58 protein-coding genes (2 of these 58 only partly in view) are annotated in these 55760 nt (G+C 61.3%); 39 read left to right on the top strand and 19 right to left on the bottom strand.

Annotated features, from left to right (window positions below; all coding sequences use genetic code 11):
• On the bottom strand, positions 1-593 hold the 5' portion of the coding sequence (locus Q1A85_RS15775) for a protein-disulfide reductase DsbD domain-containing protein (RefSeq protein ID WP_299691417.1). The gene continues 226 nt to the left of window position 1, outside the view; 593 of the gene's 819 nt are visible here — the first part of the coding sequence; it begins with the start codon at positions 591-593; the stop codon falls past the left edge of the window.
• Between the two features lie 152 nt (positions 594-745).
• Between Q1A85_RS15775 and Q1A85_RS15770 the strand changes: the two genes are divergently transcribed.
• Complete coding sequence (locus tag Q1A85_RS15770; protein WP_299691476.1) at positions 746-1300, top strand: YqgE/AlgH family protein; 555 nt, start codon at positions 746-748, stop codon at positions 1298-1300.
• Here Q1A85_RS15770 and Q1A85_RS15765 read toward each other — a convergent pair.
• Positions 1297-2223: an L-threonylcarbamoyladenylate synthase gene (locus Q1A85_RS15765; protein ID WP_299691415.1), complete on the bottom strand. Its 927-nt coding sequence runs from the start codon at positions 2221-2223 to the stop codon at positions 1297-1299. The genes Q1A85_RS15770 and Q1A85_RS15765 overlap by 4 nt on opposite strands.
• 136 nt (positions 2224-2359) lie before the next feature.
• Between Q1A85_RS15765 and Q1A85_RS15760 the strand changes: the two genes are divergently transcribed.
• The 5 genes from Q1A85_RS15760 to Q1A85_RS15740 are packed head-to-tail and all read left to right on the top strand — an operon-like array spanning position 2360 to position 6433.
• Positions 2360-4066, top strand: coding sequence for an acyl-CoA dehydrogenase (locus tag Q1A85_RS15760; protein WP_299691412.1), 1707 nt, complete (start codon positions 2360-2362; stop codon positions 4064-4066).
• Positions 4066-5112, top strand: a complete 1047-nt coding sequence (locus Q1A85_RS15755; RefSeq protein WP_299691410.1) for an MBL fold metallo-hydrolase — start codon at positions 4066-4068, stop codon at positions 5110-5112. The genes Q1A85_RS15760 and Q1A85_RS15755 overlap by 1 nt, the downstream gene beginning before the upstream one ends.
• A 3-nt stretch (positions 5113-5115) precedes the next feature.
• Positions 5116-5616: a DUF6173 family protein gene (locus Q1A85_RS15750; RefSeq protein WP_299691407.1), complete on the top strand. Its 501-nt coding sequence runs from the start codon at positions 5116-5118 to the stop codon at positions 5614-5616.
• A 40-nt stretch (positions 5617-5656) separates the two neighbouring features.
• On the top strand, positions 5657-5791 hold the full coding sequence (locus tag Q1A85_RS15745) for an aa3-type cytochrome c oxidase subunit IV (protein WP_299691404.1): 135 nt from the start codon (positions 5657-5659) through the stop codon (positions 5789-5791).
• A gap of 30 nt (positions 5792-5821) precedes the next feature.
• Positions 5822-6433 carry a hypothetical protein gene (locus Q1A85_RS15740; RefSeq protein WP_299691401.1) on the top strand — a complete coding sequence of 204 codons (612 nt, stop codon included), beginning with the start codon at positions 5822-5824 and terminating at the stop codon, positions 6431-6433.
• Positions 6434-6487: 54 nt separating this feature from the next.
• Here the strand turns inward: Q1A85_RS15740 and Q1A85_RS15735 are convergent, their stop codons facing one another.
• Positions 6488-6811 carry an AzlD domain-containing protein gene (locus Q1A85_RS15735; RefSeq protein WP_299691398.1) on the bottom strand — a complete coding sequence of 108 codons (324 nt, stop codon included), beginning with the start codon at positions 6809-6811 and terminating at the stop codon, positions 6488-6490.
• Positions 6808-7518 (bottom strand): AzlC family ABC transporter permease, encoded by a 711-nt coding sequence (locus Q1A85_RS15730; protein WP_299691395.1) that lies wholly within the window; start codon positions 7516-7518, stop codon positions 6808-6810. Before Q1A85_RS15730 ends, Q1A85_RS15735 begins: the two co-directional genes overlap by 4 nt.
• A 51-nt stretch (positions 7519-7569) precedes the next feature.
• Between Q1A85_RS15730 and Q1A85_RS15725 the strand changes: the two genes are divergently transcribed.
• From Q1A85_RS15725 to glp, 4 genes are read left to right on the top strand one after another with little or no spacing between them, the layout of a single operon-like run.
• The gene (locus Q1A85_RS15725; protein ID WP_299691392.1) at positions 7570-8421 is read left to right on the top strand and encodes a formate dehydrogenase accessory sulfurtransferase FdhD; all 852 of its coding nucleotides are present in this window, start codon (positions 7570-7572) and stop codon (positions 8419-8421) included.
• Positions 8418-9020, top strand: coding sequence for a molybdenum cofactor guanylyltransferase MobA (gene mobA, locus Q1A85_RS15720; protein WP_299691389.1), 603 nt, complete (start codon positions 8418-8420; stop codon positions 9018-9020). The genes Q1A85_RS15725 and mobA overlap by 4 nt, the downstream gene beginning before the upstream one ends.
• Positions 9017-9508: a molybdopterin-guanine dinucleotide biosynthesis protein B gene (mobB, locus tag Q1A85_RS15715; RefSeq protein WP_299691386.1), complete on the top strand. Its 492-nt coding sequence runs from the start codon at positions 9017-9019 to the stop codon at positions 9506-9508. The genes mobA and mobB overlap by 4 nt, the downstream gene beginning before the upstream one ends.
• A complete protein-coding gene (glp, locus tag Q1A85_RS15710; protein ID WP_299691383.1) occupies positions 9505-11613 on the top strand; it encodes a gephyrin-like molybdotransferase Glp in 2109 nt (702 codons plus the stop codon). The genes mobB and glp overlap by 4 nt, the downstream gene beginning before the upstream one ends.
• On the opposite strand, the gene Q1A85_RS15705 is transcribed toward glp, so the two are convergent.
• Positions 11610-12512 (bottom strand): lytic transglycosylase domain-containing protein, encoded by a 903-nt coding sequence (locus Q1A85_RS15705; protein WP_299691380.1) that lies wholly within the window; start codon positions 12510-12512, stop codon positions 11610-11612. The two genes, glp and Q1A85_RS15705, sit on opposite strands and share 4 nt — an antisense overlap.
• Positions 12513-12562: 50 nt before the next feature.
• Here Q1A85_RS15705 and ftsY point away from each other — a divergent pair, with 50 nt between their 5' ends.
• The 3 genes from ftsY (at position 12563) to Q1A85_RS15690 (ending at position 15618) form a co-directional block, all read left to right on the top strand.
• Positions 12563-13990: a signal recognition particle-docking protein FtsY gene (ftsY, locus tag Q1A85_RS15700; protein ID WP_299691377.1), complete on the top strand. Its 1428-nt coding sequence runs from the start codon at positions 12563-12565 to the stop codon at positions 13988-13990.
• 97 nt (positions 13991-14087) lie between these two features.
• Positions 14088-14990 (top strand): EamA family transporter, encoded by a 903-nt coding sequence (locus Q1A85_RS15695; protein WP_299691374.1) that lies wholly within the window; start codon positions 14088-14090, stop codon positions 14988-14990.
• Positions 14991-15003: 13 nt separating this feature from the next.
• Complete coding sequence (locus tag Q1A85_RS15690; RefSeq protein ID WP_299691371.1) at positions 15004-15618, top strand: inner membrane-spanning protein YciB; 615 nt, start codon at positions 15004-15006, stop codon at positions 15616-15618.
• A gap of 85 nt (positions 15619-15703) precedes the next feature.
• Here Q1A85_RS15690 and Q1A85_RS15685 read toward each other — a convergent pair whose 3' ends face one another.
• Both Q1A85_RS15685 and Q1A85_RS15680 read right to left on the bottom strand, forming a co-directional pair.
• Positions 15704-16390, bottom strand: coding sequence for a glutathione S-transferase N-terminal domain-containing protein (locus Q1A85_RS15685; protein WP_299691368.1), 687 nt, complete (start codon positions 16388-16390; stop codon positions 15704-15706).
• Positions 16391-16415: 25 nt separating this feature from the next.
• Positions 16416-17351, bottom strand: coding sequence for an alpha/beta hydrolase (locus tag Q1A85_RS15680; protein ID WP_299691365.1), 936 nt, complete (start codon positions 17349-17351; stop codon positions 16416-16418).
• A 293-nt stretch (positions 17352-17644) separates the two neighbouring features.
• On the opposite strand from Q1A85_RS15680, the gene metZ reads away from it, so the two are divergent.
• The 5 genes from metZ to Q1A85_RS15655 all read left to right on the top strand — a co-directional run bounded on the left by metZ (position 17645) and on the right by Q1A85_RS15655 (position 23614).
• Entirely contained in the window at positions 17645-18832 is a 1188-nt protein-coding gene (gene metZ, locus Q1A85_RS15675) for an O-succinylhomoserine sulfhydrylase (protein ID WP_299691362.1), read from the top strand.
• A 162-nt stretch (positions 18833-18994) separates the two neighbouring features.
• Positions 18995-20095: a GTP cyclohydrolase FolE2 gene (gene folE2, locus Q1A85_RS15670; protein WP_299691357.1), complete on the top strand. Its 1101-nt coding sequence runs from the start codon at positions 18995-18997 to the stop codon at positions 20093-20095.
• Positions 20096-20276: 181 nt separating this feature from the next.
• A complete protein-coding gene (locus tag Q1A85_RS15665) occupies positions 20277-20495 on the top strand; it encodes a hypothetical protein (RefSeq protein WP_299691354.1) in 219 nt (72 codons plus the stop codon).
• A gap of 74 nt (positions 20496-20569) precedes the next feature.
• A complete protein-coding gene (locus tag Q1A85_RS15660; protein ID WP_299691351.1) occupies positions 20570-22015 on the top strand; it encodes a TrkH family potassium uptake protein in 1446 nt (481 codons plus the stop codon).
• Positions 22016-23614, top strand: coding sequence for a thiamine pyrophosphate-binding protein (locus tag Q1A85_RS15655; RefSeq protein ID WP_299691348.1), 1599 nt, complete (start codon positions 22016-22018; stop codon positions 23612-23614).
• A gap of 46 nt (positions 23615-23660) precedes the next feature.
• Here the strand turns inward: Q1A85_RS15655 and Q1A85_RS15650 are convergent, their stop codons facing one another.
• Together Q1A85_RS15650 and Q1A85_RS15645 are read right to left on the bottom strand one after the other, a co-directional pair.
• On the bottom strand, positions 23661-23924 hold the full coding sequence (locus Q1A85_RS15650) for a hypothetical protein (protein WP_299691345.1): 264 nt from the start codon (positions 23922-23924) through the stop codon (positions 23661-23663).
• Positions 23925-24046: 122 nt separating this feature from the next.
• Positions 24047-25807, bottom strand: a complete 1761-nt coding sequence (locus Q1A85_RS15645; protein ID WP_299691474.1) for a serine protease — start codon at positions 25805-25807, stop codon at positions 24047-24049.
• A 180-nt stretch (positions 25808-25987) separates the two neighbouring features.
• Here Q1A85_RS15645 and Q1A85_RS15640 point away from each other — a divergent pair, with 180 nt between their 5' ends.
• The 9 genes from Q1A85_RS15640 (at position 25988) to glmM (ending at position 36922) form a co-directional block, all read left to right on the top strand.
• On the top strand, positions 25988-26929 hold the full coding sequence (locus Q1A85_RS15640; protein ID WP_299691342.1) for a glycine--tRNA ligase subunit alpha: 942 nt from the start codon (positions 25988-25990) through the stop codon (positions 26927-26929).
• Complete coding sequence (locus tag Q1A85_RS15635) at positions 26926-27285, top strand: glyoxalase superfamily protein (RefSeq protein ID WP_299691339.1); 360 nt, start codon at positions 26926-26928, stop codon at positions 27283-27285. The genes Q1A85_RS15640 and Q1A85_RS15635 overlap by 4 nt, the downstream gene beginning before the upstream one ends.
• Positions 27282-27806, top strand: a complete 525-nt coding sequence (locus Q1A85_RS15630; protein WP_299691336.1) for a DUF6446 family protein — start codon at positions 27282-27284, stop codon at positions 27804-27806. Before Q1A85_RS15635 ends, Q1A85_RS15630 begins: the two co-directional genes overlap by 4 nt.
• Positions 27806-30028, top strand: a complete 2223-nt coding sequence (gene glyS / locus Q1A85_RS15625) for a glycine--tRNA ligase subunit beta (RefSeq protein WP_299691333.1) — start codon at positions 27806-27808, stop codon at positions 30026-30028. The genes Q1A85_RS15630 and glyS overlap by 1 nt, the downstream gene beginning before the upstream one ends.
• A 197-nt stretch (positions 30029-30225) precedes the next feature.
• The gene (locus Q1A85_RS15620) at positions 30226-32763 is read left to right on the top strand and encodes a putative PEP-binding protein (protein ID WP_299691330.1); all 2538 of its coding nucleotides are present in this window, start codon (positions 30226-30228) and stop codon (positions 32761-32763) included.
• A 152-nt stretch (positions 32764-32915) separates the two neighbouring features.
• The gene (locus Q1A85_RS15615; protein WP_299691327.1) at positions 32916-33566 is read left to right on the top strand and encodes a cell wall hydrolase; all 651 of its coding nucleotides are present in this window, start codon (positions 32916-32918) and stop codon (positions 33564-33566) included.
• A gap of 100 nt (positions 33567-33666) precedes the next feature.
• Positions 33667-34596 (top strand): dihydroneopterin aldolase, encoded by a 930-nt coding sequence (locus tag Q1A85_RS15610; RefSeq protein ID WP_299691324.1) that lies wholly within the window; start codon positions 33667-33669, stop codon positions 34594-34596.
• Complete coding sequence (gene folP, locus Q1A85_RS15605; RefSeq protein WP_299691321.1) at positions 34596-35579, top strand: dihydropteroate synthase; 984 nt, start codon at positions 34596-34598, stop codon at positions 35577-35579. The genes Q1A85_RS15610 and folP overlap by 1 nt, the downstream gene beginning before the upstream one ends.
• The gene (glmM, locus tag Q1A85_RS15600) at positions 35576-36922 is read left to right on the top strand and encodes a phosphoglucosamine mutase (RefSeq protein WP_299691318.1); all 1347 of its coding nucleotides are present in this window, start codon (positions 35576-35578) and stop codon (positions 36920-36922) included. Before folP ends, glmM begins: the two co-directional genes overlap by 4 nt.
• Here glmM and Q1A85_RS15595 read toward each other — a convergent pair.
• The 3 genes from Q1A85_RS15595 to Q1A85_RS15585 all read right to left on the bottom strand — a co-directional run bounded on the left by Q1A85_RS15595 (position 36919) and on the right by Q1A85_RS15585 (position 38664).
• Positions 36919-37836 carry a DMT family transporter gene (locus tag Q1A85_RS15595; RefSeq protein ID WP_299691315.1) on the bottom strand — a complete coding sequence of 306 codons (918 nt, stop codon included), beginning with the start codon at positions 37834-37836 and terminating at the stop codon, positions 36919-36921. The two genes, glmM and Q1A85_RS15595, sit on opposite strands and share 4 nt — an antisense overlap.
• 166 nt (positions 37837-38002) lie before the next feature.
• Positions 38003-38350 (bottom strand): antibiotic biosynthesis monooxygenase, encoded by a 348-nt coding sequence (locus Q1A85_RS15590; RefSeq protein ID WP_299691312.1) that lies wholly within the window; start codon positions 38348-38350, stop codon positions 38003-38005.
• Positions 38347-38664 carry an NIPSNAP family protein gene (locus Q1A85_RS15585; RefSeq protein WP_299691309.1) on the bottom strand — a complete coding sequence of 106 codons (318 nt, stop codon included), beginning with the start codon at positions 38662-38664 and terminating at the stop codon, positions 38347-38349. The genes Q1A85_RS15590 and Q1A85_RS15585 overlap by 4 nt, the downstream gene beginning before the upstream one ends.
• Before the next feature lie 70 nt (positions 38665-38734).
• On the opposite strand from Q1A85_RS15585, the gene Q1A85_RS15580 reads away from it, so the two are divergent.
• From Q1A85_RS15580 to Q1A85_RS15540, 9 genes are all read left to right on the top strand, one after another.
• Positions 38735-39418, top strand: a complete 684-nt coding sequence (locus Q1A85_RS15580) for a winged helix-turn-helix domain-containing protein (RefSeq protein WP_299691306.1) — start codon at positions 38735-38737, stop codon at positions 39416-39418.
• Between the two features lie 279 nt (positions 39419-39697).
• Positions 39698-40684, top strand: coding sequence for a tripartite tricarboxylate transporter substrate-binding protein (locus Q1A85_RS15575; protein WP_299691303.1), 987 nt, complete (start codon positions 39698-39700; stop codon positions 40682-40684).
• A 72-nt stretch (positions 40685-40756) separates the two neighbouring features.
• Entirely contained in the window at positions 40757-41254 is a 498-nt protein-coding gene (locus Q1A85_RS15570) for a tripartite tricarboxylate transporter TctB family protein (RefSeq protein WP_299691300.1), read from the top strand.
• Positions 41255-41259: 5 nt separating this feature from the next.
• A complete protein-coding gene (locus Q1A85_RS15565; RefSeq protein ID WP_299691297.1) occupies positions 41260-41808 on the top strand; it encodes a hypothetical protein in 549 nt (182 codons plus the stop codon).
• Complete coding sequence (locus Q1A85_RS15560) at positions 41802-43322, top strand: tripartite tricarboxylate transporter permease (RefSeq protein WP_299691294.1); 1521 nt, start codon at positions 41802-41804, stop codon at positions 43320-43322. Before Q1A85_RS15565 ends, Q1A85_RS15560 begins: the two co-directional genes overlap by 7 nt.
• The gene (locus Q1A85_RS15555; protein WP_299691291.1) at positions 43312-44511 is read left to right on the top strand and encodes a CoA transferase; all 1200 of its coding nucleotides are present in this window, start codon (positions 43312-43314) and stop codon (positions 44509-44511) included. Before Q1A85_RS15560 ends, Q1A85_RS15555 begins: the two co-directional genes overlap by 11 nt.
• Positions 44508-45290: a citryl-CoA lyase gene (locus Q1A85_RS15550; RefSeq protein WP_299691288.1), complete on the top strand. Its 783-nt coding sequence runs from the start codon at positions 44508-44510 to the stop codon at positions 45288-45290. The genes Q1A85_RS15555 and Q1A85_RS15550 overlap by 4 nt, the downstream gene beginning before the upstream one ends.
• A gap of 280 nt (positions 45291-45570) precedes the next feature.
• Positions 45571-46362 (top strand): DUF3578 domain-containing protein, encoded by a 792-nt coding sequence (locus Q1A85_RS15545; RefSeq protein WP_299691285.1) that lies wholly within the window; start codon positions 45571-45573, stop codon positions 46360-46362.
• A gap of 451 nt (positions 46363-46813) precedes the next feature.
• Positions 46814-48031: a hypothetical protein gene (locus Q1A85_RS15540; protein WP_299691282.1), complete on the top strand. Its 1218-nt coding sequence runs from the start codon at positions 46814-46816 to the stop codon at positions 48029-48031.
• On the opposite strand, the gene Q1A85_RS15535 is transcribed toward Q1A85_RS15540, so the two are convergent.
• From Q1A85_RS15535 to Q1A85_RS15510, 6 genes are all read right to left on the bottom strand, one after another.
• Positions 48021-49094, bottom strand: a complete 1074-nt coding sequence (locus Q1A85_RS15535) for a hypothetical protein (protein WP_299691279.1) — start codon at positions 49092-49094, stop codon at positions 48021-48023. The genes Q1A85_RS15540 and Q1A85_RS15535 overlap by 11 nt on opposite strands.
• A gap of 263 nt (positions 49095-49357) precedes the next feature.
• A complete protein-coding gene (locus tag Q1A85_RS15530) occupies positions 49358-49687 on the bottom strand; it encodes a helix-turn-helix transcriptional regulator (protein WP_299691276.1) in 330 nt (109 codons plus the stop codon).
• A 1193-nt stretch (positions 49688-50880) separates the two neighbouring features.
• Positions 50881-51453, bottom strand: coding sequence for a site-specific integrase (locus tag Q1A85_RS15525; protein ID WP_299691272.1), 573 nt, complete (start codon positions 51451-51453; stop codon positions 50881-50883).
• Between the two features lie 135 nt (positions 51454-51588).
• Positions 51589-51930, bottom strand: coding sequence for a DUF6626 family protein (locus Q1A85_RS15520; protein WP_299691269.1), 342 nt, complete (start codon positions 51928-51930; stop codon positions 51589-51591).
• An 11-nt stretch (positions 51931-51941) separates the two neighbouring features.
• Entirely contained in the window at positions 51942-52208 is a 267-nt protein-coding gene (locus tag Q1A85_RS15515) for a hypothetical protein (RefSeq protein ID WP_299691266.1), read from the bottom strand.
• Between the two features lie 88 nt (positions 52209-52296).
• Complete coding sequence (locus Q1A85_RS15510; protein WP_299691262.1) at positions 52297-53136, bottom strand: hypothetical protein; 840 nt, start codon at positions 53134-53136, stop codon at positions 52297-52299.
• Positions 53137-53275: 139 nt separating this feature from the next.
• Between Q1A85_RS15510 and Q1A85_RS15505 the strand changes: the two genes are divergently transcribed.
• The 3 genes from Q1A85_RS15505 to Q1A85_RS15495 all read left to right on the top strand — a co-directional run bounded on the left by Q1A85_RS15505 (position 53276) and on the right by Q1A85_RS15495 (position 55309).
• Positions 53276-54040, top strand: coding sequence for a hypothetical protein (locus tag Q1A85_RS15505; protein WP_299691259.1), 765 nt, complete (start codon positions 53276-53278; stop codon positions 54038-54040).
• Positions 53985-54749, top strand: a complete 765-nt coding sequence (locus Q1A85_RS15500) for an AAA family ATPase (RefSeq protein WP_299691256.1) — start codon at positions 53985-53987, stop codon at positions 54747-54749. The genes Q1A85_RS15505 and Q1A85_RS15500 overlap by 56 nt, the downstream gene beginning before the upstream one ends.
• Before the next feature lie 137 nt (positions 54750-54886).
• Positions 54887-55309 (top strand): hypothetical protein, encoded by a 423-nt coding sequence (locus Q1A85_RS15495; protein ID WP_257892776.1) that lies wholly within the window; start codon positions 54887-54889, stop codon positions 55307-55309.
• Positions 55310-55343: 34 nt separating this feature from the next.
• Here the strand turns inward: Q1A85_RS15495 and Q1A85_RS15490 are convergent, their stop codons facing one another.
• A protein-coding gene (locus Q1A85_RS15490) for a tyrosine-type recombinase/integrase (protein ID WP_299691249.1) crosses the window boundary here: on the bottom strand, positions 55344-55760 show its end. Its footprint extends 999 nt past the window's final position; the window shows 417 of its 1416 coding nt (coding positions 1000-1416); its start codon lies off the right edge, out of view; it ends in the stop codon at positions 55344-55346.

Genomic DNA, 55760 nt, shown 5'->3' with positions numbered 1-55760 from the left:
GTCACATGTGCCTCTATCGACATGCCGTGTTCGGTGGGTGCCATGCGGCAGGCCGCGCTGACTACGCCGGCCTCATCGGCGGCGTAGGGCATATCGGACAGGGCCGCCACGATGGCCGGTGTCGGGCTCAGGTCCGCGCTGTCCAGCATCGCGTCGATATGCAGGGTGTGGGGCACACAGACCTCGGCACAGACGCCGATGGACATCTTGGTGCGCAGGCGCACCGGCGCGCCACTGCGTTTCGGGGTGATGTGCATGGGCAGGACCACCTGCCCTGTATAGCCAAGCGACCGCATCCCGTTCTGGTGATAGACCGACGGCGTGGGCCATGACACATCAACATCTGCAATATTGCGCGCGCGGCTCCAGTCAAAATGCGGCGGGATGCCCGCGTCGCCGGGGGCGCGCCAATAGGTCTTCCATCCCGGTTCGAGCGTAAGCCGCACCGCAGCCACACGCCGCCCGTCCGGCAGGGTCCAGCCCTGCAACACCTCTGCGGTCACGGGATCGAAATCCCCGGCAGAAGCGGGCATCGGCAGGGCTGTCAGCGCGGCTAGCGCGGCACCGGACAAAAGACGGTTCAATCGGGTCATGGGCGATAGATGACCTGTCCGGTGATGAAATCCAACTCACGATTCAGTGGGCCGCCTGCCGCCTGCCCGGACCAAGAGGGTTGCCGCCCCGGCGACGGCACTGCATCCTGACGACAAGGACCAAGAGGCAGCACATGGCGGACCCGGAAAAAATGAACCTGACCGGCACATTGCTCGTAGCGATGCCGGCGATGGGCGACCCGCGCTTTGACCGGTCGGTTATCTTGCTGTGCGCCCATTCGGGCGATGGCGCGATGGGGCTGATCGTGAACAAGCCCGCGCCGCAAATGGTTTTGGGCGACCTTCTGGACCAGCTGGACATCAGCTGCGCCACCAAGCTGCGGCAAAAAAAGGTGCATTTCGGTGGTCCGGTGGAGGTGCAGCGCGGCTTTGTCCTGCACGGGGCTGATTATCGGTCGCGCCTGCAATCTCTGGACGTAACGGACGCATTTGCGATGACCGCGACGCTGGATGTTCTTGAGGATATGGCCATCGGGCAGGGGCCGGAACCTGCGCTGGCGATGTTGGGATATGCGGGTTGGGGGCCGGGTCAGCTTGAGGCGGAGATTGCGCGCAATGACTGGTTGACCGCAGAAAGCGACCCGGCGCTGGTGTTTGATACTGACGATGACGAGAAATGGCTGGCCGCTGTGCGCAGCGTCGGGATTGACCCGCTGGGTCTGTCGGGTGAAGCAGGCCGGGCCTAACGCGGTGCTGCCGCGCGCCGCAGACGGTCGTTGATGGCCTGACCCAGACCGTGCTCCGGGATGGGGGCCACGGCAATGTCGCGCCCGGTGGCATCCAGAACGTGCAACGCATCAAACAGCCGTGCGGCGGCCTGCGCCAGATCAGCCGTTTCTGACAGGTTTACGTCACATTCCATCAGACCAAAGCCCAGCATCACCTCACCCTCCCGAGCCTGTGTGGCGTTCAGCCGGACGTGTCCCTGTGGCGCGTAATGCGAGGCAAGCTGCCCCGGTGCGGTGATCTGCGCATCTGGCGGCGCCAGTGGCCCGGTGATCGCCTCAATCCCGGCCACGGGCACACCGCCGGGCCGCAACAGCGCCAGAGGCGCTCCGCCGACAATGGTCGATTCCAGACCCACGGCGCAGGCACCGCCATCGACGATTGCAGCGATGCGGCCACCAAGGCCCGACAGCACATGGGCGGCGGTGGTGGGGCTAATCTGCCCGGACGGATTTGCGGAGGGGGCGGCCAGCGGTCCGCCAAATGCGGCCAGCAGTGCCTGTGCCACCGGGTGGGCGGGCACGCGGACGGCCACCGTGTCCAACTCTGCCGTGACCAGCGATGCGATGCCGTGATCCGGGGCCAGCGGCAACACCATGGTGAAAGGCCCGGGCCAAAAGGCGTCCGCCAGCGCGCGGGCCGTGTCGTCAAACACCGCAATACGTTCGGCGGCGGCCATATTCGGCACGTGTACGATCAACGGGTTAAAGCTGGGCCGGCCCTTGGCCTCAAAAATCCGGGCCACGGCCTGTGGATTGCGGGCATCGCCGCCAAGGCCGTAGACCGTCTCGGTTGGGAAGGCGACCAGCGCGCCGTCCGCCAACAGGTCTGCGGCTGTTTCAAGGCCGGTCGCGGATGTGTCCAGCAGCTGCGTCTTTTTCATGCGCCACGCGTCTTCCGTCAGGTTGTGACGCCGCGTTTGAGTTGCGGCGACCGGTGCGCCCCCGCATCTTGGCATCAAAGACGCCCCTTTACGCGCGTCGCACACGCTTGCCAAGACTGTCCCGGAGACCGCCGCCATGACCTACCGCGCCCCTGTAGACGATTATCGTTTTCTGTTCGATCACGTGGTGGACCTCGCGCAGGTCACCGCGACTGACCGCTTTGCCGAAGCGACGGACGACCTGACCAGCGCGATCCTGACCGAAGCGGGCAAGATGTGCGAAGAGATCATGGCCCCACTGCAACGCCCCGGCGATCTGCATCCCGCGCGGTTGGAAAACGGTGTGGTGCGCACCTCGCCCGGCTATGCCGAGGGCTACCGGGCCATTGCGGAAGGCGGCTGGGTCGGGATGGCGGCAGACCCTGAATACGGCGGCATGGGCCTGCCTATGTCCGTGACCACGGCGGTGAACGAGATGATGAGCGCGGCCTGCCTGTCGCTGCAACTGTCGCCCCTGATGACGCAGGGCCAGATCGAGGCGCTGGAGCATCACGCCTCCGATGAGATCAAGGCGCTGTACCTGCCCAAGCTGATTTCCGGCGAATGGACCGGTACGATGAACCTGACCGAGCCGCAGGCCGGATCCGACGTGGGCGCGCTGTCGTCCAAGGCCGAGGACAATGGCGACGGGACTTACGCCATCACGGGGCAGAAGATTTACATCTCGTGGGGCGACAACGACTTTACCGACAATGTCTGCCATCTGGTGCTGGCGCGCCTGCCGGGCGCACCTGCGGGGACCAAGGGGATTTCCCTGTTCCTTGTGCCGCGCAACATTCCGGATGAAAACGGCAATGCCGGTGTGGCGAACAGTCTGAAAGTGGTCAGCCTAGAGCACAAGATGGGCCTGCACGGCTCGCCCACTTGCGTGATGCAATATGACGGCGCCAAGGGCTGGCTGATCGGGCCCGAAGGCGGCGGCATGGCGGCCATGTTCACAATGATGAACAACGCCCGCCTCGGTGTGGGCGGGCAGGGCGTGGGCGCGGCCGAAGGGGCCTATCAGCACGCGCTGGCCTATGCGCTCGACCGCAAACAGGGCCGCACCGAGGGCGAGACGGGGGCGATCATCGACCACGCGGATGTGCGCCGGATGCTGATGACCATGCGCGCCGACACTTACGCGGCGCGTGGCATCGCGCTCATGTGCGCTGTGGCGATCGACATGACCACGGCGACAGGTGACGAAAAGTGGAAATCCCGCGCCGCGCTGCTGACCCCTATTGCCAAGGCTTTCGGCACGGATATCGGCAACGAAGTGGCGGGCATGGGCATTCAGGTCCACGGCGGCATGGGCTTTGTCGAGGAAACAGGGGCCGCGCAATATGCGCGTGACGTGCGTGTGACCACGATCTACGAAGGCACGAACGGCATTCAGGCCATGGACCTTGTGGCGCGCAAGATGATGGACGGCGGCGAGACGGCGTCGCGCATCTTTGACGAGATCGAAACGGCTGCGGAAGCGGCGCGCAGCACGTTCCCCAAAATGGCAGAAGCCGTTTGGCAGGCGAGCGAAAGCCTGCGTGAAACCACGGAGTGGTTGATTGCGAACAACCACCGCGTCCGGTTTGCCGGGGCGGTGCCCTATCTGCGAGCCTTTGCCCGTGTACTGGGCGGCCATATCCACCTGATGTCTGCGCTGAACGATCAGGGCGGCGTGCATGAAAAGGTGGCGCGCTTTTACATCCAGCGGCTATTGCCAGAACATGACAGCCTGCTTGCGCAGGCGCAGGCGGGCGATTACGACGTCTATGCACTGACACCGGAAGAGTTCGCCGCCTGATGAAAGACACCCCGCCCACCGGCCTCAGATACCCGTGGGCGGAACCACCCGAAAACGGCACCGCGATCGAGGTGGCGCCGGGCGTGCTGTGGTGTCGTCTGCCGCTGCCGATGAAGCTGGACCACGTAAATGTCTACGCGCTGGATGACGGCGACGGCTGGACAGTGATCGACACCGGCTTTGCCTCGGGCAAGACCCGCAAAATGTGGGAGGGGCTGATGGCAGGCCCAATGGGTGGCAAGCCCGTGCGCCGCGTTGTGGTGACCCATCACCACCCGGACCATGTGGGGCTTGCGGGGTGGTTTCAGACCGAACAGGGCGCTGAGTTGCTGATGACGCGCACGGCGTGGCTCATGGCGCGGATGCTGACGCTGGATGTGCAGGATACACCGGTGGAAGAGACGTTGGCGTTCTGGCGCAGCGCGGGCATGGACCAAGCGATGTTGGACCAAAGGGCCAAAGAGCGGCCGTTCAACTTTGGGGATATCGTGGCGCCGATGCCGCTGGGGTATACGCGGCTGCAACAGGGCGGCACGATCAGCATGGGCGGGCGGACATGGGACATCCATATCGGCAATGGTCACGCCCCCGAACACGCCACGTTCTGGAGCCGGGATGACGAATTGGTGCTGGCCGGGGATCAGATCCTGCCCTCCATCAGCCCGAATATCGGGGTCTACGCGACCGAGCCGATGGCCGACCCCATCGGGGACTGGCTGGAGGCGTGCGAACGCTTGCAGGGGCTGGCGCGCGCAGATCATCTGGTGCTGGGCGGGCACAAGCTGCCCTTTACCGGGCTGCCCACGCGGATGCGGCAGTTGATCGACAATCATCACGGGGCATTGGACCGGCTGCTGAAATTCCTCGACACGCCCAAGGCGGCGGGCGACTGCTTTGCCCCGCTGTTCAAGCGGACCATCGGGCTCGGCGAATATGGGCTCGCGCTGGTTGAAGCCATCGCCCATCTGTCCCACCTTTATCAGGAGGGGCGCGCCATTCGGACGCGCCGCGACGACGGGGCGTGGGTGTATCAGCGGGCGGAGTGAGCGATGAGCGACGAGATCAGCACGACAGCCGAAGTGGCGGAGCGGCACGCGATTCCCCGCCAGCACGAGGTGCATTCCGACCCGTCAGCGCGCAACGCGGCGGACCAGCCCCTGCCTGCCGGTGTCAAGAAAACGCCAACCGAAAAGAAAAGCCCGGCACAGTGGGCTTACGAAAGAATGATCCTTTATATCAAGAACTTCGAAGAGAGCCTTGATAACGAACATGAGGTCGCGATGGGGTTCACCGGTGGGGATGCCGGTATCCTGCGGATCGAGGGTATGGGGTATTTCGATCCTGATATCATCACATTTTATGGTTCTGATCCAACGGGTTCCAAGACGCAGTTGGTGCAGCATGTCAGCCAGTTGAGCGTGATGCTGCGCGCCTTGCCCAAGTCGGTGGAAAAGGCGGAACCAACGCGCATCGGGTTCCGGCTGGTGCAGGACCTCGAATCATCTTCGGACCCGCGCGACAAAGACGCAGTGACAGCGCCGCGCGGATAGGCTAATCGGCGGCCAAGCCAATACGGAAAGGGAACATGACATGGCAGAGCACAAACATGGCGACATGGACGTCAAGGAACATGAAAAGATGTTCGACGGTTTCGTGTCTTTCACAACCTGGTCAGTGGTTGCGATTCTGGTTGTCCTGATCGGCATGGCGGTGTTCATCTCCTGATCAAAAGGGAAAGGTCGGGGGACTGGTGTGATGGTGGTACGTGCGTTTGGCGCGCTTGGCGTGTGTGTGATGCTTGCGGCATGTGCAGAGGCGCCGGACATTCCCTATGCCTCTGACGACCGGATCAAGCGGTCAGCCTATCGCGCGCCGGGGCCTGCAACGCTGACGCTGTTTACGATGGTCAGCAACCGGTCGGGGCGGGGCGCGCATTCCGCATTGATGATCAACGGCAGTCAGCGGGTGATCTTTGACCCAGCGGGATCGTTCACCAACGAACGTGTGCCCGAACAGCAAGACGTTTTGTACGGTGTCAGCCCTGCGGTTCTGGCAGGCTACAAAAGCGCGCACGCGCGGCTGACCTTTCACGTGGTGACGCAAACCATCGAAGTCACACCGGAGCAGGCAGAGATTGCCCTGCGGCTGGCCGAGCAGAACGGCGCTGTTGCCGGTGCGTTTTGTACCAATGCGACCACCGGTCTGCTGCGTCAGGTTCCGGGGTTTGGCGACATCAAGCAGACATTCTTTCCGACCAACCTGATGGAACAGATGTCAGGTCGCCCCGGTGTCATCGAAGAGCGGTATTACGAAGATGACGATGGCACCATCATCGACGGTGTCGAGGGAATTGTGATTCCCGACTGACGCTGGCCGGACGCTCTTTGCGCCGTGCGCAAAGACGCCCCGCCCACCGTCCCGTCAGCCCAGCAGATAGACCGCTGCAAAGAGTGTCGCCGCTCCGCATCCGATCGCGACAAACACATTCCGGCTGAGCGCGCCTGCGACCAGCGTCACCACTGCCGCGGCCAGTCGCGAGGGTTCCGTCGCCTCGTCCTGGCCGGAATAGACGACCAGCGGCGCGCACAGCGCGGGCAGGATCGACACCGCCGTGTAACGCAGGTGGCGCAGCATCCAGTCGGGCAGTGGTCTGTCCCCGACAAAGCCCAGAAACGCAAAGCGCAGCAGAAAACTGCCCACGCCAAGGCCGATGATCACCGTCCAAAGTGTGCCTTGGTCGATCATGCGTGCCTGCCTTTCAGCCACAGTTCGGTCTGTGCGCCCACGATCATGCCGCCGATCCCGCCGATCAGCAGGCCAAGCGAATGCGGCACCTCCACCGCCAGCAGGCTCAGAATGATCGCCGTGAGTGCGGCCGCCAGATGCGGCAGGGTGCGCAGCATCGGTGCAACCATCGACAAAAACGCAATCGGCAGCGCGAAATCCAGAGGCAACTCGGCGGGCAGTGCCGTCCCCAGCGCTGCCCCGGCAAAGCTGCATCCGAACCAGAAGATCATCACCAGCGTGCAGCTTCCAAAGTAATATGCCACCCGCTGCGGCACCGACATCTGCGGCACCGCCTCGAACCGGGCATGGCTGAGCGCATAGCTTTGGTCGACCAGCAGGTAGGCCACGAACACCCGTTGCCACAGGGGCGCTGCGCCCAGATAGGGCGTCAGCGCCGCAGAATACATCGCCACCCGCAGGTTCACCGCCAGCGCCGAAATCAGCACGATCACGGTGGGTGCGTTGTCTTGCATCAGTTGCAGTGCGGTAAACTGCGCCGCCCCTGCAATCACAACCAGCGAAAAGGTCATGACCTCGAACAGGTTCAACCCCGCTTCGGTCGCGAGCACACCAAAGAGCACCGCAAAGGGTCCCGCAACGAAGACGAAAGGCGCGCCGTCGCGCAGACCCGCCAGGTAGGCGGATTTGGTGGTGGTCGTTGTCATGGACGGGCTCTATTGTCGGTCTTCGAATGACTTAGCTGTGCGACGAGGGGGATGCAATTGGCTCAGGCTGGCAAAACGGATGGCTACATTATCGCGCCCGACCCGTCCGCGGCGCGGCTGACGCGCGCGGTGCAGGGACATGACGCCAGCGGCGTGGCTGTGACCACGCAAGTGGTCGAAGAGCGGCCTTTGACCATTTTCCTCAACGGGCAGGAAATCGTGACCGCCATGACCATCGGGGACTATCCCGATTATCTGGCCTTGGGGTTCCTGCGCAATCAGAGGATGCTGGCCTCGGACGAGCGGGTCAAGGGCATCGACTATGACGAAGAGCTTGAGACCGTGGTGGTGCGCACCGACCGCCCCACGAACCACGAAGAAAAGCTAAAGAAAAAGACGCGGACCAGCGGCTGTGCCGTGGGCACCGTCTTTGGCGACATGATGGAGGGGTTGGAGGGTGTGCACCTGCCGCAGGTGCCGGTGCATGTCTCGTGGCTTTATACACTGGCGCATGTGATCAACCGAACGCCGTCGCTGTACCTTGAGGCGGGGGCGATCCACGGCACTGTGCTATGCCACCGCGACCGCCCGCTGGTCTACATGGAGGATGTGGGCCGCCACAACGCGGTGGACAAAGTGGCGGGCTGGATGGCGGCCACGGACACCGGGGCGGAGGACAAGATCCTGTACACAACCGGTCGGCTGACCTCGGAAATGGTGATCAAAACGGCGTTGATGGGCATTCCTGTGCTGGTCTCGCGTTCGGGCTTTACCGCGTGGGGTGTGGAGATTGCGCAAGCCGTGGGGCTGACCCTGATCGGGCGGATGCGCGGTGAACGCTTTGTGTGTCTGAGCGGGGACGGCAACCTTGTGCGCGATGCGCAGGCCGGGGCCGCCGAATGAGCGCGCCGCTGGGGGTGATCCTTGCGGGTGGGCAGGCCACCCGGATGGGCGGCGGCGACAAGGGGCGGTTGATGCTGGGCGGGCGCAGTCTGCTGGACCATGTGATTGCCCGGTTCGATCCGCAGGTGTTGGGGCTGGCGCTCAATGCCAATGGGGATGCGGCGCGCTTTGCCGATCTCGGTGTGCCGGTGATTGCCGATTCCATTGATGGGTTTGCAGGCCCTCTGGCAGGGGTGCTGGCCGGTTTGGATTGGGCGGCGACACGTGGCGCCGATACCATCGTGACCGCCGCCGCAGACACGCCGTTTTTCCCCTGTGACCTCGTGCCCCGGCTGCGCATGGCAGCCGAAGGCATGGCGCACCCGCTGGCGCTGGCCGCCACGCCCGACCCCAAGCGGGGCATGGCGCGCCACCCGACATTTGGCCTCTGGCCTGTGGCGCTGCGCGATGATCTGCGCGCGGCCCTGACGGGCGGCGTGCGCAAGGTGGTTCAATGGACCGACCAACACAATGGGCAGGTGGCCGAATTCCCGGACGAGGCTGCGTTTTTCAACGTGAATACGCCGGACGATCTGATTCGGGCCGAGGCGATGCTATGAGAGTGTTTGGAGTTGTGGGCTGGAAAAACGCAGGCAAAACCGGCCTGATGGAGCGGCTGGTGTCCGACATCACGGCTCGCGGCTTTTCGGTGTCGACGGTCAAGCACGCGCATCACAGCTTTGACGTGGATCATCCGGGCAAAGACAGCCACCGGCACCGTGTGGCGGGCGCAAACGAAGTCCTGTTGGCCTCGCGCCAGCGCGTGGCGCTGATGCAAGAGCTGCGCGGCGCGGACGAGCCCAGCCTTGATGATCTGTTGGCCCGGTTGTCGCCGGTCGATCTGGTGCTGGTCGAGGGGTACAAGCGCGACGCGCATCCCAAAGTCGAGGCGCACCGGGCCGAGACGGGCAATCCGTTGATCGCGCCCGAAGACGCGACCGTGCGGGCGGTGGCCAGCGACGTGCCGCTGACCCTTGATCGCCGCGTATTCGATTTGAACGACACCCGCGCGATCGCCGATTTCATTTTGGCCGAGGTTGGGCTGTGACCGGATTTGACACCGTTTTGGTCGCGGATTGGTCGGCGGGCAAGCGCAGCCCGGAACGCCCCTCAAAGGATGCGATTTGGGTCTGTATCGCCCGCGACGGCGTGGCCGAAGACCCGGTGTACCACCGCAACCGCATCGCAGCAGAAGCGTGGATCGCCGATCTGATCCGGGATGAACAGGCTGCGGGGCGCAGGCTGTTGGCGACTTTCGATTTTCCCTTTGGCTATCCGCGCGGTGTGGCGCGGGTTGTGACCGGTCAGGACGATCCCTTTGCCCTGTGGGACTGGTTGGCGGCGCGGATCACCGACGACCCGGCTGGTGCAAACAACCGCTTCGAAGTGGCTGAGGCGCTCAATGCGCTTTTTGACGGGCCCGGCCCTTTCTGGGGCAAGACCCACCGCGACCGCTGGCCCGGCGTGCCCTACCGCAAAGCGGACATCCGCTTTGACCAAGTGGCGGAGCGGCGGCGCTGCGATCACGTTGCGCAGGCGGCATCGAGCTGTTTTCAACTGGCCTTTCCCCCAACGGTGGGCAGTCAGGTGCTGATGGGGCTGCCGATGCTGGCGCGATTGCGGCAGATAGACGGCGTGGCCGTTTGGCCGTTTGAGGCGGCCACCACGCCGGTGGTGCTGGCGGAGATTTGGCCGGGTCTGATCGAACCGGCCGTGCAGGAGGTGATGCAAGCCGCCGAAGGCACGGATGCCATTCGCGACAGGGTGCAGGTGGCGTTGCTGGCGCAGGCCCTGTCGCGCCTGCCGGACGAGACGCTGGCGGCCTGGCTGAATGAGGTGCCGTCTGACGCGCGGGAAGAGGCGTGGATATTGGGGGCAGGGCACGCCGATATCCTTGCCGCCTACGCACGCCCGGTGTTGCGCAATGATTGTTTCGCCTTGCCACCCGGCGTGCATTGGACGCCTGTGGATGCCGCTCTGGAGGATTTGCGTACGCGGTTAAGCCCGGTCACAGCGGTTGAGACGCGGGCCGTGTCGGAGGCTGCGGGCTGCATCCTCGCGGCGCGGGTGCGCGCGGTGCGTGCGCATCCGCCGCTGCCCAATACGGCTGTGGATGGCTACGGGTTTGCCGGTGGGTTGGACGCGGGGCCGCACGCGCTGCCGCTGGTCGCGCAAACGGCTGCGGCAGGGGCGGCACCGGACGTGCTGGTGCCTGCGGGCCAAGCGATCCGCATCCTGACAGGTGCGGCCTTGCCCCAAGGTGTGGACACTGTTGTCTTGCAAGAGGACACGACGGTGACGGACGGCACCGTACACCTGAGCGGACCGATCAAAGCCGGGGCCAACACCCGCAAAGCCGGCGAAGACGTGACCGCCGGGCAGGAACTCGCCGCGGTGGGGCGGCGGCTGACACCTGCCGATCTGGGCCTGTTGACGGCGACGGGTGTGTCGCAGGTCGACGTGCGGCGGCGCTTGCGCGTCGCGATCCTGTCAACCGGAACGGAATTGGTCGAGGCGGGTGCACATGCGGCACCGGGCCAGATCTATGATGCCAACCGACCCATGCTGTTGTCGCAAATCGCCGCCTTGGGCCATGAGCCGGTCGATATGGGCCGTGTCCCAGACGACCGCGATGCCCTGCGCGCCGCTCTGGAGGCTGCCGCGACCCAAGCGGATGTCATCCTGACCAGCGGCGGCGCATCCGCCGGAGACGAAGACCACGTGTCGGCCCTGCTGGCGGAAACCGGGTCCATGGCGCTCTGGCGTGTGGCGATCAAGCCGGGACGCCCGTTGGCGCTTGGGATGTGGGGCGGTGCGCCTGTCTTTGGCCTGCCGGGCAACCCTGTGGCCGCCCTTGTCTGTACGCTGGTCTTTGCGGCCCCGGCCTTGTCGCAACTGGCAGGGGGTGGATGGACCGCCCCACGGGGCTTTGATCTGCCTGCAGCCTTTGAAAAGCGCAAAAAGGCTGGACGCCGGGAATTCCTGCGGGCGCGTGTGCGCGGCGGCGCGGTCGAGGTTTTTGCCTCCGAAGGGTCCGGGCGCATCAGCGGGTTGAGCTGGGCCGATGGGCTGGTCGAGTTGCCGGATGCCGCGCTGCATGTGCGGCGGGGCGATCCGGTGCGCTTCATCCCATGGGCGGGGTTCGGCGGCTAGTCGGGGTTGCGATAGACCCGGCAGGTGCAGCCGCGCCGCGACAGGTCGCGGCACAGGTTGTCGGCCCCCTCGCGGTCCGCACGCCCGATGCGCCCCATCACATAGGGGGGCCGTCCGCGCACGCGGGATTGCACAGGCACATATTCCACACGCTCCGCTGCCACCTGCGGGGCACAGCGCCGGGTCAGCCGCTTGACCGAGGCTTGGGCCTGCGCCCGCGTCTCGCCAAACCCAAGCTGTACGCCCCACCGGCTCCAGCGTGGGGGCGGTGGTCCCAGTGGGCTGACCTTGCGGCGCGCGGCCATGCGCGGGCACGCGGTCATAAACGGCACGTCGCCTTCCAGCGTGAAATCATGCGTATCCGGGGGCGTGTCACGCCACGCTTCAGCCGTCAGCCCGGTGATGATGCGCACATAGTCAACCGTTTCGCGGGCTAGCCCGCCGCCTTGCAGGAACCCGTCTGCGCGCCGTTCTCCACCATTATAGGCGACCGCAGCCAGACCCGGATTGCCATAGCGCCGTTGCAGCGCGCCCAGATAATGCGCCGACCGTTCCACCGCCTCGGCGGGGTTAAAGCTGTCCCTCAGCCCGCGCCGCGTGGCGGTCTGCGGCATGAATTGCGCGATCCCTTGGGCCCCGACCGGACTGACGGCATTGGGATCAAAGCGGCTTTCCTGCCACAAAAGGCGCGCGAAAAACCCGGCATCCAGCAAATGGCGGCGGCTTGCCCCCGCGATATGCTGGCAGGTGTCAAACGCCACGTGGGCAGGGCGAATGCAGGCCACAGGCCCCAATGCTCCGGTCGAGCACAGCGTGCCCGGATCCTGCGCCAACGCCCCGCGCGGCCACACCAACAGGGCAACCAGCATCACGCTTGCCCAAAACTCATACCTTTTCATGGGCGCACACCCGTATTAGGTCAAACCGCAGGACCAAGTATCGGGGCATCATGGCGTTTTTCAAGAAACTCAAGGACCGGCTGTTCAAATCCTCGTCCAAGATCGACGAGGGGCTGGAGGCGATTGTCGAGGATGGTGGTGTCGAAGAGGCCCCCGAACCCCCAGCGCCAAAGCCCGCGCCGGAACCAGAACCGCCTGCGCCAGAGCCTGCACCGGAACCTGAGCCCGTACCAGAACCGCCCGCGCCCGCGCCCGAACCCGTGCCGCAACCCGAACCCCTGCCGGACCCCGAGCCGGAGAGGCCTCCGGTCCCCGAGGTGCCAGAACCGCCACGGGACCCCATCCCTGATCCGACGCCGGTCGAAATGCCGCCAGCGGTCCCAGAACCCATCGCCCCGCCGATACCGGTCGAAATGCCAGCGCCTGTGCCCGAACCGATTGCGCCGCCCACGCCGGTGGAAATCCCACCGCGCGGCGACCTTGAGGGCCCGTCCGAAGCGGCCTCAGCGGTCGCGCAGACCCAAGCGCCCATGGCGCTCGACCCAATCGCCCCGGCGCTGGACGAACCTGCGCCTGCGCAGACGTCCAGCCCGGGTATCCTTGGCCGTATTCTTGGCCGCAAGGACGCGGCTCCGGTGGTGCGACGCACGTTGGATGACGACATGCTCGAACAGCTCGAAGAGCTGCTGATTGCCGCGGATATGGGCGTTGACACAGCCCTGCGCGTCACCGCCAACATGGCCGAGGGGCGCATGGGCCGAAAACTGTCGGTGCGCGAGGTCAAGGAACTGATGGCGCAGGAAATCGCCCGCATCATGGAGCCTGTGGCCAAACCCCTGCCAATCTACCCCCAGCGCCCGCAGGTGGTGCTGGTCGTCGGTGTTAACGGATCGGGCAAGACCACAACAATCGGCAAACTCGCCAGCCAGTTCCGCGCGGCCGGTAAAAAGGTGGTGATTGCCGCAGGCGACACGTTCCGCGCCGCCGCGGTCGAACAATTGCAGGTCTGGGGCGAACGGGCCGGTGTGCCCGTGCTGACCGCGCCCGAAGGGTCCGATCCGGCAAGCCTTGCCTTCGACGCGCTGACAAAGGCACAGGAGGACGGCGCGGACCTGCTGATGATCGACACGGCTGGCCGCCTGCAAAACCGCGGTGACCTGATGGAAGAACTGGCCAAGATCGTCCGCGTGATCCGCAAAAAGGACGAGAGCGCGCCGCACAACACGCTCCTCGTGCTGGACGCCACAACCGGCCAAAACGCCATCACGCAAGTCAAGGTGTTCCAAGAGGTGTCGGACGTGTCCGGCCTTGTGATGACCAAATTGGACGGGACGGCCAAGGGCGGTGTTCTGGTGGCCCTCGCCGACAAGTTCGGCCTGCCCATCCACGCCATCGGAGTGGGCGAACAGATCGATGATCTCTCACCTTTCGATCCCGAAGAGTTTGCCGCAGCCCTGACCGGGCTCGAGGTGGAATGATCCACGTTTCTTCTGACCAGAAATACCACGGGGGGAGGCCGCAGGCCGGGGGGCAGCGCCCCCAACCCCGCTCGCCGCAGGCGCTGATCGTCAGATCATGACCCAATGGCTCGCCAATATCGAAGGGACGGACACAGGCCATAGCGTGGCGCTGGCGCTGGCCCTGCTGGCGGCGTTTCTACACGCCGTGTTCGGCGCGCTGCAAAAGGGGCGCCACGATCCATGGCTGACACGCGGGGCGATTGACGCGTCTTACGGGCTGATGGCTGCCCCTTTTGCGCTGTTTGTCGTGCCGTGGCCCGAGCCGCATATGTGGCCGATCTTTGCGGGCGTGTTTGTGATCCACGTGGTCTACAAATGCCTCCAGGCCTGGGCCTATACCAAAGGCGCGTACACGGTCGTCTATCCCGTGGTGCGCGGCACGGGGCCGCTGTTCACTGTGATAGGCGCATACATCATTTTTGCCGAGACGTTCACGCTGACCCAATGGATGGGGGTCATGGTGCTGCTGGCGGGCATCTTTGGTCTCGCGCTGTACAATCTGATCTTCTTGCAAGCCGAGCGGGACACACTGCCCATGGCTCTTGGCCTTGCGGTGCTCACTGGCCTTTTTGTGGCGCTTTATACGACCTATGACGCTTATGGGATCCGCGCCACGGCGAACCCATTTACCTTTCTGGCGTGGTTTTTCTTTATCGACGGGCTGTTCATGCCGCCTGTGGCTTACGCCCGTTACAGACGTATGGCGAATCCGCCGGCTTTTGGTCCACTGGCCTTACGGGGCATCTTTGGCGGCGTCGTTGCCATTTTCAGCTTTGGCTCCATCATGATGGCCACACGGCTGGACAAGGTGGGCGAGGCGGCGGTGCTGCGCGAAACCTCGACGGTGTTTGCGGCCATTATCGGTTGGCTGGTACTAAAAGAAACGGTAGGACCGCGCAGAATTGCCCTGATGGCGCTGATCGCACTGGGTGCGGTGATCGTGGAAATGGGCGGATAAGAGGCAAGCAGGCATGAGCGACGCGCGCGAGATCAACGGGGTGCTGAAACAGGTGCTGGAACTGGGCCCGCCGGTGGTCTTTTTCCTGATTTACCTGCGCATTCGGGACGACGTGTTCACCTTTGGCGGAACGGAATATTCCGGCTTTATCGTGGCCACCTTGATCTTTGTTCCGATCCTGCTGGTGGCGATGGGCGTTTTGTGGGCGCTGACGGGCAAGCTGAGCCGGATGCAAATCTTCACGGCGTTCATGGTCATCTTCTTTGGCGGGCTGACGGCGTGGTTCAATGACGAGCGGTTCTTCAAGATGAAGACAAGCATCGTCTACGGTTTTTTCGCGCTGCTGCTGGGCATTGGTTTGGCGCGCGGTCAAAGCTGGCTGGCCTATGTGCTCAACGACGCGATGCCGATGCGCCATGAGGGCTGGATGATCCTGACGCGCCGCCTGTGTGCGATGTTTGCGGGACTTGCCGTCGCGAATGAGGTGATCTGGCGTACGATGTCCACGGATGCGTGGGTCAAGATCGAGACATTTGCCTTTCCCATCGCGCTGATCGCGTTCCTGTTTTGGCAGATCACCGCGCTTCAGGGATACCTGATCGAGGACGAGACAGAATCCAAAAGCTGACGTCTCGGCGCGGTCTCAGGTCCGCACAGGGGGGGCGCTAAGCCAGCCGTTGTGCGCCAGTCTACCGGACAGCACCGACGCAGGCTCACTCCTTTTTGCCAAAGAGCGCTGCCTGCCCCTTGGCGTCGTGCTGCGTTTTCCGTTTCTCCGCGTGCAATGCGCGCCCCCGTTGGACAGCCGGGCGGTCGCCCACCGCCTTGAGCCAGCGCGCCATATGTGGCTTGTCGTCCAGCGTCTGGTCCTGACCCTCCCACAGTGACGCCCAAGGCCAGATCGCCATATCGGCAATCGAATAGTCGCCCGCCACATAGTCCTGCTTGGCCAATTGCCGATCCAGCACGCCATATAGCCGCGCGGTCTCGTTCCGGTAGCGGTCCTTGGCATACGGGATGTCATGGCCCATTTGCGGCGCGTATTTCAGAAAGTGGTGCGTCTGACCTGCCATTGGCCCGATGCCGCCCATCTGCCACATCAACCATTGTTCGACAGCGACCCTGTCCCGCTCGGTCGCACCGGCAAATCTCCCTGTCTTGCGGGCAAGATATTGCAGGATCGCCCCGCTTTCGAATATCGAGATGGGCGCGCCGTCCGGGCCATCAGGATCGACAATGGCAGGCATCCGGTTGTTGGGCGAGATTGCCAGAAATGCAGGTTTGTGCTGATCACCCGCCGAGATGTCCACCAGATGCGTGCGATAGGGCAGGCCGAACTCCTCAAGCGCGATGGACGCTTTCCACCCGTTTGGTGTCGGCCAGAAATACAGATCAATCATGTCGCGCCTCTCGCATTGGGAAAGGCTATGATGCCGCTTTCTGAACAACGGGCAAGGACAGGGACAGGCGGGGGGGCGCAAACATGCGTGACCAGCGCGGAGCGAGCACCGGGGGCAGGTTCGCACGCAACCCCGTCAGCGGCACGGTGCCGGGTTCGCGCAAAGCACGGGCGTAGAATTGCAGGGCACCGGGGCGTGTATAGCTTGACCAGTGGCACATGCGCCGCCGGGGCAGGGCGATATGGCCGCCAAAGCGCTGCAATATGTGCAGCGTGCGCGGGCAATCAAGCTGGATATTGACGACGTTGGGCAAGTCCACGCCTGCACCCATCGCGCCGTCTCCGGGGACGGGTGGGGTGGTCAGGCGTTCGTAGAGGAAATCAAACACATCGTTTTCGCGGCTGGTGATGTTGAACAAGTCTGCCGCCCGGCCCGCTGGTGTCTGCAAGGCTGCTGCGGCGCGGCTGGCATAGGTCGCACCCGTCAGGGTCACGATGCGGTCCACGTCTCCGGCTGCGAGGCCATGCAGGGCTTCAAAGATCACTTCACTGCCCATCGAATGTGTGATGGCGTGAATGGGGCGCTCTGGGTTCGCGCTCCGCAGCGCGCGGATCACCTGCACCAGATGTTGGCCTGCGACGCGGGCCGATTGGCTGGCCCGCCCCAAATCGCCGCGCGCGCGCCAGCCAAAGGCGATTGCCAAGCCTTCGGCGCTGGTCTTTTCGCCAAATCCCAATGGGCGCAGCCACGCGCCGTTTGCGCGGCGCGGATGTGCGCCATGGCCAAAGATTGTCACGTGCGGCGAACAGACCGCATCGTCAGGATCATATTTGAACCCGTGGATCAGGATCATCACCGGCCCGGTGCCCGCAGCGGCGCGGCGCAAGGCGGGCAGGGCCGGGGCAGGCGAGCCGTGAAGAGACAGCCCCGTAGGGCGCGCATTCAGTCTCAGGATCGGCATCTCAGCACCTCCTACCACATTTTGTGGTGCCGCTATGAACCAGCCCTATGACGGGGACATGAAATTTGAGTTACAGCACCGTGACGGTGTTGACGTGCCACACGGCGCGGCGTACCCCCTGAGATGTGGCGATTTGTAACCGGATTGCGGGCCACCCCGACGTCTCTGCCAGCGGCAGGACGGGTCGGAAAACACCGCTAAAAGGTCAGGATGAAAGCCCCCCTTTCGCTTGACCGCGTCTGGGGGTTTTTTGTGGCCTGACCCCGCATTTCAGGCCCGCGATGGAGTTGATGATGAGCGATGATTGGCATCCCCGCACCCGTGCCGTGCATGGTGGCGTGCGCCGCAGCCAGTACGGTGAGGTGAGCGAAGCGATCTTTTTGACCCAAGGGTTCGTCTATGACAGCGCCGAGGCCGCAGCGCAGCGGTTCGAGGCGGCGGGCGAGGACGAGTTTATCTATGCCCGCTACGGCAATCCGACCGTGGCGATGTTCGAGGACCGCATTGCCGCACTCGAAGGGGCCGAAGACGGCTTTGCCACCGCGTCCGGCATGGCGGCAGTGTCCGGTGCGCTGATGTCCATGCTCAAGGCAGGCGACAGGGTTGTGTCGGCGCGGGCGCTGTTTGGTTCGTGCCTCTACGTGCTCGAAGACATCCTGACCCGCTACGGGGTCCAGGTGGAATTCGTCGACGGCACGGATCTGGACCAGTGGCGCGCGGCGATCTCGCCGGGCACGCGGGCTGTGTTCTTTGAATCGATCTCGAACCCGACGCTGGAGGTGGTGGACATTACTGCCGTCTCGGAACTGGCGCACGCGGTGGGCGCGACGGTGCTGGTCGACAACGTCTTTGCCACGCCGGTCTATTCCGACGCCTTTGCCCAAGGCGCTGACGTGGTCATCTATTCCGCGACCAAGCATATGGACGGGCAGGGGCGCACCTTGGGCGGCGTTATCCTCGGCACCCAAGAGTTCATCCGCAAAACGGTTGAGCCCTACATGAAGCACACCGGCGGTTCCATGTCGCCGTTCACGGCTTGGGTCCTGCTCAAGGGGCTTGAGACACTCGATCTGCGGGTGCGTGCGCAGGCGGGTTCCGCCCGTGCATTGGCTGATGCGCTTCAGGGGCACGCGGCTCTGGCGCGGGTGCTCTATCCGGGCCACCCCAGCCATGCCCAGCACGCGCTGGTACAGGCGCAAATGGGCGGATCGGGGGGCACGGTGCTGTCGCTGGACCTCAGCGGCGGGCAGACGGCGGCGTTCAAATTCCTCAACGCGCTGACCATCCCCGTGATTTCCAACAACCTTGGCGATGCCAAATCGATTCTGACCCACCCGGCGACCACCACCCACCAGCGTTTGCCGCAGGATCAGAAGGATGCACTGGGCATCACGCCCGGCCTCGTACGCATGTCCGTAGGCCTTGAAGATGCTGGCGATTTGATTGAAGACGTTATGCAGGCGCTGGAAAAAGCGCAATAAAAGCAATATAGTGCACGATGCAGCCGCAGCATTGCGGCGGCATCTTTCTGGAGGTTTTTGTCATCCATGTTTCACCAGCACACGTAATTGTAAGTGTGATTGGAAAAGTGTGGGCGGGGACATATCTTTGACCCACACGCAAAATGAAAGGGGGGCTACTTTATGAACATTCATACGCCCACACTGACCGCAATACCCGAACGTGATGAGGCAGAAGCAGCGCTGGACCTGCTCCGCCGTTGGGCCAAACAGGCCTCGACGACCGAAATCATTGAACTTGACCCGTCTGTGGCGCGCCTCGTGCCCGGCAAGGCGGCGGATTACCCGTCTTTTGCCCGCGACTATCCCGAGGATTTCGCGGCGGACGCGGCATACAAGGACACGCTGCCGGATTTGCAGAATGGTCCCAGCAGCCTGATCCGGGGTGCAAACCAGCAAATCCAGCATGTGGGCATCTCGAATTTCCGTCTGCCATTGCAAGTGGCGACGCGCGACAATGGTCCGCTGACACTGGAAACATCCGTGACCGGTACGGTGAGCCTTGAGGCGGACAAGAAGGGCATCAATATGTCCCGCATCATGCGCTCGTTCTACAAACATGCCGAGCGCACGTTTTCCTTTGGCGTGATCGAGGCGGCGCTGGACGACTACAAAGCCGATCTCGAGAGCTTTGACGCCCGCATCCAGATGCGCTTTTCCTTCCCGATGAAGGTGGAAAGCCTGCGGTCGGGCCTGTCGGGCTACCAGTATTACGACATCGCGCTGGAACTGGTTGAGCAGGCGGGCGTGCGCAAGCGGATCGTCCATCTGGATTATGTCTATTCGTCCACATGCCCCTGCTCGCTGGAGCTGAGCGAACATGCTCGTGCGACCCGTGGACAACTGGCCACGCCGCATTCGCAGCGCTCTGTCGCGCGTATCAGCGTGGTGGTGGATGAGGATACGGATACCGTCTGGTTCGAGGACCTGATTGAAGCGTGCCGCCGTGCGGTGCCCACCGAGACGCAAGTCATGGTCAAGCGCGAGGACGAACAGGCCTTTGCCGAACTGAACGCGGCCAACCCGATCTTTGTCGAGGACGCTGCGCGGCTGTTCTGTGAACAGCTGCTGGCAGACGTGCGCATCGGCGATTTCCGTGTCGTGGCCAGCCATCAGGAAAGCCTGCACAGTCACGACGCGGTGTCCGTGCTGACCGAAGGCGACACTTTTGCCAACGACAGTATCGACCCGCGCATGTTCGCGACGCTGTTCCACGTCGGCTGAACCATCCCCTGTCTTATGACAAAGGCGCGCATATTCTGCGCGCCTTTTTCTTTTGTTTTCCGGTCATTAATGCGGTGCAACGCCGCTATGCAGCATTGGCATTTGTCATTCGGCACCCTCGGGCGCATGTAAGACGCACAAGGGAGGAACAGCTTTAACCGCACACATTGCGAGGTGTTCCATGGCCTATGCTGCCACAAATCAGCCCACATCCGTCTGGGCGTCGATCAAAAACTTCTTTTCCATGGTCGGTGAGGCCATGACGTTGTCCGCTGCCGCCGAAGTGCGGATGCGCCGGATTGATGCGCTGAACGCCAAATCCGACGCCGAACTGGCCGAAATGGGCCTGCGTCGTCAGGACATCGCGTCTTACGTGTTCCGCGACCTGATGTACTGCTAAATCGGCACGGCCCCGGCGTGGATCGCCGGGGCTTGCTTGACACCGGCTATCACTGCCTCCAACGCTGAGCGACAATGGACTTGCGCCCTGTTGGATATGTGATTGGCCTGCTGGTCGCCGTGTTGGGCGCGGCCATGCTTCTGCCGATGCTCGTGGACCTCGCCGAAGGGCGCGGCCACTGGTTCGTCTTTGCCGAAAGCGCGATGATCACACTGCTGATCGGCGGTGTCCTGTCGCTGAGCTGTGCCAACAGCGTGCGCGAAGGTCTGAGTATCCAGCAAACCTTTTTGCTGACCACCGGGGTCTGGCTGGCGCTGCCCGTGTTCGGCGCGCTGCCCTTCTGGTTTGGCGCGACGGAGGCGCGCTATGTCGATGCGTTCTTTGAGGCGATGTCGGGCCTGACCACCACGGGATCTACCGTGCTGTCGGGGCTCGAAGAGTTGCCCAAAGGGCTTTTGCTGTGGCGCGGCATTCTGCAATGGCTGGGCGGCATCGGTATCATCGTTGTCGCGATGGTGTTCTTGCCCGAATTGCGGGTGGGTGGGATGCAGATATTCCGCACCGAAGCCTTTGACACTTTTGGTAAAATTCTGCCGCGCGCAACCGAGATTGCCAGCCGCATCTCGGTCATCTACCTCGCGCTCACCCTGATTTGTGCATTGGGCTATATCGGGGCAGGCATGAACGCATTTGACGCGACCGTCCATGCGATGACCACGATCGCCACCGGCGGGTTTGCCAATTACGACGCGTCTTTTGCCGCCTTCGGCCCTGCTGCGTCCTACGTGGCCTGCGTGTTCATGATCCTTGCGGCGTTGCCCTTTGTCCGCTTTGTCCAGCTTAGCGCGGGGACGGCCCGGCCCCTGCTGCATGACACGCAAATCCATGTCTTTCTCCTGACCGCGCTTGCCGTTGTCACATTGATCGCGTTGTCCAATGTCATCCGCACCGAAAACGTGACCGAGCCTGCCTTTCGCACCGCTCTGTTCAACACCGTGTCGCTGATGACAGGCACAGGCTACGCCAATGCCGATTACATGCAGTGGGGTGGGTTTGCTGTGGCCGTTCTGTTCTTTACCGGGTTGATCGGGGGCTGTGCGGGCTCAACCGCTTGTTCGATCAAGATTTTTCGGTATCAGCTTCTTTTTGCTTCCATCCGCGCCCAGTTGCAAAAGACCCGCAGCCCCCATGGCATCTTTACCCCGCGCTACGCGGGCCGACCGGTGGGTGAGGACGTGCTGAACTCGGTCATGTCGTTTTTTATGTTCTTCGTGGTGACTTTGGGCGTCCTGTCGGTTGGGCTGGCCATGACCGGACTCGATTTTGTCACGTCGATTTCCGGTGCGGCAACCGCGTTGGCCAATATCGGACCGGGCCTTGGGGATCAGATTGGCCCGGCGGGCAATTTTGCGGGGCTCAATGACACGGCCAAGTGGTTGCTGAGTGCGGCCATGCTAATCGGGCGGCTCGAACTGATGGCCGTCTATGTCATTTTCACTGTTGGCTTCTGGAGGGCCTGAATGTCGCAAACCCGTCCGCTTGGCGCGCAAATCTCTCACATGCTGAAGGATCGGGGGGTTGACGTCATTTTCGGCATTCCCGGCGTACACAATCAGGAAATGTATCGCGGGATCGAAGAGGCGGGGATCACCCATGTGCTGGCCCGCCACGAACAGGGCGCGGGGTTCATGGCGGACGGCTATGCGCGGGCAACCGGCAAGCCGGGCGTGGCCTACGTCATCACTGGACCGGGATTGACCAACATCATGACGCCGATGGGACAGGCGTATAGCGACAGCGTGCCGATGCTGGTGATTTCGTCGTGCCTTGATGAAACTGCGGCGACCAAGGGACAGTTGCACCAGATGAAGGATCAGCGTGCTGCCGCTGAAACGGTCTGCGACTGGTCGGAGGAGGCGCGTACGGCGGAGGCGGCCTATGCCCTGATCGATCGCGCGTTTGCGGAATTCAGCGCGTACAGATCAGCCCCCAAACACATTCAGATCCCGATATCGCTGTTACAGACATCGGTCGCGCCGCCACCTGCGCGCGGCCTTTGGCCCTCCGTGCCTTCCGGGCGTCTTGGTTTCAGCTGGGGCGATGCCGTTTTGCAGGCAAAGCGACCACTTTTTGTTCTCGGCGCGGAGGCGGGCTTTCTACAACTGGGGAGGCAGAGGCTGTTCTCTCGGCTCAAAGCGGCTTGTATCGAAACATTCAGTGGTCGCGGGATGGCAGGGAAATCCGCGTTGAATTTTGGAACTTGCCTTGGCCGCCCCGAGAGCGCCGACGTTCTCGGTCGTGCAGATCTGGTTGTTCTGTTGGGAACACATCTGCCAGAGACAGAGATTTGGCGTGAAAAAACCGGCATACAGGGCGATTGCATCCAAATTAGCCTTGATCCGGCGCGACGGGCAGCCGATGCGACCGCCTTTTTGTGGTGCAGGTCCGATGCGTTCCTCGAGTGTGTGGAAGACCGATTGGGTGCTGTCGCGCAAGAGAGGGTGGTTGAAACCGATTGGACCCGCCGCGAGGTCACAAAAGCACGAAAACGGTGGCGAGCCCAGATCGACGCAGAGCGACCGAGCCTATTGCCCGTGATCGACGCCTTGCAGGAGGCTGTGTCAGAAAACACAGTCGTCTACTCTGACATGACACAGCTTGCCTATGCGGCCCTTGAGGTCTGGCAGGAAAACCATGCGCCTGGCGGGTGGCACCACCCCACCGGTTTCGGCACCCTGGGATACGCCACACCCGCCGCCATCGGCGGGGCTGTTGCCCGCAAGGGACAGCCCACCATGGCCATCATCGGCGACTACGGCTTTCACTACACCATGGCTGAACTGGGCGTCGCGGTCGAACTGGGCCTGCCCCTGCCCATCATCCTGTGGGACAACGGCAAGCTCAAGGAAATCGAAGACAGCATGGTGCGGGCCCAGATTGCGCCCAACGCCGTTGTCGCGCGCAATCCGGATTTCTGCAAACTGGCGGAGGCATTCGGCGCCTATGCCGCAGCGCCAAAATCACTGTCGCACATGCAGGAGGCTGTCCGCGCCGCATTTGAAGCAGACGGGCCAACACTGATCCATGTCACACCGGACATCACAGCTTCTTCTGACTAGAAATACCACGGGGGTCCGGGGGTAGAACCCCCGGTCCTGTCGTCGGTCACATCTTGGGACCCTGAGCTTTGTAGACGTCGCCCCACGTTTTTGTGGCGATGTAGGTCGGGCAACCGGGTTTGGCGGTATTGACGATCAGAAACCACACGGTTTCGCCGGGGCGGCCCGCACGGCTGTATTCGCAACCCGCCGGGTGCGTCCACCACTGCCCCTGAAAGGATGCAGGCGGCGTCGCGACACTGGCGGCGGCGGCCACGGGCATGACAAAGGCGGCCCCAAGGGCCAAGGATTTGAGCAAGAATTTCAACATGACGACACTCCGTTCACTGATGACTGGTCAGCGCCCCCACGCCTCACCAGCAGCAATGCCCGCACCGCCGTTAAAACGGCCTTAACGGCCCATGATCACCTGTCGACAGTTTTAGCGACCCGTCAGTCCCAGCAGCTGACCAGCACTGTCATACCGGTTGCGGCGGCGGTCAGGTCGATGGGGTCAATGGCGGTGCCGCTGTCGGTGTTGGCCGCGGCCATACCCGCTTGCGCCAGCACGTCCTGCAACGCCTCGCGGTCAAGCGCAAAGCTGACGCCTTCGGGCAGGGCGCGTCCGGTCTCGGGCGCAGGCAACAGCATCCCCAGCACGCCACCGCCCGCATCCAGAACCGGCCCGCCTGCATCGCCCGGCAGGACGTTCAGCGCCAGCCGCGCCAGATCGGGCTCACCCTGCAACCCGCGCAGGTCACTCAACGTGCCAAAGGTCATCGACGGCGCGCCCAGCACCCCCTCAAAACTGTAACCCGACGCCGCCACTTCGGAGGCCAGTCGGGGGGGCGATGCGCTGAACCGCGCAACGGCCAAAGGTGCCAGCCCGTTTTCGGGGCGCAACACGGCCACGCCACGCGCGTCATCCTGTGCCAGCACGGCGGCGTCTGTCTCACCGTCGATGGTGATGCGCGCACAGCTTTGTACGGCCTGCGATGTGGTCATCACGGTGCCGCGGCTGTCCACGAAAAACCCGGACCGCGACAGGCGTGGCTTGCGCACGGCAAGCCCGGCCAAGAGGTCAATCGACTGCTCTTCTGCGCCCGCCTCGGGCGAGATTGTTCCGTCAAACCGCACGAGGCTTTTGGCCATCTCATCGATCAGCCGCGTGCGCCGTGCCTCGTCACCCGCAGGCCAGACAAGGGTGAAACCCTTGATCTCGCCACCATCCAGCTGCACGCGCGTCTCGGACACGCGGGTCTCATCCTCGCCCTTGATGGTAAACGACCGGGTGCCGCGGTCGCGCGGGCCGTCCAGCGGCACAATGTCCAACGTCTGCATGATGTCGTAGAGGCCAAAGAGTGTGGTCTGGTCGCCCGCCTGACTGATGAGCAGCACCGTGGCTTCGAGATCACCCGACGCGCTGTAATGGGCAAAGGGGTATTCGTATTTCTCGAACGCGACCACCGCCGTCGGCAGGGCGATCTCGATCCCCGCGCTGTCGTCGCGCACCACGGCAAGACCCAGATCGTCCAGCACCGCGTTATAATCCTTGAGCAATACGACCCGTTGCTGGGTGGTCAGGATGCCCGTGACCTCAAATCCCTTTTGTTCTTGCCACGCCGCCATGGCGTTGCGCGTGCCGCGCCCGAATGCACCGTCAATGGCACCGGGATAGGTGCCCGCCCATTGCAGCGCCACCTGCAACGCCTCGCGGTCCTCGCGGGACAGCGCGCGTTCGCTGCGCTGTGCTTCGGCGGGTGTTTCATCCGGCGGCGGCGGGGCCTGCACCACGGGTTCAGGTTCTGCCGGGGCAAGGGGTGGGGCCGGGGTCGATTCTGATGTCACGGCAGCGGGCGCGTCGATCACGCCCCGATCCAGCACATTCGCCCCGATGGGCCAGAACTGCTGACGGAAACTCGACGATAGCGCGATAAAGCTGTCACGGGGGATCACGCCTTCGGCACGGTAGACGCGCAGCACCTGTTCAGCGTCCGGGCGGGCATAGGGACCCAGCGCAATTCCGTACCAGCCACCCCCAAGGGCAAAGCCGTTTACGTCTGGCAGATCAGCGGCAAAGACGCGGGCGCGGTCGGTGGCGTCGGCAAGGTTTGGTTGCGCCTCGACCTGAACCCAGACCGCATCATCCTGCGCCCAAACGGCCCCTGTCACGCCACACAGCACCACCCACAGGGCAACCACCCGTTTCCACATCACCCGTACATCCCCTTGATCGGCCCTGAGGCTCTGATTTCTGGGCGCACGATAAACCGGAATGCACAGGCTTGGAAATGGTGGAAAACCCGAACCAGCATTCGCCTCGCGCGCAATTGACCATCCCGGGGCACCGCCGTAGGAAAGACGCGCATTCCCAAGCCCGCAAAGGCCCGTTTCATGTCCACCACGTCCCAAGCCCCCCGGTCGTTCCAAGAGATTATTCTGCGCTTGCAGACCTATTGGGCGTCCAAAGGCTGTGCGGTGTTGCAACCCTACGACATGGAGGTGGGCGCAGGCACGTTTCACCCCGCCACCACGCTACGCTCGCTGGGCGCGCAGCCTTGGGCTGCGGCCTATGTGCAGCCGTCGCGTCGCCCGACAGACGGACGCTATGGCGAGAACCCGAACCGGCTCCAGCATTACTACCAGTATCAGGTGCTGATCAAACCATCGCCGCCCGACCTGCAAGAACTGTATCTTGGATCGCTCGAAGCCATCGGCGTCGACATGGCCCTGCACGACATCCGCTTTGTCGAGGATGATTGGGAAAGCCCGACTTTGGGCGCTTGGGGTCTCGGTTGGGAGGTTTGGTGCGACGGCATGGAAGTGTCGCAGTTCACCTATTTCCAGCAGGTGGGCGGGCATGACTGCCATCCGGTGTCGGGTGAGCTGACATATGGGCTCGAACGACTTGCCATGTATATCCTTGGCATCGACCACGTCATGGACATGCCCTTCAACGATCCGCAGACACCGATCCCGTTGACCTATGGCGACATCTTCAAGCAAACCGAAGAGGAATACGCCCGCTGGAATTTCGACGTGGCCAATACCGACGTGTTGCTGCGCCAGTTCGAAGAGGCTGAGGCCGAGTGCGAAAAGATCCTGTCACAGGCCCACGACGACCCCAAAACGGGCAAGCGCATCGTCATGGCGCACCCCGCCTATGATCAGTGCATCAAGGCCTCGCACATATTCAACCTGCTGGACGCGCGCGGCGTGATTTCCGTGACCGAACGGCAGGCCTATATCGGCCGCGTGCGCGCGCTGGCCAAGCAATGCGCCGACGCCTTTGTGATGACCCGCGCGGGCGGCTGGCGCCCCGAGGATGCAGCGTGAGCTACACCAATGCCACCCCGGTGCTGCGCGTGTCGGATTATGCACGGGCGCGGGCGTTCTACGTGGACGTTCTGGGCTTTGAGGTGCGCGAAGAGGCGGGCGAACCTGTCACCGGATTTGGCATCCTGCGCGCCGGGCAGGCACAGATTTTCCTGATGGCGTGGAATGGGCCCGAGGCGGCCTATGACAGCTGGCGGGTCTACCTGTATCCTGAGAACTTCGCAGCCACGGTCGCCGCCATTCGCGCCACCGGTACGGCGATCAAAGGCCCCACGGTCACCGAATACGGGATGCGCGAGGTCGAAGTCACCGACCCTGACGGCAATGTCTTGTGTCTGGGAGAGGATGCAGGATGAACGGAAAAATAATTGGGATTGTCCTTTTGCTTAGCTCCATCATCGCGGGCGCGGCCCTTTATTATCTCCAGATCTACGGCTTTTACACCGAGGTGCCCGACAGTGACGGGCCGGACGTCCAGCTTGTCTCCGTGGTCTCGGACGCGCCCGAGCCGATCCCCTATCGCGATTTTCAGGCCATCGACGCCGACAGCTCGCCCATCCGCTACCGCGCCTGTTTCCGCACGGACCTGAGCCTTGCCCTGCTGACGGAGACCTATGTTGGCCTCGACGCGCTCAGCCCACGCAATGCGCCGACCTGGTTTGACTGTTTCGACGCCGAAGCAATCGGTGCCGAGATTGCGGCAGGCACAGCGCTGACGTTTCTCGCCCAGAAGAACATCCATTTCGGCGTCGACCGCGTGGTTGCCATCACCGATGACGGGCGCGGCTATGTCTGGCACGAACTGAATGACTGCGGCGACAAAGCCTATGACGGCACCATTGTGGGCGAGGAATGCCCCAGACGGGACACTGAATAATGCCTGATCTCCTGATCGAACTCTTCTCCGAGGAAATCCCGGCGCGGATGCAAACACGCGCGGGCGAGGATCTGAAAAAGCTGGTCACAAACGGGCTGGTCGAGGCCGGGCTGACCTATGCATCGGCGGCTGCGTTTACGACGCCCCGCCGTCTGACCCTGACGGTCGATGGCCTGCTGGACCAAAGCCCCACCACCCGCGAGGAACGCAAAGGGCCCAAGGCGGATGCCCCCGAAAAGGCGATCGAGGGGTTCTTGCGCGGCGCGGGCCTGACCCGCGATCAGGTCGAGGAACGCGAAACGCCCAAAGGTAGCGTGCTCTTTGCGGTGATCGAAAAACCGGGCCGCCCTGCGTCCCACATCATTGCCGAAGTGCTGGAGGCGACCATCAGGCAATTCCCGTGGCCCAAGTCGATGCGCTGGGGCACAGGCAGCCTGAAATGGGTGCGCCCGCTGCAGTCAATCCTGTGCATCCTGACCGATGAGGCGGGGCATAATGTGGTACCGCTTGACGTGGACGGCATCGTGTCGGGCGACACGACCGAAGGGCATCGGTTCATGGCACCGGGCCGCTTTGCCGTGACGGGGTTTGACGACTATGTGGCCAAGCTGAAACGCGCCCATGTGGTGCTGGATGCTGCCGAACGGGCGCAAGCCATCTGGCACGATGCCACCAACATGGCTTTTGCCAGCGGTCTGGAGGTGGTCGAGGACAAGGGGCTGCTCTCGGAAGTTGCGGGCCTTGTCGAATGGCCCGTGGTCCTGATGGGCCGCATTGGCGACGACTTTCTTGAGCTGCCGCCGGAGGTGCTGCAAACCTCGATGAAAGAACACCAAAAGTTCTTCTCTGTCCGCAACCCCAAGACGGGCCGGATTGAGCGGTTCATCACTGTGGCCAACCGTGAGACGGCTGATAACGGCGCCACGATTCTCGCAGGCAACGAAAAGGTGCTGAGCGCGCGGCTGGCGGATGCCAAATTCTTCTGGGAAAACGATCTGCGCACCGTGCGCGAAGTGGGGCTCGAAGGCATGGCCAAACTGCTGGCCGATGTCACGTTCCACAACAAGCTGGGTAGCCAGGCCGAGCGTGTCGCCCGCATCGAAGCATTGGCGCGCGAACTGGCCTCCGTTGTCGGCGCCAAACCCGACCTCGCCGCCGAAGCTGCCCGCGTCTGCAAGGCCGACCTCGCCTCCGAGATGGTCTACGAATTCCCCGAATTGCAGGGGACCATGGGCAAATACTACGCTCGGGCCGCAGGCCACGACGACGGCGTGCCCGAGGCCTGCGAAGAACATTATTCGCCCCTTGGTCCGTCCGACGACGTGCCCACCGCGTCTGTGTCCGTGGCCGTGGCGCTGGCGGACAAGCTGGACACGCTGACAGGGTTCTGGGCAATTGACGAGAAGCCGACGGGGTCGAAAGACCCCTTTGCTCTAAGGCGTGCGGCTTTGGGGGTTATTCGGTTGGTGTTGGAGAACGATGTGCGCATTCCACTTGGGCAGTGGATTTTCATGCGTTTGGCACAGACCAAAGTCCAGAACGAGTTTGTACGCAAAAAAAGCTCAGCGGATGAAATCTCAAAGCTGGTTGAGCAAGTGGATTTGGAACTGGCCCGTCAGTTTAGGAATTCTGCATTCCAACAACGCTATGATGAGTACGTAACAGGCGCCACACTTAAAGAAAGCGAGGTTGGAGCGATTGACCTCCTCGCCTTCTTCCACGATCGCCTAAAAGTCTACCTCCGCGACCAAAGTATCCGCCACGACATCATCGACGCCTGCATCGCCATGCCCCAAAACGACGACCTCGCCCTCCTCGTCAATCGCGCCACCGCGCTCAGCGACACGCTCAAAACCGACGACGGCGAAAACCTCATCCAGGGCTTCAAACGCGCCAACAACATCCTCACCCAAGCCGAAGAAGCGGACGGCGTCGAATACTCCTACGGGGCCGACGCAAAATTCGCCGAAACGGAAGAGGAACGCGCGCTCTTCGCCGCCCTCGACACAGCCGAAGCCAAAATTGCGCCCGCAATGGACGCACAGGACTTTGCGTCCGCCATGCACGCCATGGCCACTCTACGCACACCCATCGACGCCTTCTTTGACGCCGTTCAGATCAACACGGACAACCAGACCATCCGGCGCAACCGGCTCAACCTGCTCAGCCGCATTCGCACGCTGTGCCTGTCGGTCGCGGATCTGACCAAAGTCGAAGGCTGAGTTTCTTCTGACCAAAAATACCACGGGGGGAGGCGCAGCCGGGGGGCTGGCCCCCCTCTGACCTTTGCAACGCGCCGTGCACCGCTTGCCTGCATGGCCTCACGACGCGCAAAATCACCCGCGTCCTGCGGTGCCGTAACCCCTTGTAAGGTCAACCCGACTGTCTATGCTGCGCTCCGAACAGGAGGGATGCCGCAGTGCAGAATAATCCCAACACGACTTTGGTGACGCCCACCGCGCCTATCACCGCCAAGACCCATGGCGGCCGGGCAAAGTGTCTGCAACGTCTGGCGCGGCTTGACCTGCCGGTGCCTACGACTGTGGCCCTGTCCTTTGATGCCGTGCTCGATATCGCCAAAGGGCATTTTCCCGATATCGACGCCATCCTGACCCAATTCCCGCCCGAAGCGCTGCTGTGCGTGCGCCCCTCGTCCGAGGACCCGGACTGGGGTGGGCCGTCTGCCGTGCTCAATATCGGGATGAATGACCAGCGGTTCGAGACGTTGTGCGGCACGTTGGGCGTCGATGCCGCCACTGCGCTTTTCTCCCGCTTTGTGCAAAGCTACGCGATCCATGTAGACCGGCTTGATCCGGACATGTTCGACGACATCGAAGGCGAGGGCACCGACGCGCTGCATCGTGCGCTTGAAGCCTACGAAAGCGAAACCGAAACACCCTTTCCCACCACCCGTGCCGCGCAACTGACCGGTGTGCTCAAGTCCATGGCCCGCGCATGGGAGGGCACCTCTGCCCGTCTGTTGCGGCAGGCCAAGGGCGCCCCGGCGGACGCGGGTCTGGGCCTTGTGATCCAGCAGATGGCCTTTGGCATGGGGCACGGCGAAAGCGGGTCCGGTGTGTTGCAGCTTGTGTCATCCAAGACCGGTAAGCCTCAGATAACAGGTCGTTATTTGCGGCAAAGCCAAGGGCGCGATGCGCTGTCGGGTGACGCTGCCAGCCTGTACATCACCCGCGATCCGCGCGGCCCCTCGCTTGAGGAACATGTGCCGGACGCATTTGCGCAACTCGTCGCGCACGCCCGCCAGATGCGGCAAAAGCTGCGCGAAGAGATGCAGGTGGAATTCACCATTGAAAACGGCCAGTTACACATTCTGGACGGGGTGCGTGTGGCACGGTCCTCCCGCGCGACGGTGCGCATCGCGGTCGAACTGGCCCGCGACGGTATCATCCCCACGCAAGAGGCGCTGATGCGGGTCGAACCGCGGGCGCTGAACGAATTGCTGCACCGGCAGGTGGATCGACATGCCAAGCGTGACGTGATCGGATCAGGCATCGCCGCCAGCCCCGGGGCCGCCACCGGGCGGGTGGTGTTCACGGCGACTGATGCGCAGGCAAGTGCTGCCCGGCGCGAGGATTGCATCCTCGTGCGCAGGGAAACCGCCCCCGAAGACATCCGCGGTATGCATGCCGCAAGCGCCGTCATCACCGAACGGGGCGGTGTGACCAGCCACGCCGCCGTGATCGGGCGAGGCATTGGGTTGCCCTGTGTGGTGGGTGTCAGCGACATGCGGTTTGAGCCGTCCAAAGGCAAATTGATCGCGAATGATGGCCGCGTGATCTCTGCCGGGGACGTGATCACGGTGGATGGCACCAATGGTACGATCCTGCTGGGCGCACCGGAAATGCAGGAGGCCGCGCTCGACGATGCGTTCAACGCCCTGATGGAATGGGCGGACGCGGAACGGGACATCGGCATCCGCGCCAACGCCGACACGCCAGCGGATGCGCAAACGGCGCGCAATTTCGATGCGCAGGGCATTGGTCTGTGCCGCACAGAACACATGTTTTTCGAACCCGGTCGCCTCACGGTCATGCGCGAGATGATTTTTGCCGAAACCAGCGACGACCGGCGCGCGGTGTTGGAACGGCTGCTGCCGATGCAGCGCGATGACTTTACCCAGCTGTTCCGGATCATGCAGGGCAAGCCGGTTTGCATCCGCCTCTTTGACCCGCCGCTGCACGAATTTCTGCCCACCGACCGCAATGGCCAGCGCGAGCTGGCGGATGCGCTTGATCTGCCCTTGTCGGATGTGACCCGCCGGATCGAAGAGATGGCAGAGTACAATCCCATGCTGGGGATGCGGGGTGTGCGGATGGGGATCACCGTGCCCGAGATTTACGATATGCAGGCCCGCGCGATCTTCGAGGCGACCGTCGAGGCCAGCCGAGAAAGCGACCCGGTCGTGCCCGAGATCATGATCCCGTTGGTCAGCGCGAAACGCGAGGTCGAATTGGTGCGCAGCCGCATTGACGGCGTGGCAGCGGCAGTGGCCACCGAACAGCATGTCAAATTCGACTATCGCCTCGGCGTGATGGTCGAAACGCCGCGCGCCGCCTTGCGCGCGGGTGAGATCGCGCAGCATTGCAGCTTTCTCAGTTTTGGCACCAACGACCTGACCCAGATGACCTATGGGCTCAGCCGGGACGACGCGGGCCGGTTCATGTCGGATTACGTGCGCCAAGAAGTCTTTGCCGAAGATCCGTTTCATTCGCTGGATGTCGAAGGGGTGGGGGAGCTGTTGCAACTGGGCTCTGCACGGGGGCGCGCCGCGCAGCCCGACCTGACCCTGTCGATCTGTGGCGAGCACGGCGGCAACCCCGAATCAATTGCCTTTTGCAGGCAGGCCGGGTTCGACTATGTGTCCTGTTCTCCTTTCCGAGTCCCCGTGGCGCGGCTAGCTGCCGCACAATTGGCCATATCCCACAAGATCGGGTAGCGCGGGCGCGGTGTCGCACCGGATATGCGGTCTGCGCCATGCAGCCCTCGGTTGTGCAAACCGGCTATGCAGCGCCACCGCAGCCCAAAAACTGGACGTCCGCGTTTTTTTTAACTAAATCCGCCGGGTTTGTACTTGCCTGGGGGCGTGGGATGCGTGGAATTTTTGTGAGTGCCGGTTTTATTGCGGCGTGGGTTGTGGCTTCTGTGACCACTGCACTGGCGGAGACGTCAAAGCCGACAGGCGACACCTTGCGCGCCGTAGAAGAGCGGGGCTTGCGGGCTGTCCCCCTTGACCGATTGCAATCCATGCTGACCGAACCCGCCGTTGCAGCCGATGGCCCTGTGCAACTGTCGCGCAGTTGGGTCGACGCGCAGCCCAAGGCGTCCGGCAATGCCCATTGGCGTTGCCTGAGCGAAGCACTTTATTTTGAAGCCCGCGGTGAAACGGTCAAAGGGCAGTTTGCCGTGGCCGAGGTCATCATGAACCGGGTCAAAAGCGCGCGCTTTCCCGGCAATGTCTGCGGCGTGATCAATCAGGGCACCGGGCGCAAGTACCAGTGCCAGTTCACCTATACCTGCGATGGCTATCCCGAACGGATCAGCGAACCGCGCGCATGGGACAGGGTGTCAAAGATTGCCCGCGCCGTGCTGGACGGCCGCGCGCCGGAACTGACCGAAGGGGCCACCCATTATCACACCACCGCCGTGCGTCCACGCTGGAGCAGGGTCTACACCCACACGGCGTCGATCGGCGTGCACCGGTTCTATCGTCACACGTTCCGCACGGCATCCAACAACTAGGCGCAATGCCGCAATCGGCGTCTGCGGGGCCGCGTTTGGCCCTGTTGCGTGATGCGTCCGGACGGTAGAAGGACGCGGAACCAAGCTTTGGACTGCGCCGATGCCCTCTGAAATCCACCTCGCCTTCTCCCACCCCTCTGAACGGTCGGCGGCCACGGCGTCCGACACACCGCTTGACCGGATTTCGGTCCGTGATCACGTGGTCGAGGTTGAAATCGGCGCGTTTCAGGCGGAACGCGGCGTCACGCAGCGCATCTGTTTCAACATTGTGGTCGAGGTGCGCCCGCTGGCCGATGCGCTGGACGATGATGTGGACCGCATCCTAAGCTACGACAAGGTGACTGAGGCGATCAGCTTTGCACTGGCGGAAGAGCGTTTGAACCTGCTGGAAACTCTGGCGGAACGCGTGGCGGATCGCATCCTGCTTGAACCGCAGGCCATGCGCGTCTTTGTCCGCATCGAAAAGCTGGACCGAGGTCCCGGCGCGCTGGGGGTCGAGATTGTGCGGGCGCGTGTTGCCGCCGGTCTCGTGTCCACAGAGACGCTGGAAGAGGACACGCCGCATCCCGAACTGGTCTTCTTGTCGAACGCAGCCATTGCGTCGCCCAACCTGAACGGCTGGATTGACCAGTTAGAGGCGATGGGCCGTCCCCTGATTTTCTGCGTGGGTCCGGATGACACGGATGCGCCACAGGCAAGTCATCCGCTTGCGCAGCGCCGCATCGACCTGCTGGCGATTGAGCAAAACGCATGGGTGCTGGCCGCACGGGACGGGCGCTGCAAGGTGGTGGACACGCGAACCGAATTGGATTGGGCCATGCGCAACGGCCAGATTTGTGTGTGGGCTCCGTCAAAGGTGGTCCTTGATGCCGTCGATGGCCCCTCTGCCAAAGGTGCGGATGCGGTGGCGCTGGCGTCGTGGTTTGCCGCCACGTTCGATGCGCGTGAGATGTTGGTGATCGGCGATGACGGCCCGGTTGAGGCTCCGGTGGCGCTGCGTCACATGCCGGTCGACCAAGTTCGGATGTGATGCGCTACGTTCGCCCGTTGATGCAGGCAGGCCCTGCGCGACCGGATGACGCCGTCCCCTTTGGCTTTGGCTGGTTCACACATGTCGAAGTGCTGTCCCGCGAGAACGCGCCGCAGATCCTGCCAGTGGGCGACGTGGATCAGAGCGTCCTGAACCGCTTTGGTGCAGGGGCGGAAGTGCCTGAAATCATGGGCATTCTGAATGTCACGCCCGATAGCTTTTCCGATGGTGGACGGCATGATGATGTGTCCGCAGCCGTAACCCATGCCGGGGATATGATCGCCGCAGGTGCAACAATCATCGACGTGGGCGGCGAATCCACCCGGCCCGGTGCCGCGCCCGTTCCGGCAGGCGAAGAAATCCGTCGCACCGCCCCGGTGATTGCCGCCCTGTGCGCTGCGGATGCCCGGGTGCCCATCTCTGTCGACACGCGCAAGGCGGCCGTGGCGGAGGCCGCGCTGGATGCGGGCGCGCGGCTTGTGAACGACGTTTCGGGTTTCACCTTTGATGCGGCACTTGCGCCGCTTTGTGCGGCGCGTCATGTGCCGGTGTGCGTGATGCACGCGCAAGGTGATCCGCAAACGATGCAGGAAAATCCCAGCTACCAGAACGTGTTGCTGGACGTTTATGATTTTCTGCTTGAACGGATCGCCGCGTTGGAGGCCGCAGGAATTGCCCGCGCAGACATCATCGCCGACCCCGGCATCGGCTTTGGCAAAACGCTGGATCACAACCTGACGCTCTTGAACCGGATCAGCCTGTTTCACGGGCTGGGTGTGCCTGTGTTGCTGGGCGCGTCGCGCAAGCGGTTTATCGGCACGCTGGGTCATGCGCCGCGTGCGCAGGACCGGGCGCCGGGGTCTGTGGGTGTGGCGCTGGCGGCGTTGGCGCAAGGGGTGCAGATGTTGCGCGTGCACGATGTCGCCGAGCACGCGCAGGCCATTGCGCTTTGGCGGGCGTCTGTGGCAAGTCCCGAAACATGACAAAGCTCTTTGGGACCGATGGGGTACGTGGCATAGCCAATATCGCCCCGATGACGGTGGAGATGGCCCTGCGCATCGGTGCAGCGGTCGGGCGGTACTTTCGGCGCGATGGCGACAGCGTGCACCGGGTGGTGATCGGCAAGGACACGCGCCTGTCCGGTTACATGTTTGAGAACGCGTTGACGGCGGGATTGACCAGCACCGGTATGAACGTGCTGTTGCTGGGACCTGTGCCGACACCTGCCGTGGGTCTGTTGACGCGGTCGATGCGTGCCGATCTGGGCGTCATGATCTCTGCCAGCCACAACCCGGCCGAAGACAATGGGATCAAGTTCTTTGGGCCTGATGGCTTCAAGCTCAGCGACGCGGCAGAGGCCGAGATTGAGCGGCTTGTCGCGGACGGGGTGGACCCTGTGCCATCGCGCGAGATTGGGCGGGCCAAGCGAATTGATGATGGCCGTTTTCGGTATATCGAGCGGGTGAAATCGTCTTTTCCGCGGGCCATGCGCCTTGATGGCCTCAAGGTGGTTGTGGATTGCGCCAACGGCGCGGCCTACCGCGTGGCACCCGAGGCGCTGTGGGAACTGGGCGCAACCGTGATCCCGGTTGGCGTGGCCCCGAACGGGCACAACATCAACCAGGGCTGCGGGTCGACACACCCCCAGACCGCCGCTGAAGCCGTGGTGGCGCATGGGGCCGATGTGGGCATTTGCCTTGATGGCGACGCGGATCGCGTTATCTTGCTGGATGAGAACGGCAATGTCGGCAATGGCGATCAGTTCATGGGCCTGATGGCCGCCCGCTGGGCCGAGGAAGGCCGCCTGAAGGGCGACGCCTTGGTGGCGACGGTCATGTCGAACCTCGGGCTTGAGCGGTTTCTTCAGGAGCGCGGATTGAGCCTTGAACGGACTTCTGTCGGGGACCGATACGTGGTGGAGCGGATGCGCACGGGCGGCTTCAATCTGGGCGGAGAGCAGTCGGGGCATATCGTGATGACTGACTATGCCACCACCGGCGACGGCCTGCTGGCGGGTTTGCAGTTTCTGGCGGAACTGGTGCAGACCGGCAAGCGCGCGAGCGAGGTGCTGCATGTCTTTGACCCGGTGCCGCAATTGCTCAAGAATGTCCGTTTTTCCGCAGGGCAGGCCCCGCTGGACTTGGACAGCGTCAAATCCGCGATTGCAGAGGCGGAGGGGCAGTTGGACGGCAATGGGCGGCTCTTGATCCGTAAATCGGGGACCGAGCCGCTGATCCGCGTGATGGCGGAAAGCGAGGATGCCGCCGTGCTTGAGGCAAGCGTCGATCACGTGGTGCAGGCGGTGCAGGATGCCGTGTCGGTCTAGCGGCTGAACAGGCGGCGGAACGCGCCGTATTGGCTGAGGCCAACGCCGGATAGGATCAGCACCAGCGCCCAGAGGAGCGAGCCGGGCAGCGGCTCCGACAGCACCAGCGCGCCGAGCACGACGGACCAGACCGGCACTTGATAATTGGTCAGGGACATAAACACCGGGCCTGCGCTGCGGATCACCAGAACCCGCAGGAAATTCGCGGCAGCCGTCGGGATCAGGCCAAGAAAGGCAAGGATGATCAGGGTGCGCGTGTCGGGCAGGGGCGGCGGGCCTTCGACGATCCACGCGGCGGGCAGCACGATGGCGGCGGCGATCAGCAACAGCATGGTGGCCAGCCCGATGGGGTCAATGGCGGGCAAGCGGCGCATCAGGATCGAGGACACGCCGTAGCAGCAGGCCGCCCCGATGCAGGCGGCGCGACCAAAGGGTTCCATCGTGGTCCCTGTCGCCTCGAACGCCTGACCGCCCAGCAGCACGCAGACCCCGGCAAAGCCGATCAGGAACCCCAGCGTTTTGCGCCATGTGAGGCGCTCTCCGGGCACAAGAAAATGGGCCAGCGGCAGCACGATCAGGGCGACCGAGGCCATAGAGACGCCAGCAAAGCCGGAGGTCACGAATTGCTGGCCCCAGGCGAGCAGAATAAACGGCACAGCCGAGCTGAGCGCGCCGATCGTGGCCAGCGCCGTCAGGTGCCTGCGTGTGGGCATTGTGATGAAAAGGCGCAGGCCCATCGCGGCCCAGATCGCCACCATCAGGACGGCGGCAAAAACGATCCGACCGGCTGCCAGCCAGAACGGGCTGAGCCCTTCGAGGGCCAGTTCGGTCACGAGGAAAGTGCCACCCCATGTCAGGCCCAGCGTGGCCACCATAAGCCAGCTTGCGGCGGTGATTTGGGGGGTGGTGGTCATGGGCGGACCCTCGCGGAAAGAATGGACGTTGTCCATGGGTGTCCCAGCGTGGGACACCAGTGCGCGCACGAAAAATCAAGGGGTTACAGAGGCGGCTTTACCTTGTGTTAAGACTTTGGCCCGTTCCGGCCACGCGCAGACGCGCCGCAAATCCCATCCCGGCCGCTCAGCCATCGTGCAGCGCGCGGCTGTCGGCGGGGGCCTCGGCGCGCTGGGTCATGCCGTAGTCGCGGATCACGCCTGCCACGCGCAGGCGGTAGTCGTCGAAATGCACCCCGCGGCCTGCGGTCTGCGCATCGCGGTGTTCGGGCAGTTTGCGCCAATGTTCCAGCGCGGCCTCGTCCTCCCAGAACGACAGCGACAGAAGTTTGCCCGGCTCTGCGAGGCTTTCGAACCGTTCGACGGAGATAAAGCCGGGGATGTCGGCAAGATGCGCCTTGAGCGCTGCGGCGCGCCGCAAATAGGGGTCGCGGTGGCCGTCCTTGGGCCAAACCTCGAAAATAACGGCGATCATGGGGTGCCTCCGGTTGTGACGGACCGGAGCCATGTCCGGTCTTCCTTGAGAATGAATTTCTCTGATTGCGCAAACAAGTAGTTCTCGCGTCCGAGGGGGTCTGCGGCCAAGCGGGCGCGGTAGGCCTCGTAGGCGGCGAGGCTTTGGATATGGTAGATGCCGTAGGCCAGCGTGGAGGACCCTTCATGCGGGGCGAAATACCCCACGAGGTCGGCACCGCATCGCGGGATTGCCGTGCCCCAGCGCTGTCCGTATTCGGCAAAGGCCGCGCGTTTGGTGGGGTCGATCTGGTACTGGATGATGCAAGTCAGCATGGTGTGTCCTTTCGTGCTGGACACCGGTTAGCACTTTGACGGGCGCGAACGCTTCGGCTACGATCAAACTATGAAAGAAGGTCCAGACATCTCGCATATCGCGTCGCTGATCGGTGATCCGGCGCGTGCCAATATCCTGACGGCCCTGATGGACGGGCGGGCGCTGACCGCGTCGGAACTGGCCGAAGGGGCAGGCGTGGCGCTGCCCACGGCAAGCGGCCATTTGTCCAAGCTGACCGAGGCCGAACTGATCCGCCCGCGCAAAGAGGGGCGGCACAAATATTTCCAACTGGCGGATGCAGATGTGGCGGCGGTGCTGGAGGCGCTGATGGGGCTGGCCGAGGGGCGCGGCCTTAAACGGGTGCGTACGGGACCGCGGGATGCACAGATGCGCGAGGCGCGGGTGTGCTACAACCACCTTGCCGGGCGCATGGGCGTACAGATGTTCCGCAGCATGGTTGCGCGGGGATTGCTGGCCGAGGACGCGGAGGACGTGACGCTGACCGGCAGCGGGGCGGAATTTGCGCGCGGCTTTGGCATAGATGTGGCCGGTTTGGCGCAATCACGCGCGCCGCTGTGCCGGTCCTGCCTCGATTGGAGCGAACGGCGCAGTCATCTGGCCGGTGCCTTGGGGCGCGCAATGCTGGGCCGGATGGAAGAAGATGGCTGGATGGTGCGGGTGCCCGGCCAACGGGTGGTGCGTGTGACGCAGAAAGGCACGCAGGCCTTTGCGGATATGTTCGGCGCGGCCTGACGGCGGGACGCGCAGCGCCGCGGGGTGGCGTCTGTCGCGCGATATGCGCGGCCTGTGGGTCCCCGTCCGGGCTTTTTGCGCCCCGCTGGAGCCAAATGGCGCGCGCCGCGCCGGTCAAAGGCGGTGCTGATCGCCATGGCGCGCGGGTGGTGTGGCGACCTCTGCGGCGGGGCGTTTCCGGGCAAATACATTTTTTGCGTGTCAGCCCCTGATCCCGTTCCTATAGTCGCGGAACGAGCGGGCGCAAAACGCCCGCCTGTCAATTGGGAGGATTACCATATGAACACCTTTGGGTGGACACGCCGCGTTGCTATCGCGGCTGCAACAGCAACCTTGGCCTTTGGCGGCATCGCGCAGGCGGACGGGCATCAGGTGCTGGACGACGTACACTTTTTGATCCCCGGCGGTGCCGGTGGCGGCTGGGACGGGACCGCGCGCGGCACGGGCGAGGCGCTGACCGGTGCGGGCCTTGTCGGGTCGGCCAGCTACGAGAACATGTCCGGTGGCGGCGGCGGGGTGGCCATTGCCCACCTGATCGAAAACGCCGCATCGCTGGAAAACACGATGATGGTCAATTCGACCCCCATCGTCATCCGGTCGCTGACAGGCGTGTTTCCGCAGTCGTTCCGTGACCTGACGCTGGTGGCTGGCACCATCGGTGACTATGCGGCCCTTGTCGTGAATTCGGACAGTGAATTGCAGTCGATGGACGACCTGCTGGCGGCCTATCGCGCCGATGCCAGCGGCTTTGCCATTGGTGGCGGATCGGTGCCCGGTGGCATGGACCACCTTGTGGCGGCGATGGCGATGCAGGCGGCGGGCGAGGACCCGACGGCCTTTAACTACATCCCCTATGACGCGGGCGGCGCGGCGATGGCCGGTCTGCTGTCGGGCGAGATCAAGGCGCTGTCCACGGGCTTTTCCGAGGCGGTGGCGCTGGCCCAGCAGGGCGAGGTGCGCATCCTTGGCGTGACGGCGGACGAACGTGTGGACGCCTTTGCCGATGCCCCCACGATGAAGGAACAGGGCATCGACACCACGTTTGTGAACTGGCGCGGGTTCTTTGCCGCACCGGGCGTGTCGGATGCGCAATTGGGCAAGTTCCAGACCGCGCTGACGCAAATGTATGACACGCCCGAATGGGAAGAAGTCCGGGCGCGCAACGGTTGGGTCAATATCCACAACAATGGTGACGATTTCCGCGCCTTCCTGGAAAACCAGGAGAAGGTGATTGGCGATCTGATGAAAACGCTGGGCTTTTTGTAAGCGCGCGTCGCTGACAAGGGGCCGCCCCGCGCCGCGGGGCGGCCCTGCGGCCAGATTGGGGAGGGGATGACCATGGCGCTGGATCGCTGGATCGCGTTGATTTTCGTGACATTTTGCTGTGTCTACGGCTATGCGGCCTTTTTCACGATGGACCAGTTGCTGCCGCCCTTTATGCAGCGCAACCCGGTCTGGCCGTCGACCTTTCCCAAGATGCTGGCGGTTCTGGGGGTCGGTGTGGGCATGATCGTTTTGCTGGGCATCGAAAAGCGTGTGGGCGGAGACGCGGAACCCAGCGCGACCGACATCAACTATCGCCGCCTGCGAGAATATAAGGTGGGGCAGGCGCTGGCGCTGCTGGGGCTGATGGTGGCCTATGCGCTGATGCTGCGGCCTGCCGGATTTCTGATCGCCACGACGGTGTTCCTTGCAGGGGGCAGCGCGATTCTGGGCGAGCGGAAGTTTCATGTGATGATCCCGGTGGCGGTGCTGGCCACGGGGTTTGTGTGGTATCTGGTGCAGGAGGTGCTGGGCATCTTTTTGCGTCCGTTCCCGTTCTTTATGGGGACCTGAGGCGGATGTCGGACGGATCGAACCCTGCGCCCGGAGACCCCACGGAGACGGTGTTCAAGGTGCAGGTGGTGTCCAGCCCCAGATCGGTCTGGAGCGTGCTGGTCGACCGGATCAAGGAGGTGAGCGTGGTGTTCACGGCCGGGTTCGCTGCGCTGAATTTCGTGTTGCCGCAGACCATCAAGGACGAGGTGGCGATCTGGTGGGCGGCGCTGGATGCGCCACGGGCGGACTTGGTCGAGCCGATGCTGGTCGAGGCCGTGGTCGACGGCCCGCCCACCGTCACGGGATGGGTGTTCGCGGGGACAGGGTCTGCGTCGCAGACCGCGCCGGACTGGGTGTTCGGCCAGTCGGGTGACGAGATCGCGGTGGGCGAAACGCTCAAACCGCTGACGGATGTCAATGTGCGCACGGCGCGTATCACCGGGCTGAACGCATCGCCCGACATTATCGACATCCTGATGGCGGACGGCACGCGTTGCGTCCGTGTCCTGGAGGTCGATCCAAGCCAGCGGACGCCAAGTGTGTGGATTTTCGGGGAGATCGTCGAATGCTAGAAGGGATCATGATCGGCCTCGGGGCCGCGTTTTCCATCCAGAACATCCTGATGGTGGTCGCGGGCTGCCTGATTGGCACCTTTATCGGGATGTTGCCGGGGCTGGGGCCGATGTCGATCATCGCCATTATGATCCCCGTGGCGATCACGCTGGGTGATCCGGCGGCGGCGCTGATCCTGCTGGCGGGGGTTTATTACGGCGCCATTTTCGGCGGCTCGACCTCGTCCATCCTGCTGAATGCGCCGGGGGTCGCGGGCACGGTTGCCACCAGCTTTGACGGCTACCCGATGGCCCGCAAGGGGCAGGCGGGCAAGGCGCTGACCATCGCCGCCGTGGCCAGTTTCGCGGGTGGGACGATCGGGGCGATCCTGCTGGTGATCTTTGCGCCCGTGCTGTCATCGGTGGCGCTGCGGTTCCATTCGGCCGAATATTTCGCGCTGATGGTTGTGGGCCTGTCGGCCATTGCCGCCTTTGCGGGCACGGGGCAGGTGGCCAAGGCGCTGATGATGACCATTCTGGGCCTGATCCTTGCCACTGTGGGCGAGGGGGCGCTGTTTTCCATGCCGCGCTTCACCATGGGGCTGCTGGACCTGCAATCGGGCATCAGCTTTATCACGCTGGCGATGGCGATGTTTGCGCTGCCCGAAGCGCTGTTTCTGGTGCTGAACCCAATGCGGGGTGCAAGCGGGGACGGGGCCAGCAACAAGATCACCAACCTGCGGTTCTCGCGCGAAGAGGGCAAGGCGATGATCCCCGTGATCGGACGCCAATCCATCCAAGGGTTCTTTATCGGGGTGTTGCCGGGGGCGGGGGCCACGATTGCGTCCTTCCTTGGCTATGCGGTGGAGCGCAACATTGCCAAGGGCGACGAACAGGCGGAGTTTGGCAAAGGATCGGTCAAGGGCCTTGCAGCACCCGAGACGGCGAATAACGCGGCCTGCACAGGCTCTTTTGTGCCATTGCTGACGCTGGGCATTCCCGGTTCGGGCACCACCGCGATCCTGCTGGGCGCGCTGATTGCGCTGAACGTGACACCGGGCCCGCGCCTGATGATCGACACGCCCGAAATTTTCTGGGCCGTCATCATTTCGATGTTCATCGGCAATCTGGTGCTGTTGATCCTGAACCTGCCGCTGATCCCCTATATCGCAAAAATCCTTGCCATTCCGCGGAATTACCTGATTCCCTTCATCCTCTTTTTCACGCTGATGGGGGCCTATATCGGGCAGAACAACGCGACCGAGCTGCTGATGCTGGTGGGCCTTGGGGTGATGGCGACGATCTTTCGCTTTGCCGACTACCCGCTGGCGCCGCTGCTGATCGGGTTCATCCTTGGCACGATGCTGGAGGACAATTTCGCCCGCTCCATGCAGCTTTATCGCGGCCTCGATTTCATCATCGAACGGCCCATGACGCTGGGCCTGTTGGTGATTGCGCTGGTCCTTGTCCTGCTGCCCAGCTACCGCGCCCGCCGTGCCCGCAAGCGCGCCGAAGGCGTGGCCGATGGCGACTGAGGCACCGCTTGCCGGGGTTCGTGTCCTTGATCTGACCAATGTGCTGGCGGGTCCGTTTGCCTGTCACCAACTGGCGCATCTGGGGGCGGATGTCCTCAAGGTCGAGGCGGTCGGACGCGGTGATCTGGCCCGCAATCTCGGCGCTGACCCGGACCTGTCGGCGCAGGGGATGGGCATCAGCTTTTTGGCGCAGAATGCGGGCAAACGGTCGCTGACGCTGAACCTCAAACATGAGGCTGGCAAAGAGGTGCTGCGACGGCTGGTGCAGGCCTCGGATGTGTTGGTCGAGAATTTCCGCCCCGGCGTGATGGACCGTCTGGACCTTGGGCCCGCGCGGTTGCGGGCAGACAATCCGCGCCTTGTCTACTGCGCGATTTCGGGGTTTGGGCAGACTGGGCCATGGGCGGATCGCCCGGCCTATGACCAGACTATCCAAGGGGTGTCGGGCCTGATGTCGGTCACGGGCACTGCCGAAAGCGGGCCGTTGCGCGCGGGCTATCCGCTGGCGGACACCATTGGCGGGCTGACGGCGGCGATGGCGATTACGGCGGCGCTGAACGCGCCCGAACGCGGCTGTGTCATCGACGTGTCGATGCTGGAGGCGGTGCTTGCCACAATGGGCTGGGTTGTGTCGAACCATCTGATCGGGGGCGTTGCGCCTGCGCGGGCTGGCAACGAAAACCCGACCTCTGCGCCTTCGGGTGCGTTTCAATGTGCCGACGGTTTGGTCAATATTGCGGCCAACAAGGATGAACAGTGGGTGCTGCTGGCGCGGCATCTGGGGCGGGACGATCTGCTGGAGGACCCGGCCTTTGCCACGCGCGAGGACCGCAAGGCCAACCGGCTGCGGCTGCGGGCAGAGTTGGAGACGGTGCTGACCCGGCGCGCGGCGGGCCTGTGGGCGGATGAGTTGAACGGCATTGGTGTGCCTGCGGGGCCGGTGCTGTCGGTGCCGGATGTGCTTGCGCATCCGCAGGTGCGCGACCGTGATCTGCTGGCGCGGTTCGACGATGTGCCGGGCATGGCGCGGGCCATTGAGGTGATGCGGGTGGGCGCCCTGTTCGACGGCGCGCGCCCCGGCGTCCCGACGCCGCCGCCCGCATTGGGGCAGGACACGGACGCGGTGCTGCGCGCACTGGGCTACAGTGCCGCACAGATCGCCGAGATGCGGGGGAAGGGCGTGATATGAGTGATGACAGCGACGTTGCCGATTGGTGGCGCACACGGATCATCGACATGGAGCCGGGGCGCATTGCCTTGCGCGGACACCCGATCGAGACGCTGATCGGCAATATGGGGTTTGCCGAGATGATCTGGCATCTGGTGATCGGCACCCCCCTGTCCGAAGCCCGCGCGCGGCTGTTTGAAGCGGCACTTGTGTCGGCGGTGGATCACGGGCCGCAGGCGCCGTCCATCGCGGCGGCGCGGATGGCGGCGACCTGCGGTGTGGGATTGCAGAACGCGATGGCCACGGGGTTGAACATGTTGGGCGACGTGCATGGCGGCGCGGGGGAACAGGCTGTGGATCTGTTTGGGCAGGTGGCGGTGGACGGGCTGGAGCGTCTTGCGGCGTGGCGGGCGGAACATGGGCATTATGTGCCGGGCTTTGGCCACCGGTTTCACACACCCACCGATCCGCGCGCGCCGCGTCTGATGGCGCTGGTGGACGCGGCGGTGCAGGCCAGTGCGGTGACGGGTGCCTTTCGCGACAGCGCGGCCCGCATCGAGGCGCATCTGGCCAAAGAGCGTGGTGCGCCGGTGCCGATGAACATCGACGGCGCGACGGCGGTGATTTACGCCGAACTGGGCTGTCCCGCCCCGCTGGCGCGCGGGTTTTTCGGCCTGTCGCGCAGTGTGGGCATCCTTGCGCACGCGTGGGAACAGACAGAGCAGGGTGGACGGAACAAGGGGCCAACCCCGCCGGGCTATCGCTGGACCTACGACGGCGACAGCGGCCAGGGCTCATAGCCAACGGAGCATGGGTGCCGCGATGGCGCAGAGGCAGACGTGGCGGGGCAGGTGTCGTCCCGGGTCGCCACGCGCCGCCTGTCGGTGCGTGTGTCAAACATGAGCCGGGTCTGGATCAGCCCGCGGTTGTCCGGGAGGTGTCGGCGGCGGGACGGGCGGTCAATATGCCTGCCCTTTGCTGGCTGGCGGATGCGCGGGCAATGGAACTGGCCGCCAAGCACTGCGATGATCGGCGCACCCGGTCTGGCGGCACACCGCACGGCGACAGGTTTGGGCGTCCGTGCCGTGGCTTGCGTTTTTTGACCCGCTGATTGCGGAAACGGCCACACAGGGGTTTTATGTTGTTTACCTGATCAATCCCGACAAGCAGACGATTTGTCTGTCGATGAATCAGGGGACCACTGCCATTTACAATGAATTCGGGCCTTCGCGTGGGCGCGATGTCTTGAGGCGTCGGGCGCGGGATATGGCTGATCGTATCCCCGAATTTGCAAAACTGTTCTCAGAGGCGCCTATTGATCTGGGTTCAGAAGCAGGTCTTCCCACCGGGTACGAGGCAGGACACGCTTTCGGAGCGACCTACAGGGCCGGCGCTGTCACCGAAGAGATCGTTGAGAAAGACTTGCAGAACATGCTGCTGGCCTACGAAGCGCTTGTGAACAGAGGTGGCACCACACCAAGCGAGGTGATGCAGGACGCGGCGAACGGAAAGGATATCGAAGAAACCCGGCGCTACATCCTGTCCCGCCGTATCGAGCGATCGCAAAAGGTCCGCAAAGATGTTCTCAACGCCAAGCCGCCCGTTTGCGAGTGCTGTGGCCTCGACCCTAAACGGGACTACGGCTTCACTGGCCGGGTTTACGATACACCATTGGACATACACCACGCCCGACCGCTGCACGGTCTGGCCGAGGGTGAAACACGGCGCTACAGAATGCCAGAAGACTTCATGGTCCTTTGCCCAACCTGCCATCGTATGATTCACAAGACCAACGATCCGTCGAACCTGTCGACGCTCAAGCAAACGCTCCGGTTCAAAATTGCGCGAGAGGTCACGTTTTTCACGCCGTGACAGGATTTAAAACGAGACGCTGCAAGCGCTGGCGCGGTTACTTCTGCACAGTTCCCAAGAAACGCGTCCGGAGGCTAAGAAACGGGGTGCGGCAGCAACTGTCGTTCCGGGTTTGACCTGTAACACACTGCTGAACGCCTCGGATTTAACGCCTCGCGCAAACGGAAACCCCCAATTTCGCGTCAAACACCTGACAATTTCCGAATAAGCGACAGAGTTTAGGTGGAGGCGAGTACCGGAATCGAACCGGTGTACACGGATTTGCAAGAAGTCTACACTTCCGAAAACGCATTGTAAACAATAGGTAAGGTGGGCAATTATTGAGATGTGCACAGAATTGTGCGCACTGAAGCGTTCTGTCGCAACGTGATTTGATGACACAAAGCGCTCTAGAGATTGTATCTAGCAATGATAGGCAATACTACAACTTGTAGAACGTGAGGCAATAGCTATGCTGCAGGCAGATTTTTTCGAACAAGAGCCACAGATTTGGGAGAAGTATCTTCCCATTGTCGAAGCTGTGGATGTACCAGAGCAAAACGTAAACATCTGGGACATCCCCTACACCATCCGCCAGTTAGCATATCTTACTCACTCACATTTCAGATACTACGGAAAGTTTCCATCCGTAGTCGCAGGGCAAATCATCGACGAGTACTATGACAAAGCGACAGCCCGTCCGATCCTAGACAACTTTTGTGGCTCAGGGACAACGTTGGTTGAAGCGTCACTGCGTGAGATACCCTCATTTGGGATCGATGTCAGTTGGCTGGCTGTAATGGCTTCGAGGGTCAAAACACAACATGTAGAAACCAGCAAAGTTTCAGAATTATTACGGGAGGTCGAACGCGCATATTCGCCCAGCCCCGTTGAAGAGCTCCAGCCGCATGAAGAGAAATGGTTTGAGCAGTCGGCGGTCTCAGGTCTCAAGTCGATCCAAGGCATTTTGGCTGAAATGGATGCTGCAAAGGAATCGGAATTTCTAATTTGCGCTTTCCTTGCAATCATTCGTAGAACATCGCGCGCATTTGATGCTGAGGTTCGCCCTCATATCAACAAAGAAAAGCGCCAGAGGGATCCACTACAAGCATTTTCCAAAAAAGTTCGTGAGATGGTGGATAACCAACGTGAATATCAACTTCACACAAGCGACAGCATCGATCACAAGTGTCTCCTCGGCGGAGCAGAAGTAGCTTCTCATGTCTATTCAGGTGAAAGCCCGTCTTTAATTATAAGTCACCCGCCGTATCTAAATGCATTCAACTATGCTCCGGTCTTTAAGCTTGAGTACCTTTGGGGGGAACCTTTTGAGGAGCGCTTTGCTAAAGAACGTAGTTACTATAAAAAAGAGATGATTGCGCATCCGGCAACTGAATCCAATTCCGAGCGATATTTCAATTTACTTCGCGCCGCGTATACCGAGTCGTACAAAATGCAGCAGGTGGGAGACTCGCTAGCCATTGTTATTGGTGACTGTACGAGGCACAAAAAGCTGATCCCAGTACTGAATACAGTCACCGAAATGGTATCGGAAATTGGCTATACACCAGTAGCAACAAATTATCGCACTACACACTATGGCACTGGGAAATATGCTTACAATACTAGGGCAGACTACCATAACGACGAAAGCGCCAAAAAAGATGGAATTCTTGTATTTAGGAAATGACCAGACTGCCATTATCGTAAGTAATTGATTTTTTGTTTCCATCTGCGATATCAATGAAAATCCTTCCCGCCTCCTTCGCCACAAGTCCGTCGACAATCGCCTTCACGCTCATATTGTTCTCGTAGGCTTCTTTCGATATAAATGAATAAAAGTCAGCGCCGAACTCCCGCTCAAACTCTGCAAAAGCCTCGACAATTAACGCATCAGACACGACCAAGTTGTAGTCTATACATGCTTGGACCATATTTCGACTCTTTTGCTCCCAATGTGCAAATTCGGTTATCACGAGAATACTAACTAAATCACGCTCATCTGGACGTAAATCAAAAGTGCCAAATCTACGTTTGCGAACATCAAGCGCAACAAAAGACGACTGTTTTGCTTTTTCAGGTGTTTGCGGACCACTAAGGCACTCGTTAACAACACCAACCAGAAACTCTTCTCTGATTTCGTAAATATCAAGTATGCGGCATGAGCGGAGAGTTTTGTCAAAATCCCGTAAGCTTTGTTCATTACTGAGTACGGCAAATTCACCGTCTTCAAACACCGCTGCGATGATCCGATGATATGGTTGTAAACCCTCCTTAAAAACAAGGTCTCCTGAGTCGCTGTTCGTTATCATAACTTCATTTTGATCAATGGTAATATCAACACTAACTTTGCCGCGTGCGGTTTTTGTAAAACTAATTGGAACAGGTGTATCAAACGGAATGATGAAACCTTGTCCGTTTGGGTTTTTTGAAAACTTCTTCTTGAAGGATTGGTTTACGGTTTGCTCAACACCGACCTTTTTGCACTCCACAAAACCAATTATGCTCTCCACATTCTTGATTTCACCGCCATTTCTTTTTTCTGGCGGCACATCGCATAATACGAACTCGACTTTGTGTCCTGCGTCAGAGAAACCAAACAGCTTAGGCTCAACGTTCATACGTCGGTTCAATTCAGGATCGTGGTTGAGCGCTGAGTAGGTGACGAGTTCGAGCATATCGCCAACTTTCCTACCAACTTGGTGCCCCGCATGACGAAACTGCGAGATATATTTGAATGTATCTGAAAGCATGTTCACTCCTTGCTACCTGAATATCATGCTGCCGCATGTATGGCTATCTGCTGAGTGCTGTTCTGACCAGGTTTTCGGCGAACCGCCAAACGGTGTTTGTTTGGCGGCTATACCAATTACGTTTGCTCTATGCGTTTAGAACTTCACGCCCAGACCAACATCGATCCCTGACTTTTTCCACTAGAATTTCTGTAACGCATCGTAGCGTTGACGTACTTGTTGTGCGTCAGCGATTTGATCAAACTTACAGTGGTGACTTAAGTTCAGCGCCGCGCCACCACCTTCGCCAAATCTGCAATCAGTGCCAGCTTGTCGTCATCAACTTCTAAGGTCGTCGCACTTAGCTCGCTGATAAGGCGGCTGCGCAGCTTTGACGTGTTGTTGGGTTCGTAGTCGAAAAAGAACTTGAGTTCGACATCAAGCGCGGTGGCGATGTCACTTAGCGTGTTGAAGTTCGGCGCTGTTTTGCCGCGCTCCAAGTTCGACACCGTTTCAAAGCTCATGTCGATAGCTTCAGCCAGCGCTGCTTGTGTCATGCCACGCATTTTGCGCGCTGCCTTAACGCGCGATCCAATTTCCTGCTTCAAATCCATAGTCATACACGGCTTGTAAATCGAAACTTTGGACTTGAGATCGAAGCAGAATGACCGTTAATTCAAAGAAACGTATTTTGAAGCCGTGTTTTGTGCGGTGTAGGAGGGAAAATTGGATCGACGCTTATTTTTGATTGGAGTGCTTGCACTTAGCGCATGTCAAACAACTACAAATCCGCATTTGAGCGCGGGCGCTGAACAGCGCTTCGTGCCAGTTGAGAACGCGGCAGCGCTGATGGCAATCGTCGGCGGGCGCACTGTTGAATACACGGAGCAGAGCAACACTGGCGCGGGCATTAGACAAACGTTCAACAGGAACGGCACGACAGTCTACGGGGATCAACGGCGCGTTTGGACCGTGCAAGATGGTCGGTATTGTTCGAGCGCCGACCTGCAATCAGACCCAAGCACGTGGTCATGCTTCCAGCTTGACGTGAACGAAGCTGGCACAATCATTCGCTGGATCGACGTCGAGGGCACGCCACGAAACCCAGAACTTGGACCTGACACTTGGTATGGCAGAATTCTTTAAGGCTACTACTGCTTAGTGCTGTCAGTTGGTAATGTCGCGTCACTGCGTTGCAGTTCCACAAGCGCCATGCGTTGCTTTTCATCTTTGCTTCGCAAAGCTTCAAAGTCACTTTGGCGCGTTATCTTTTCCAGAGAATGTCATTCGAATATGGATTATGATTGTTGGGTTTTCCCTTGAGCAAATAGATCAAGCCTTGTTTTTGGCTTGATCTATAAGCGCAGGCTTTCCCCGTCGCTGTTTTCGGCTACATCCACTAGACCGTTTACACGGGAGAGCAGGTTTTGCGATCTCTCAATTACAAGCGCATCTACGCATGTGTGGGACCAGTGTAGCGTGGCTATCCCAGCACATTGACGGGTACTGCCAAGCAGCTTGATATTCCGTCTCACTTTTTGTTCACGCTTCAATCGCGCTACCACCATTCCGACGACAAAAATTTTGTCAGGCACTACCCTGCATCTTTAAGGCACCCCTGTGGGGTGTTTGTCGAAGCGCATAACTGACGAATGCGTTTACTTACCGTCTCACATCAGAACGGGTTTGCGGCACAATGGTAACTGGCGTGCTAACCGTAGGGTCAGTTTGTCATGCAGCCTTAGCTGTCTAATGTATTTAGCAAAGGACGGCGAACACGCTGCAAAATGGCGTATTTTTCACCTTCTTAGATCAACTCAATCGCGTTGCGCATCTTTTTCTCGTTCAGTTCGATATAGCGCATTGTTGTGTTCAGGTGCTTGTGCCGTGCCAGCGCTTGTATCACGCGCGCGTTGATGCCCTTGTCCGCTAGCTCCGTCAAAAACTGGCGACGCCCGCTGTGCGAGCTTGCGCCTTTGACGCCTCCCAGTTTGTAAAAGCGTGCGAACAGGTTGACGATTGTTTGTGCGCTGAACCCGCCGCCCTTTGCACTAAAGAAAAGCGATGCACCTTGCTTAGCAATATGGCGTGGGTGCTGTGCAGCGTATGCTGCCAGCGCCTTCGCTAGTCGCTTGCTGACCAGCACTGTTGCGCCGTCATCGCCTTTCGTTTGTGCCGCTGCCAAGTAGATCGTGTCACGTACTTTGCCGTTGTCTTCAAAGACGTCGCCAACACGCAAGCCAGCGATCTCGCACGCGCGCAGCCCTGCATAAAAGCTGAGCGCGAAAATAGCGTGGTTGCGGATGGGATAACGATGGGCGTTGATGACTGCGGAGACGCGCTTGCGTTCTACGTCGGTTAAGAGCTTCGCTTGTTTCATGGATCACCTCGAAATATGCGGTTTCGTTGTAATCCATTGTAAAGTCTAACATTTTGGCGGACGACCGAATTTGTGTCTGCGCCTAAGTCGTTGAAATCGAACAGGCTTAGGCGAAGATGTTATAGACTACTTGTTCTATAACATTTTGCGCTGTGGCGCTGCGTCCAGCGCAACTTCTGTGATGCGATGCTGCTCAGCCAGAAAGGCTTTGAGCGCAGTGTTCACCTCGTCCAGCCCGCGTATCTCAGCTTCCAGCAATCCGCCCATGCGCCTGTTGCTCAATCTCAGCGTGGCAAGCTTTAGCTGGACACTGCGCATACAGTCGATTGCGGCGGTGACGCTGAAATCGCGTCCGCTGTGTTTACGCTCGCCAAACCAACTTTTGCTTTTCCCGCACCAGTACGTGCTGAACTCTTCGCCGTTCTGTACGAGATCATGCTCGACCAGTCGTTCGTATACCTGCTCTACCAATGTCATGTGCTGCTCCTTCATAACCCGCTGTACTTTGGCTTGCGGGGTTTGCTGGGTTCAGCGACACGCACGGGCTTAACGGGTGGCTTTGGATCAAGCTCTGTTTCGCGTCGTTTCGCTTTGCGTCGCTGTGCCGCCGCGTCTGTTTCGTGCACCAACTGCCGCAAGTCGTTCACGCACTGGGCTGTTGCAGTCAGCATCGCTTGTGTTGTGGCAAGCTTCTGCGCGCGGGTCTGGTCTGCAAAGCCCCTGCGCAGTGCGTTGATCGTTTTTGTCGTGTTCATCCGTCGCTCCCTTTGATTTATTTATCATTTGGGAGCTAAGGCAGCGGATGGCGTGCGAGTTTTGTCTGTTAACAGACACTTTCCGCTGTCACTTGCTGCGCAGTGGAAACTGCCCTTTACCAACGTTCTCGATGTAGTCGTTCGCTGCTGCGAGATACCTGTTGAACGCCTGCGTCTGCCTGCGCCGCACTTCACGTTGTACGTCTCCATAAGGCAAATTATCCCGTTTGAGGCTCTCGACGGTTTCGTGGTCAACTACCCTGTTTACGTAGATGCCAGCCAACTCGGCTTGCTCATATTTCTTCTTGCGGTGTCGGTGTTCGTTCCATGTGTCCCAAACCCGCAGTGTCTGGTGGAGCGTGGATAGACGGACACGGGCGGCGACAGGGTAGAGCGCGCGGCTTTTGTTGCGGGCGGCTGACACCTGGTCTTTGTGTTCTTCCAGCAGTTTGCGCAGGTTACTGACGAGTTGCGGGGTTCGAACTTCGAGCGGTATGGAGACGGTGAGCATGTCAGACGTTTGAGTGTTCAACACCTTATTTTGCACAGCAATCCTGCGTGCCGCCGGTTCAGAAAACAGGAATTCGCCGCGCTTCCATTCATTGTCGAGCTTCTCCGTCCACCACTTCCAGAAGTCACCCGTGTCATAAGCGTGCACATCACCAAAGTCGGCGTAAAGCTTCTTGTAGCGTCCTGCGCCGCCGCGCGCGCAACAGTCCCTGTAGCCGTCATGCCTGCGCAAAAACTCCCACCAAAAATAGTAGACGGAACACTGCCAAGCCTGCGCGTCTGCAAATGGCGGCTGGATGCGAGCGAGTCGTTTTGACACGTATTCGCCAGTCTCCTTGGAGCGCAGCCCTTTGTACGGTGGTGCGTGGATGAATAACTTGCGACCAAAACGGTATCTTTGAAAACTTATATCGTTCATAAATAAGATCTTATCACAAAAAGTATACAGCGTCATCAGCGTAATTCGATACGACGGCATGAGCTTATTTTGTGGGGTACATTGTATTTGTCGCTGATGAGAGCGGCACACAACGAAGCTCAAACAACGGAGATTTACCATGAGCAACACAATCAACGCCCCGCTGAACATGCACATTGAACTCAAAGCTGATGAACTGAAAGCAAAGCGCATTGCGTGGGAAGAAGGTGCATACAAGCGCAGCAACGAAGAACTTTACGAACTGCTTGAAGACTGCCTGACCTTCTTCAACGACCTGCGCGGTAACGTGTCAAAGTGCAAAGCGTTGAACGCATACCTCAAAGACAAAGGTATCCAATTTAATGAAAGCGCCAGCCTAGCAACCCGCGTTGTCCGCGCTGTGTTCGACTCCAACTTCCAAAAGCGCGCCTACGGCTATGCCCGTGTCATCACTATTGCAGCAGATGAAAAGCCCGCCAATGTCAGCATGGGCGATTTCATTACTAAGCGTGGCGGCATCGAAGAATTGCGGCGCACAAAGCAAAACGGAAAAACGCCTACGGAGCAGCGCGAAGAAAACATCGCCTTTGCAAAGCAGCAATTCGAAACCGCTGATGCGCTTGTGCCTGCATACAACAACAACGCAAGTGCCATCGAATTTAGCGACGGCGCGGAACACAAGCTGTTTGTTGCGATTGTACGGCGCGAAGCGGACGGCAGCTACAGCATTGTGCACGAGACGAACGCTGTTGGTGTTGTGAACGCTGCACTTGCGCAAGCTGGCAAGGAAAACAGCGCAGAAGCCAGCAACAAAGCTGCTAACGAAAAGCGCGCGCAAGACGAAGCAGATGGCGAAGCAGATTTGGCTGCTGCAGTTGATGCAGCGCAAAAGCTCGCTGCGTAATCCCCAAAGCAACAGATGGGCGGGAATTTTTCCCGCCCGCAACTCGACGAAAGGAAATCAAATGTTTGCAATGAAATACGCGCCCAAAGTGTTCGCCGAACTCGTCTTCGAAAACGACATGACACGCAAGAAAGTTGAGCAGTTTGCTCTGGGGCAGCGCACAAATAATATCTTACTCTACGGTCCATATGGCAGCGGCAAAAGTGCCGTTGCTCAAGTCATCGCATCGCAGTCACGCGATGAAACAGCGGGGTGGTTTGAGAACTTGCCACATGACACTTTTAATGGCGCAGAATTTGAAGCGGCTTCGTTGGCGCGCGTTGAAAATGGGTGGAATTTGTCTGGTCAGCCCTTTGCATATGCAGTCATCGACGAGTTCGATCTGGTGCACTGGACGGTGCAAGCAAGAACACGTGCTGTAATGGACAAATACTTGGGCAGGCACGGTTTGATTTTGACCACAAATTTTCTTCATCATGTTGATGCTGCGATCCAAAGCCGTTGCGACCTAATCGAAATGCCCGCGCTGTCCGCCGCTTCGCTCGTGCCAATGTGCCAGCGCATTCTGCAGTGCGAAGAAGTTGCGCTGAACGATGCTGATGTTGAACAGCTGATAACGAGCAGAAACGGTGACTTGCGCGGAGTACTTAGGTATTTGGAACGCTTAGTTGAGCGTGTGAATGGAGAGCAGCAGACACAGGCTGCTTGAGGATTTGAAAGAGCTTTGAGAAAGCGCTGCAAGATGCAGCGCTTTTTTGTATGTTAACAGACATTTATGCCGTCATTTCGGTCGTTCACGCTGCTCTTTGAACACATACTTGCGATATGAACGTAAGGAGAACTGACATGACACAATTGGCGAAACTGACGGTAAAGACGGTGAAGCGGGCAAATGCGAAAGACCCAACGCAACAGCGCCGCGCAAAGCTGATCGCAGCCATCGAAGAGCAAGCAAAAGTGTTCGCTGCGAAGCTGAAAGGCGACGTGCATCAGGTGCGCGCAAAGGGGTGGGCGACAAACGAGCACGGCGAAAAGGTTGCCATTGAGAAAATGCGACAGGTGCGTGCTTGGTTCTTTGAGCAAGACGGCGGCTGGTATGTGCAATGCAGGTACGGCAGCAAGGTGCTGGACTTGGGCAAGGGCAACGCTGTGTTTGTGAAAGAACTGAAAGACGTGGAAGGCGCGCTGGAAGCGTTTTTGGTTGCAACGCAACAAGGCGAACTGGACGCTGCGATTGAGGCTGCACTGAGCAAGCGCAAGGCAGCATGATCGACACTGTCGCGGGCGTGCGTTGCTGCGCCCGCTACCCGTTCAAAATCAGCATTAGCGTGCTAGCGTTTATCTTTTCAGCCCGCTTTGCATCCAGCGCTTTCATCGCAATCTCTTCCGTCACAACATAACCGTCGCGCCCAACGCCAAGCGCAGCCAAAAGTGCCTCGTCTTCAAGCAGCCCGTCCGCGTGCATCGTAAAAGCGGCGTCAACGACGCTTTGTGCGCCCGCTACAGCGCCCTTAGCTTTGTCCGCGCGCATGTTCCGCCCGCTGTGCAGTTCGGCGTTTAGCAGAGGGCTATATTTGCTGTAGTGCTTGTCGATCATCGCCGTGCTGTTGCCCAACTGCTTGCTGAGCGCGTGCGTTGTGATCCCGCGCTTCAAATCCCGCGTCGCGTAGTAGTGCCGCAAACTGTACAACGTGCGTTCTTTGCCGTCTGCGCCCGTTTT

The sequence above is a fragment of the uncultured Tateyamaria sp. genome, from assembly GCF_947503385.1.
Taxonomy (GTDB): domain Bacteria; phylum Pseudomonadota; class Alphaproteobacteria; order Rhodobacterales; family Rhodobacteraceae; genus Tateyamaria.
This window is presented reverse-complemented; position numbering and strand designations above follow the sequence as displayed.

Coding starts and splice junctions, on each gene's coding strand:
- Q1A85_RS15770 (WP_299691476.1), top strand. CDS start 746: ATGAACCTGACCGGCACATTGCTCGTAGCGATGCCGGCGATGGGCGAC.
- Q1A85_RS15765 (WP_299691415.1), bottom strand. CDS start 2,223: ATGAAAAAGACGCAGCTGCTGGACACATCCGCGACCGGCCTTGAAACA.
- Q1A85_RS15760 (WP_299691412.1), top strand. CDS start 2,360: ATGACCTACCGCGCCCCTGTAGACGATTATCGTTTTCTGTTCGATCAC.
- Q1A85_RS15755 (WP_299691410.1), top strand. CDS start 4,066: ATGAAAGACACCCCGCCCACCGGCCTCAGATACCCGTGGGCGGAACCA.
- Q1A85_RS15750 (WP_299691407.1), top strand. CDS start 5,116: ATGAGCGACGAGATCAGCACGACAGCCGAAGTGGCGGAGCGGCACGCG.
- Q1A85_RS15745 (WP_299691404.1), top strand. CDS start 5,657: ATGGCAGAGCACAAACATGGCGACATGGACGTCAAGGAACATGAAAAG.
- Q1A85_RS15740 (WP_299691401.1), top strand. CDS start 5,822: ATGGTGGTACGTGCGTTTGGCGCGCTTGGCGTGTGTGTGATGCTTGCG.
- Q1A85_RS15735 (WP_299691398.1), bottom strand. CDS start 6,811: ATGATCGACCAAGGCACACTTTGGACGGTGATCATCGGCCTTGGCGTG.
- Q1A85_RS15730 (WP_299691395.1), bottom strand. CDS start 7,518: ATGACAACGACCACCACCAAATCCGCCTACCTGGCGGGTCTGCGCGAC.
- Q1A85_RS15725 (WP_299691392.1), top strand. CDS start 7,570: ATGCAATTGGCTCAGGCTGGCAAAACGGATGGCTACATTATCGCGCCC.
- mobA (WP_299691389.1), top strand. CDS start 8,418: ATGAGCGCGCCGCTGGGGGTGATCCTTGCGGGTGGGCAGGCCACCCGG.
- mobB (WP_299691386.1), top strand. CDS start 9,017: ATGAGAGTGTTTGGAGTTGTGGGCTGGAAAAACGCAGGCAAAACCGGC.
- Q1A85_RS15705 (WP_299691380.1), bottom strand. CDS start 12,512: ATGAAAAGGTATGAGTTTTGGGCAAGCGTGATGCTGGTTGCCCTGTTG.
- ftsY (WP_299691377.1), top strand. CDS start 12,563: ATGGCGTTTTTCAAGAAACTCAAGGACCGGCTGTTCAAATCCTCGTCC.
- Q1A85_RS15695 (WP_299691374.1), top strand. CDS start 14,088: ATGACCCAATGGCTCGCCAATATCGAAGGGACGGACACAGGCCATAGC.
- Q1A85_RS15690 (WP_299691371.1), top strand. CDS start 15,004: ATGAGCGACGCGCGCGAGATCAACGGGGTGCTGAAACAGGTGCTGGAA.
- Q1A85_RS15685 (WP_299691368.1), bottom strand. CDS start 16,390: ATGATTGATCTGTATTTCTGGCCGACACCAAACGGGTGGAAAGCGTCC.
- Q1A85_RS15680 (WP_299691365.1), bottom strand. CDS start 17,351: ATGCCGATCCTGAGACTGAATGCGCGCCCTACGGGGCTGTCTCTTCAC.
- metZ (WP_299691362.1), top strand. CDS start 17,645: ATGAGCGATGATTGGCATCCCCGCACCCGTGCCGTGCATGGTGGCGTG.
- folE2 (WP_299691357.1), top strand. CDS start 18,995: ATGAACATTCATACGCCCACACTGACCGCAATACCCGAACGTGATGAG.
- Q1A85_RS15665 (WP_299691354.1), top strand. CDS start 20,277: ATGGCCTATGCTGCCACAAATCAGCCCACATCCGTCTGGGCGTCGATC.
- Q1A85_RS15660 (WP_299691351.1), top strand. CDS start 20,570: ATGGACTTGCGCCCTGTTGGATATGTGATTGGCCTGCTGGTCGCCGTG.
- Q1A85_RS15655 (WP_299691348.1), top strand. CDS start 22,016: ATGTCGCAAACCCGTCCGCTTGGCGCGCAAATCTCTCACATGCTGAAG.
- Q1A85_RS15650 (WP_299691345.1), bottom strand. CDS start 23,924: ATGTTGAAATTCTTGCTCAAATCCTTGGCCCTTGGGGCCGCCTTTGTC.
- Q1A85_RS15645 (WP_299691474.1), bottom strand. CDS start 25,807: ATGTGGAAACGGGTGGTTGCCCTGTGGGTGGTGCTGTGTGGCGTGACA.
- Q1A85_RS15640 (WP_299691342.1), top strand. CDS start 25,988: ATGTCCACCACGTCCCAAGCCCCCCGGTCGTTCCAAGAGATTATTCTG.
- Q1A85_RS15630 (WP_299691336.1), top strand. CDS start 27,282: ATGAACGGAAAAATAATTGGGATTGTCCTTTTGCTTAGCTCCATCATC.
- glyS (WP_299691333.1), top strand. CDS start 27,806: ATGCCTGATCTCCTGATCGAACTCTTCTCCGAGGAAATCCCGGCGCGG.
- Q1A85_RS15615 (WP_299691327.1), top strand. CDS start 32,916: ATGCGTGGAATTTTTGTGAGTGCCGGTTTTATTGCGGCGTGGGTTGTG.
- Q1A85_RS15610 (WP_299691324.1), top strand. CDS start 33,667: ATGCCCTCTGAAATCCACCTCGCCTTCTCCCACCCCTCTGAACGGTCG.
- folP (WP_299691321.1), top strand. CDS start 34,596: ATGCGCTACGTTCGCCCGTTGATGCAGGCAGGCCCTGCGCGACCGGAT.
- glmM (WP_299691318.1), top strand. CDS start 35,576: ATGACAAAGCTCTTTGGGACCGATGGGGTACGTGGCATAGCCAATATC.
- Q1A85_RS15595 (WP_299691315.1), bottom strand. CDS start 37,836: ATGACCACCACCCCCCAAATCACCGCCGCAAGCTGGCTTATGGTGGCC.
- Q1A85_RS15590 (WP_299691312.1), bottom strand. CDS start 38,350: ATGATCGCCGTTATTTTCGAGGTTTGGCCCAAGGACGGCCACCGCGAC.
- Q1A85_RS15585 (WP_299691309.1), bottom strand. CDS start 38,664: ATGCTGACTTGCATCATCCAGTACCAGATCGACCCCACCAAACGCGCG.
- Q1A85_RS15580 (WP_299691306.1), top strand. CDS start 38,735: ATGAAAGAAGGTCCAGACATCTCGCATATCGCGTCGCTGATCGGTGAT.
- Q1A85_RS15575 (WP_299691303.1), top strand. CDS start 39,698: ATGAACACCTTTGGGTGGACACGCCGCGTTGCTATCGCGGCTGCAACA.
- Q1A85_RS15570 (WP_299691300.1), top strand. CDS start 40,757: ATGGCGCTGGATCGCTGGATCGCGTTGATTTTCGTGACATTTTGCTGT.
- Q1A85_RS15565 (WP_299691297.1), top strand. CDS start 41,260: ATGTCGGACGGATCGAACCCTGCGCCCGGAGACCCCACGGAGACGGTG.
- Q1A85_RS15560 (WP_299691294.1), top strand. CDS start 41,802: ATGCTAGAAGGGATCATGATCGGCCTCGGGGCCGCGTTTTCCATCCAG.
- Q1A85_RS15555 (WP_299691291.1), top strand. CDS start 43,312: ATGGCGACTGAGGCACCGCTTGCCGGGGTTCGTGTCCTTGATCTGACC.
- Q1A85_RS15550 (WP_299691288.1), top strand. CDS start 44,508: ATGAGTGATGACAGCGACGTTGCCGATTGGTGGCGCACACGGATCATC.
- Q1A85_RS15540 (WP_299691282.1), top strand. CDS start 46,814: ATGCTGCAGGCAGATTTTTTCGAACAAGAGCCACAGATTTGGGAGAAG.
- Q1A85_RS15535 (WP_299691279.1), bottom strand. CDS start 49,094: ATGCTTTCAGATACATTCAAATATATCTCGCAGTTTCGTCATGCGGGG.
- Q1A85_RS15530 (WP_299691276.1), bottom strand. CDS start 49,687: ATGGATTTGAAGCAGGAAATTGGATCGCGCGTTAAGGCAGCGCGCAAA.
- Q1A85_RS15525 (WP_299691272.1), bottom strand. CDS start 51,453: ATGAAACAAGCGAAGCTCTTAACCGACGTAGAACGCAAGCGCGTCTCC.
- Q1A85_RS15520 (WP_299691269.1), bottom strand. CDS start 51,930: ATGACATTGGTAGAGCAGGTATACGAACGACTGGTCGAGCATGATCTC.
- Q1A85_RS15515 (WP_299691266.1), bottom strand. CDS start 52,208: ATGAACACGACAAAAACGATCAACGCACTGCGCAGGGGCTTTGCAGAC.
- Q1A85_RS15510 (WP_299691262.1), bottom strand. CDS start 53,136: ATGAACGATATAAGTTTTCAAAGATACCGTTTTGGTCGCAAGTTATTC.
- Q1A85_RS15505 (WP_299691259.1), top strand. CDS start 53,276: ATGAGCAACACAATCAACGCCCCGCTGAACATGCACATTGAACTCAAA.
- Q1A85_RS15500 (WP_299691256.1), top strand. CDS start 53,985: ATGGCGAAGCAGATTTGGCTGCTGCAGTTGATGCAGCGCAAAAGCTCG.
- Q1A85_RS15495 (WP_257892776.1), top strand. CDS start 54,887: ATGACACAATTGGCGAAACTGACGGTAAAGACGGTGAAGCGGGCAAAT.